At 60.2% G+C, this 54304-nt stretch carries 49 protein-coding genes (1 of these 49 only partly in view); 21 read left to right on the top strand and 28 right to left on the bottom strand.

What is annotated here, in order from left to right; translation table 11 throughout:
• The first annotated feature begins 407 nt into the window (after positions 1 to 407).
• Positions 408 to 1391: a cytochrome-c peroxidase gene (locus tag IE061_RS14600; RefSeq protein ID WP_096922911.1), complete on the top strand. Its 984-nt coding sequence runs from the start codon at positions 408 to 410 to the stop codon at positions 1389 to 1391.
• A gap of 40 nt (positions 1392 to 1431) precedes the next feature.
• On the opposite strand, the gene IE061_RS14595 is transcribed toward IE061_RS14600, so the two are convergent.
• From IE061_RS14595 to IE061_RS14570, 6 genes are all read right to left on the bottom strand, one after another.
• Positions 1432 to 2424, bottom strand: coding sequence for an adenosine deaminase (locus tag IE061_RS14595; RefSeq protein ID WP_039182118.1), 993 nt, complete (start codon positions 2422 to 2424; stop codon positions 1432 to 1434).
• A 31-nt stretch (positions 2425 to 2455) separates the two neighbouring features.
• Positions 2456 to 4162, bottom strand: a complete 1707-nt coding sequence (gene cydC / locus IE061_RS14590; protein WP_039182121.1) for a thiol reductant ABC exporter subunit CydC — start codon at positions 4160 to 4162, stop codon at positions 2456 to 2458.
• Positions 4159 to 5835 carry a thiol reductant ABC exporter subunit CydD gene (cydD, locus tag IE061_RS14585; RefSeq protein WP_193461913.1) on the bottom strand — a complete coding sequence of 559 codons (1677 nt, stop codon included), beginning with the start codon at positions 5833 to 5835 and terminating at the stop codon, positions 4159 to 4161. Before cydD ends, cydC begins: the two co-directional genes overlap by 4 nt.
• 3 nt (positions 5836 to 5838) lie before the next feature.
• Positions 5839 to 6840 carry a cytochrome d ubiquinol oxidase subunit II gene (cydB, locus tag IE061_RS14580; RefSeq protein ID WP_039182126.1) on the bottom strand — a complete coding sequence of 334 codons (1002 nt, stop codon included), beginning with the start codon at positions 6838 to 6840 and terminating at the stop codon, positions 5839 to 5841.
• Positions 6841 to 6843: 3 nt separating this feature from the next.
• The gene (locus tag IE061_RS14575) at positions 6844 to 8259 is read right to left on the bottom strand and encodes a cytochrome ubiquinol oxidase subunit I (protein ID WP_039182128.1); all 1416 of its coding nucleotides are present in this window, start codon (positions 8257 to 8259) and stop codon (positions 6844 to 6846) included.
• A 221-nt stretch (positions 8260 to 8480) separates the two neighbouring features.
• Positions 8481 to 9455, bottom strand: a complete 975-nt coding sequence (locus IE061_RS14570) for a calcium/sodium antiporter (RefSeq protein WP_189464034.1) — start codon at positions 9453 to 9455, stop codon at positions 8481 to 8483.
• 185 nt (positions 9456 to 9640) lie between these two features.
• Here IE061_RS14570 and IE061_RS14565 point away from each other — a divergent pair, with 185 nt between their 5' ends.
• The 8 genes from IE061_RS14565 (at position 9641) to IE061_RS14530 (ending at position 17978) form a co-directional block, all read left to right on the top strand.
• Positions 9641 to 10984: a paraquat-inducible protein A gene (locus tag IE061_RS14565; RefSeq protein WP_189464035.1), complete on the top strand. Its 1344-nt coding sequence runs from the start codon at positions 9641 to 9643 to the stop codon at positions 10982 to 10984.
• Positions 10977 to 12650, top strand: coding sequence for an intermembrane transport protein PqiB (gene pqiB / locus IE061_RS14560; protein WP_039182135.1), 1674 nt, complete (start codon positions 10977 to 10979; stop codon positions 12648 to 12650). The genes IE061_RS14565 and pqiB overlap by 8 nt, the downstream gene beginning before the upstream one ends.
• Before the next feature lie 11 nt (positions 12651 to 12661).
• On the top strand, positions 12662 to 13258 hold the full coding sequence (locus tag IE061_RS14555; RefSeq protein WP_193461912.1) for a PqiC family protein: 597 nt from the start codon (positions 12662 to 12664) through the stop codon (positions 13256 to 13258).
• 247 nt (positions 13259 to 13505) lie between these two features.
• Positions 13506 to 14762, top strand: a complete 1257-nt coding sequence (locus IE061_RS14550) for a DEAD/DEAH box helicase (protein WP_039182139.1) — start codon at positions 13506 to 13508, stop codon at positions 14760 to 14762.
• Between the two features lie 75 nt (positions 14763 to 14837).
• Positions 14838 to 15341 (top strand): hypothetical protein, encoded by a 504-nt coding sequence (locus tag IE061_RS14545; protein ID WP_039182141.1) that lies wholly within the window; start codon positions 14838 to 14840, stop codon positions 15339 to 15341.
• A 9-nt stretch (positions 15342 to 15350) separates the two neighbouring features.
• Positions 15351 to 16553, top strand: coding sequence for an MFS transporter (locus IE061_RS14540; RefSeq protein WP_193461911.1), 1203 nt, complete (start codon positions 15351 to 15353; stop codon positions 16551 to 16553).
• Positions 16554 to 16582: 29 nt separating this feature from the next.
• Complete coding sequence (locus IE061_RS14535) at positions 16583 to 17653, top strand: asparaginase (RefSeq protein ID WP_144983322.1); 1071 nt, start codon at positions 16583 to 16585, stop codon at positions 17651 to 17653.
• Between the two features lie 85 nt (positions 17654 to 17738).
• Positions 17739 to 17978 (top strand): DUF2789 domain-containing protein, encoded by a 240-nt coding sequence (locus IE061_RS14530; RefSeq protein ID WP_039182146.1) that lies wholly within the window; start codon positions 17739 to 17741, stop codon positions 17976 to 17978.
• 9 nt (positions 17979 to 17987) lie between these two features.
• On the opposite strand, the gene IE061_RS14525 is transcribed toward IE061_RS14530, so the two are convergent.
• Both IE061_RS14525 and IE061_RS14520 read right to left on the bottom strand, forming a co-directional pair.
• Positions 17988 to 18656, bottom strand: a complete 669-nt coding sequence (locus tag IE061_RS14525; protein ID WP_096922902.1) for a VTT domain-containing protein — start codon at positions 18654 to 18656, stop codon at positions 17988 to 17990.
• Complete coding sequence (locus IE061_RS14520; RefSeq protein ID WP_193461910.1) at positions 18649 to 19065, bottom strand: SRPBCC family protein; 417 nt, start codon at positions 19063 to 19065, stop codon at positions 18649 to 18651. The genes IE061_RS14525 and IE061_RS14520 overlap by 8 nt, the downstream gene beginning before the upstream one ends.
• Before the next feature lie 193 nt (positions 19066 to 19258).
• Between IE061_RS14520 and queC the strand changes: the two genes are divergently transcribed.
• Genes queC through IE061_RS14500 form a run of 4 tightly spaced genes read left to right on the top strand, consistent with a single transcriptional unit; the run spans position 19259 to position 21754 of the window.
• A complete protein-coding gene (queC, locus tag IE061_RS14515; protein ID WP_039182152.1) occupies positions 19259 to 19966 on the top strand; it encodes a 7-cyano-7-deazaguanine synthase QueC in 708 nt (235 codons plus the stop codon).
• Positions 19966 to 20640 carry a 7-carboxy-7-deazaguanine synthase gene (gene queE / locus IE061_RS14510; RefSeq protein ID WP_193461909.1) on the top strand — a complete coding sequence of 225 codons (675 nt, stop codon included), beginning with the start codon at positions 19966 to 19968 and terminating at the stop codon, positions 20638 to 20640. Before queC ends, queE begins: the two co-directional genes overlap by 1 nt.
• Positions 20640 to 21473: a 6-carboxytetrahydropterin synthase gene (locus IE061_RS14505; RefSeq protein ID WP_039182156.1), complete on the top strand. Its 834-nt coding sequence runs from the start codon at positions 20640 to 20642 to the stop codon at positions 21471 to 21473. The genes queE and IE061_RS14505 overlap by 1 nt, the downstream gene beginning before the upstream one ends.
• Positions 21470 to 21754, top strand: a complete 285-nt coding sequence (locus tag IE061_RS14500) for a YkgJ family cysteine cluster protein (RefSeq protein ID WP_052196469.1) — start codon at positions 21470 to 21472, stop codon at positions 21752 to 21754. The genes IE061_RS14505 and IE061_RS14500 overlap by 4 nt, the downstream gene beginning before the upstream one ends.
• Here IE061_RS14500 and IE061_RS14495 read toward each other — a convergent pair.
• On the bottom strand, positions 21751 to 25656 hold the full coding sequence (locus IE061_RS14495; protein ID WP_193461908.1) for an AAA family ATPase: 3906 nt from the start codon (positions 25654 to 25656) through the stop codon (positions 21751 to 21753). The genes IE061_RS14500 and IE061_RS14495 overlap by 4 nt on opposite strands.
• A 30-nt stretch (positions 25657 to 25686) precedes the next feature.
• Positions 25687 to 26343, bottom strand: coding sequence for a MiaE family protein (locus IE061_RS14490; protein ID WP_193461907.1), 657 nt, complete (start codon positions 26341 to 26343; stop codon positions 25687 to 25689).
• Between the two features lie 531 nt (positions 26344 to 26874).
• On the opposite strand from IE061_RS14490, the gene acnB reads away from it, so the two are divergent.
• The 3 genes from acnB to IE061_RS14475 all read left to right on the top strand — a co-directional run bounded on the left by acnB (position 26875) and on the right by IE061_RS14475 (position 32087).
• Positions 26875 to 29478 (top strand): bifunctional aconitate hydratase 2/2-methylisocitrate dehydratase, encoded by a 2604-nt coding sequence (acnB, locus tag IE061_RS14485; protein ID WP_039182164.1) that lies wholly within the window; start codon positions 26875 to 26877, stop codon positions 29476 to 29478.
• 143 nt (positions 29479 to 29621) lie between these two features.
• Positions 29622 to 30116, top strand: a complete 495-nt coding sequence (rraA, locus tag IE061_RS14480; protein WP_193461906.1) for a ribonuclease E activity regulator RraA — start codon at positions 29622 to 29624, stop codon at positions 30114 to 30116.
• 87 nt (positions 30117 to 30203) lie between these two features.
• The gene (locus IE061_RS14475; RefSeq protein WP_373294992.1) at positions 30204 to 32087 is read left to right on the top strand and encodes a glycerophosphodiester phosphodiesterase family protein; all 1884 of its coding nucleotides are present in this window, start codon (positions 30204 to 30206) and stop codon (positions 32085 to 32087) included.
• A 22-nt stretch (positions 32088 to 32109) separates the two neighbouring features.
• Here the strand turns inward: IE061_RS14475 and ggt are convergent, their stop codons facing one another.
• A complete protein-coding gene (gene ggt, locus IE061_RS14470) occupies positions 32110 to 33897 on the bottom strand; it encodes a gamma-glutamyltransferase (protein WP_193461904.1) in 1788 nt (595 codons plus the stop codon).
• Between the two features lie 197 nt (positions 33898 to 34094).
• A complete protein-coding gene (ppsA, locus tag IE061_RS14465) occupies positions 34095 to 36479 on the bottom strand; it encodes a phosphoenolpyruvate synthase (RefSeq protein WP_039182175.1) in 2385 nt (794 codons plus the stop codon).
• Between the two features lie 342 nt (positions 36480 to 36821).
• Between ppsA and ppsR the strand changes: the two genes are divergently transcribed.
• Entirely contained in the window at positions 36822 to 37655 is an 834-nt protein-coding gene (gene ppsR, locus IE061_RS14460) for a posphoenolpyruvate synthetase regulatory kinase/phosphorylase PpsR (protein WP_016913992.1), read from the top strand.
• A 9-nt stretch (positions 37656 to 37664) separates the two neighbouring features.
• On the opposite strand, the gene IE061_RS14455 is transcribed toward ppsR, so the two are convergent.
• From IE061_RS14455 to IE061_RS14440, 4 genes are all read right to left on the bottom strand, one after another.
• Positions 37665 to 38243, bottom strand: a complete 579-nt coding sequence (locus tag IE061_RS14455; RefSeq protein ID WP_096922894.1) for a hypoxanthine-guanine phosphoribosyltransferase — start codon at positions 38241 to 38243, stop codon at positions 37665 to 37667.
• Between the two features lie 30 nt (positions 38244 to 38273).
• Entirely contained in the window at positions 38274 to 39293 is a 1020-nt protein-coding gene (gene nagZ / locus IE061_RS14450) for a beta-N-acetylhexosaminidase (protein ID WP_039182183.1), read from the bottom strand.
• Positions 39294 to 39376: 83 nt separating this feature from the next.
• Positions 39377 to 39892, bottom strand: coding sequence for a L,D-transpeptidase (locus tag IE061_RS14445; RefSeq protein WP_193461903.1), 516 nt, complete (start codon positions 39890 to 39892; stop codon positions 39377 to 39379).
• Complete coding sequence (locus tag IE061_RS14440; RefSeq protein WP_039182189.1) at positions 39870 to 40556, bottom strand: TetR/AcrR family transcriptional regulator; 687 nt, start codon at positions 40554 to 40556, stop codon at positions 39870 to 39872. Before IE061_RS14440 ends, IE061_RS14445 begins: the two co-directional genes overlap by 23 nt.
• 224 nt (positions 40557 to 40780) lie before the next feature.
• Here IE061_RS14440 and lexA point away from each other — a divergent pair, with 224 nt between their 5' ends.
• Positions 40781 to 41458 (top strand): transcriptional repressor LexA, encoded by a 678-nt coding sequence (lexA, locus tag IE061_RS14435; RefSeq protein WP_193461902.1) that lies wholly within the window; start codon positions 40781 to 40783, stop codon positions 41456 to 41458.
• Between the two features lie 34 nt (positions 41459 to 41492).
• Here the strand turns inward: lexA and IE061_RS14430 are convergent, their stop codons facing one another.
• Both IE061_RS14430 and purU read right to left on the bottom strand, forming a co-directional pair.
• Positions 41493 to 42164, bottom strand: coding sequence for an energy-coupling factor ABC transporter permease (locus IE061_RS14430; protein ID WP_039182194.1), 672 nt, complete (start codon positions 42162 to 42164; stop codon positions 41493 to 41495).
• Positions 42165 to 42187: 23 nt separating this feature from the next.
• Positions 42188 to 43042: a formyltetrahydrofolate deformylase gene (purU, locus tag IE061_RS14425; protein WP_039182197.1), complete on the bottom strand. Its 855-nt coding sequence runs from the start codon at positions 43040 to 43042 to the stop codon at positions 42188 to 42190.
• Positions 43043 to 43316: 274 nt separating this feature from the next.
• On the opposite strand from purU, the gene IE061_RS14420 reads away from it, so the two are divergent.
• Positions 43317 to 44915 (top strand): ribonuclease J, encoded by a 1599-nt coding sequence (locus tag IE061_RS14420; protein WP_039182200.1) that lies wholly within the window; start codon positions 43317 to 43319, stop codon positions 44913 to 44915.
• A gap of 68 nt (positions 44916 to 44983) precedes the next feature.
• Here the strand turns inward: IE061_RS14420 and moaE are convergent, their stop codons facing one another.
• The 10 genes from moaE to IE061_RS14370 form a co-directional block, all read right to left on the bottom strand.
• Complete coding sequence (gene moaE, locus IE061_RS14415; protein WP_193461901.1) at positions 44984 to 45463, bottom strand: molybdopterin synthase catalytic subunit MoaE; 480 nt, start codon at positions 45461 to 45463, stop codon at positions 44984 to 44986.
• 3 nt (positions 45464 to 45466) lie between these two features.
• A complete protein-coding gene (moaC, locus tag IE061_RS14410; RefSeq protein ID WP_039182206.1) occupies positions 45467 to 46261 on the bottom strand; it encodes a cyclic pyranopterin monophosphate synthase MoaC in 795 nt (264 codons plus the stop codon).
• A gap of 4 nt (positions 46262 to 46265) precedes the next feature.
• A complete protein-coding gene (mobB, locus tag IE061_RS14405; protein WP_193461900.1) occupies positions 46266 to 46826 on the bottom strand; it encodes a molybdopterin-guanine dinucleotide biosynthesis protein B in 561 nt (186 codons plus the stop codon).
• 23 nt (positions 46827 to 46849) lie between these two features.
• Positions 46850 to 48079, bottom strand: coding sequence for a uracil-xanthine permease family protein (locus IE061_RS14400; RefSeq protein WP_039182211.1), 1230 nt, complete (start codon positions 48077 to 48079; stop codon positions 46850 to 46852).
• Positions 48080 to 48168: 89 nt separating this feature from the next.
• Positions 48169 to 48798, bottom strand: coding sequence for a uracil phosphoribosyltransferase (upp, locus tag IE061_RS14395; RefSeq protein WP_039182214.1), 630 nt, complete (start codon positions 48796 to 48798; stop codon positions 48169 to 48171).
• A 97-nt stretch (positions 48799 to 48895) separates the two neighbouring features.
• Entirely contained in the window at positions 48896 to 49579 is a 684-nt protein-coding gene (gene ung / locus IE061_RS14390) for a uracil-DNA glycosylase (protein ID WP_189464048.1), read from the bottom strand.
• Between the two features lies 1 nt (position 49580).
• Positions 49581 to 50060 (bottom strand): xanthine phosphoribosyltransferase, encoded by a 480-nt coding sequence (gene gpt, locus IE061_RS14385; protein WP_016914007.1) that lies wholly within the window; start codon positions 50058 to 50060, stop codon positions 49581 to 49583.
• A 6-nt stretch (positions 50061 to 50066) separates the two neighbouring features.
• A complete protein-coding gene (locus IE061_RS14380) occupies positions 50067 to 50612 on the bottom strand; it encodes an adenine phosphoribosyltransferase (protein WP_039182221.1) in 546 nt (181 codons plus the stop codon).
• Positions 50613 to 50646: 34 nt separating this feature from the next.
• Positions 50647 to 51945, bottom strand: a complete 1299-nt coding sequence (locus IE061_RS14375) for an NCS2 family permease (RefSeq protein WP_193461899.1) — start codon at positions 51943 to 51945, stop codon at positions 50647 to 50649.
• A 192-nt stretch (positions 51946 to 52137) separates the two neighbouring features.
• Positions 52138 to 52764 carry a riboflavin synthase gene (locus IE061_RS14370; protein WP_039182228.1) on the bottom strand — a complete coding sequence of 209 codons (627 nt, stop codon included), beginning with the start codon at positions 52762 to 52764 and terminating at the stop codon, positions 52138 to 52140.
• A gap of 462 nt (positions 52765 to 53226) precedes the next feature.
• Here IE061_RS14370 and IE061_RS14365 point away from each other — a divergent pair, with 462 nt between their 5' ends.
• Together IE061_RS14365 and IE061_RS14360 are read left to right on the top strand one after the other, a co-directional pair.
• Positions 53227 to 54270, top strand: coding sequence for a methionine ABC transporter ATP-binding protein (locus IE061_RS14365; protein WP_193461898.1), 1044 nt, complete (start codon positions 53227 to 53229; stop codon positions 54268 to 54270).
• Positions 54251 to 54304: the start of a methionine ABC transporter permease gene (locus tag IE061_RS14360; RefSeq protein ID WP_026001709.1), read on the top strand. The gene runs 600 nt beyond the window's last position; only the first 54 of its 654 coding nucleotides appear in the window; its start codon is at positions 54251 to 54253; its stop codon lies beyond the right edge, outside the window. Before IE061_RS14365 ends, IE061_RS14360 begins: the two co-directional genes overlap by 20 nt.

Genomic DNA, 54304 nt, shown 5'->3' with positions numbered 1-54304 from the left:
TTAAGATCAATGCGATCCTTACTCGCTGCCCGAAGGCAACAAAAGCGGATCAAACTTGGCTCAAGGTTCAAACGAATTCACTGCGATACTCCGAAGAGTATCTTGATGTTCGCTTGCCTTGATATTAGGTGATGATTCACCCTCATCGGCAAGCGCCCACATGAATTACCTGATCAAATTGTTAAAGAGCCATCTATCGGCGTTGCCGTTCGATGTGGGGCGTATTCTACCCAATTCTTTTTGATCGTCAAGCTTTTTTCTCATTCACCGTTCAAGCACCTGCGGGTCACCAATGGCCGGAAAGTTGACCTGAGGCAAGCCCCGCCCTTCCCCGCTTTTTTAGACTTGTTGAAGCACCGCTGAAAAGAACGGTGCACACCAGACCGGTCAAACAGGAGGGGGAAACCATGACAACATCACGTATTGCCATCGGACTTGCGAGTGTCGCGCTATTAGGCACGACTGCACTGTGGGCAGACGACGAACTCGGTAGCTACCGCGACAGGTTCGAACCGCTGCCCCACTTACCACCTTTACCTGCCCACAATTCACAGACCGATGAAAAGGTGATGCTGGGCAACATGCTGTTTTTCGAGCCCAGGATCTCCGCCAGCGGTGTCATCAGCTGTGCCACTTGCCATAACCCGGCGCTCGGCTGGTCGGATCGCATTCCTAGAGCCGTGGGCCATAACGGTCAGGTTGGCGAACGCAACACACCCACCGTACTCAACAGTGGTTTCCTGGGATCGCAATTCTGGGATGGACGGGAGCCGGATTTGGAGGGTCAAGCGCTGGGCCCCATCGAAGCCGATGTCGAGATGGCCATGCAGCTGGAACACGCCCTGGACAGGTTGGCAGAGTTCGAGCTCTACCAGGAGCGCTTCACGGAAGCGTACCCCGACCAGGATGACCCCATCAATGCCGAGAACCTGGCCAAGGCACTGGCCGCCTTCCAGAGAACGCTCAACACGCCCAATGCACCTTTCGATCGTTATTTGCGGGGTGATATGGACGCCATCAGCGATCAGGCAAAAGAGGGCATGGTAGCTTTCGTGGATAATGGCTGTATCGCCTGCCATCGCGGCGCCAACTTTACCGATAGCCAGTTCCACGCCATTCAGGTGCCGGGCTCGAAAGATTTGGGTCGCTACGTGGTGACTGGCGAGGAAAGAGACCAGTACCGCTTCCGCACTCCCACCTTGCGCAATGTCGGCGTCACTTACCCGTACATGAACAATGGTGCCACCGAAACGCTTGAAGAAGCGGTGGCCATCATGGGCCAGGAAATGCTGGGACGTGAGTTTGACGAACCCACCATCGATAACATCACGGCGTTTCTGCACTCCCTGACAGGTGAAATGCCCGATTTCGAGGTGCCCGCTCTACCCTGATGCACTATGCCGCCGCCCATAGGGGCGGCGGCAGGCTATGTCAGGCTGCCTCCAGGCGCTTCAGCAGTTCGGCGCGTCGCGCGTCGCTGACGAAGGCTTCTTCCATGGCATTGCGGTTCAGCCATTTGAAGGTATCTTCTCCCCAGCCAAAGGCATCGGCACAGGCGATATGATTTTCGAGCAGCCCACCACCAAAATAAGCAGGATCGTCAGAGCTTATAGTGACCTTCAGCCCCGCTTCCAACAACGCCGGTAGCGGATGCTGATCCAATTGATCGACCACTTTCAAGCTGACATTGGAGAGCGGGCACACGGTCAGTACCGTTTGAGACTCCTTGAGGCGCTGCACGACGTCTTCGCTTTCGAGACAGCGCACGCCGTGGTCGATGCGCTGAACGTCCAACAGGTCCAGGGCTTGCGTAATGTAAGCGGCAGGCCCCTCCTCGCCCGCATGGGCCACACGCACCAGCCCAAGCTCTTTGGCGCGCGCAAACAGGGCCTGAAACTTCTCGGGCGGGTTGTCACGCTCGGCGCTGTCCAAGCCAATGGCATCCAGCATTTTCCAGTAGGGTGCCGCCTGCTCGAGAACGTGAAGTGCCTCGTCGGCTGGCCGATCTCTCAGGAAGGCCATGATCATGCCTACTGAAAGATCCAGCTGACTCTCGGCCTCCTGCTTGGCCCTGAGCAGTCCCGCCATGACCACCTCCAGAGGCACTCCACGCTGCAGGTGAGCCTGGGGATCGAAGTGCATATCGATATGCAGCACGCCTTCCGAGCGGGCACGCTTGAAATAATCCATGGCCAGGTCATAGAAGTCCTGTTCGCTGCGCAAGACGTTCATGCCCTGGTAATAAAGATTCAGAAACCCTTGCAGGTCTTTGAAATCGTAAGCTGCCTTGGCCTCTTCGACCGTGGCATAGGGGAGTTCGATGCCGTTACGCTCCGCCAGTTGGAACATCAATTCCGGCTCGAGAGAACCTTCGATATGCAAGTGAAGCTCAGCCTTGGGAAGGTGTCGTAAAAAGTCGTTCATGGTCGCCGCCTACTTGCCGATTCGGTGAATATCAAAGTGAAGTATCGTGAATTAACTTACCACCATCAAGCCACCATTGATGAGCCAAACCCGGCACCAGGGCCGCATCATCCACTTGATGAACAAAGAAAATCGCCGTACGGCCTACCAACCAGGCGTCCAGCGAGGCCGCCACGTGCCGGGCGGTTGCCGCATCCACTCCCGCGAAGGGCTCATCCAGCAATACCACCGAGGGCGAGCGTAAGAACAACCTCGCCAACGCCACTCTGCGCGCCTGCCCGCCTGAAAGCTGCTGCCCTCTTTCTCCCACCTGAGTCGCCAACTGACGAGGCTGGCGTTTCGCCCAGTCCGAGAGAGCGACCTGGGCAAGCACCTGCCAAAGCTCTTCGTCTGTCGCGTCAGGCTTGGCGATCCGCAGGTTATCGGCCAGCGAGCCATCGAACAGGTCTATTTGCTGGGGGAGGTACCCCATATGTGCTGCGCTACTTTCGAGGGTAACGGCCGAGGGTGCATGCTCCGCCACCCACACGTCCCCTTCAGTGGGAGAGATGCGGCCCATGATCAAATTGGCCAGCGTCGATTTGCCCGAACCCGAAATACCCATGATGGCACCGCGTTGACCGGCGGGCAGGGTCAGGGAAACCTGGCATATCGCCCAGCCCGCCGCATCCGGATAACGGAACATGACCTCACGCAGTTGCAGGGCATGGCCACCATCGTCATCCGGAAGCGAGCCCACACGCGTTTGCCCTTGTGTCGCCTGCAGAGCATTCAGCCGCTGGGCCGCCCCGTGGCTGGCGCCAAACCGCACAAAAGCGGCAGGCAGGCTGGCCAGCACTTCATTGATACCAAACACGGCAATCACGGCCATGACCATGATGGGGCCCACCACGCGCTGCTCGGCCAGTGCCAGACTACCCAGCCAGAGCACACCGATGATCAACAGCCCCGTTACCGCCATCAGTAGCGCATTTCCTAGCGCAGCCTTCACGGCCAGCTGACGCTGGTTATCCAGCGCTTGCTGTTCGTGGGCTCGTATTTTCCTGCGGTACCAGTCACTGGTTCGGTAGCTCATCAGCTCAGCGGACGCCTGTACCTGATCCAACACCAGCCGCCGAAGCTCCTCCTGATCATCCACTTGCCGATGGCTGTTGGTGAAACCCAGCCTGGCAAAGCCCAGGGTGATGACCAGCCACAGCAGCGTCAATACACTGACCACGAAGGCTCCCACCAGCGGCAACCAGATAGCGATGAAACCTGCAATGATCCAGACACTCAACAAGGCCACTACTGGCGGCACCAGCAGGCGTAGATACAGGCTATCCAGGGCATCGATATCCGCCGTCAGGCGACTCAACCACTCACCGACTCGCCGACGCCGCAACGATGCGTCATCCAGGCGCGTCAAGTCACCGAAGACGCGATAGCGTAAATCCGCCAGCAGCGTCAGCACGGTATTGTGGTTGTAGAGCCGCTCGGTGTATCGAGCGACGGTGCGCAGCAAGGCAAAAAAACGAATGCCGCCGCCGGGCACATAAATATCCAGTGATGACGGCAACCCAGCCGCCAGCGCAATGCCCGCCAGGGCACACGCCGCAATGAACCAGCCGGACAAACCCAGCAGCGCAAGGCCCGCCAGCAACGTTACCCATACCAGCAGCGCACCCACGAGGAAGCGCTGCCTGCGCCTTAACATGAGCGCCAGCCATGGGCTCAGGTCATTGTGCAGAAATTTCATGGCGCCACCTCGTGAAGCTGGCCGTCTCGACACACCCAGTGGCGAGTGGCAACGGCCATCACCGCAGGGTGATGTGTTGCCATGACCAACGTTCGCCCTTCCGCCGACCAGGCCAGCAGTGCGTCGATCACGCTCTTTTCCGTCGCCGAATCAAGGCTGGCCGTGGGCTCATCCAACAACACCAGCGGTGCCTGACTGAGAAATACTCGAGCCAGGGTCAAGCGCTGCGCCTGACCTCCCGACAAGCCGACCCCGCGCTCCCCTACCACCGTCTCCAGGCCATGGGGCAAGGCAGCCAACAGTTCACCCAGGCCTGCGTTTTCCAGGGCCTCCTGCATGGCAGCCGGTGTCGCATCAGGCGCCGCCAGGCGCAGGTTATCGGCCAACGAGCCTTGAATGATGCAGGGTGATTGATCCAGCCACGCCACTTGCTCGCCCTGGCGGACTCTGCAAGCGCCACGCAGAGGCGCCATGAAACCGGCCATCAGCGCCAGCAAGGAAGATTTGCCACTGCCTGACTCTCCGGTAATGACCACCACATCTGCCTGACGTATCGTGGCCGAGACGCCCGTCAAGACCGCCGAGTGCCGTCCATAGCCCACCTCGACATCCACCAATTCAATCGATGCATCTGGTTCGACGGGGGCGTCAAACCGGGTCGGCACCACGTCAGGCTCATTGAGGATGGTCACGATACTCTCTGCCGCCCCCAGCGCCGCAGCACGGTCGTGATAATGCTGCGAGAGGGTACGCAAAGGTTGGAAGAACTCCGGAGCCAGTAGTAACACCGCCAGACCACTGAACAGGGTCAGCGAGGGGGAAGGACCGTAATCGATATAGCCCAACAGACCAAACCCCACGTACATGGCGACGACGGCGATGGCCACCGAGGCAAAAAATTCCAATACCGCTGACGAGAGAAATGCCAGCCTGAGAGTGCGCATGCTCAGGCGGCGATACTGGTCGGTGGCATACCAGACGTCCTGCTGGGCAGCACGCGTATGACCAAATAGCTGCAGCGTCGTCATGCCGCGCACGCGGTCGACGAAATGCGCCGAGAGCCTGGCAACGGAAGCAAACTGCTCCTTGTTGAGACGCTCTGCCCCCATGCCTACCAAGGCCATGAACAGCGGAATCAATGGCGCAGAGAGCAGCAAGAAGATGGCTACCAGATAATCGAGCCAACCCACCACGGCGGCAATCAGCAGTGGCAGCAAAAGCACGATGCGCATTTGCGGTAGAAAGCGCGCAAAGTAGCCATCGAGGGCTTCGATGTGCTCGACCGACTGGGTCGCCAGGGCCCCGCTCTGCTGCCGCGTCATCCAGACCGGGCCTAGCGCGGCGATCTTGTTCAAGACCTGCTCCCGAGCGTACTGACGGATGCGCAAGCTGGCAGTTGCACTGAACGACTCTTGCAGGGCAAGAAACAGTGAGCGCAACGCCACGGCGACCACCAGGCCGAGCAGCACGGGCACCAGCGTGACAGGTGAGCGGCCATGCACGACCAGTTGCTCGATCGACCACGCCAACCCGACCACCAGCAAGATCGTCTGAGCGCCGGACAGCACGCCGAAGCACGCCGCCAGCGCCAGCCGAGCACGCTCACGACGAGCCAGCGTGCTCAGCCAACGGCGCGGCGTCAACGAATTCGACTGGGCCGCAGGAGGGGCCATGAATCAGTGGTACCCTTCGCCGACGCGCACCTTGCCGCGGAAGACCCAGTAGGTCCAGGCGGTGTAGGTCAGGATGATCGGAATGACGAACAGCACACCGATCAGCAGGAACAGCTGAGATTCAGGGGCGGAGGCGGCATCCCACAGCGTGTAGTTGGGGGGCACGATGATCGGCCACTTGCTGACGATCAGCCCCAGGTAGGTGAACACGTAGATGCCGATGGTGGCCACGAAGGGAATGCCCTCGTCACGACGTTTCACGGAGCGATACACCATGAAGGCCGACAGCAGCGCCAATGCCGGGAACACCCAGATCAGCTGCAAATGACCGAACCAGCGCTCCCAGACCACCGGATTCACGAACGGAGTCCAGATGCTGATGATACCGAAGACGCCCAGTACCAGCGCCAACAGCAGCGGCGTGATCTTGTAGGCCCACTCCTGAATATGGCCCTCGGATTTCAAGATCAGCCAGGTGGCTCCCAGCAACGCATAACCTGCCATCAGGCCGAAGCCGGTCAGTACCGAGAATGGCGTCAGCCAATCGAAAGCGCCACCTGCAAAGGCAAAGTTTTCGACATGAAATCCTTGAATGTAAGCACCGACCACCGCCCCTTGAGCGAAAGCGGCCACGCCGGAGCCCCAGCAGAAGGCGCGGTTCCACCAGCGACGATTGCGCCGGGACTTGAAGCGGAACTCGAAGGCCACCCCCCGGAAAATAAGCCCCGCCAGCATCAAGAACACGCCAATATAGAGTGCGGGCAGGAAGACCGAATAGACCAGCGGGAAAGCTCCGAGCAAACCGGCACCCGCCAGCACCAGCCACGTCTCGTTGCCGTCCCAGACCGGCGCCACGGAGTTCATCATCACATCTCGGGCGTCTTCGTCCGGGGCGAAGGGATACAGAATCCCAAGCCCCAGATCGAAACCGTCCATCAGCACGTACATCATCAACCCGAACCCGATGATGCCTGCCCAGATTATCGTCAGATCAAACATTTCCATGTCTCAGTTCCTCACCGGGTCGACATCGTCATCAAAGGGAGTTTCCGTGGCCGACAGTGGACGCATGGGGCGTCTGAAATTGTCGCCTGCCGTTTCACGCTCTTCCTTGGGCAGCATGCCGTTACGCACCACGCGGGTCAGATAGTAGATACCGGCATAGAACACCACCGCGTACACCAGCACGTAGCCCACCAGCGTAAACAGCGCCATGGGGCCGGTCAGCGAAGGCGTAACGCCTTCCGCATGGGTCATCATGCCGTATACCAGCCATGGGGCACGTCCTGACTCGGTCACGATCCAACCTGCCAGCACGGCGACGAACGGCATGGGGATCATGTACACCAGCGTCTTGAGGAACCCGGTGTGCTGATGGAATTTGCCTTTGCGACGCAGCAACAGTCCTGTCAGGGCGGTGGCAATCATCAACAGACCTATCCCCACCATCACGCGGAACGCCCAGAAGACGATCCAGACCGGTGGCTGCTCTTCAGGAGCAAATTCATTCAGCCCCTGAATAACCCCATCCGTAGAGTGGGTCAGGATGAGGCTGGCAAGATTGGGAATGCCGATTTCAAAGCGATTGGTTTGGGCTTCCTGGTCCGGGATGGCGAACAGCAGCAACGGAACGTTGCCAGAGGTTTCCCAATGCCCTTCCATGGCCGCCACTTTGGCCGGCTGGTGCTCCAGAGTATTCAAACCATGGAAGTCCCCCACGACCGCCTGGGCTGGCGCCAGAAACAGCAGCAACCAAAGGCACATGGAAAGCGCTCGACGGTTGGCTTCCGGGTCGCGACCACGCAGCAGGAACCAGGCACTCACACCGGCCACCACGAAGCCACCGGTCAGGAAGGATGCCATGGCCATGTGCGCGAAGCGGTAAGGAAAGGAGGGATTGAATATCGCTTCGGTCCAGGAAACCACGTGGAACCGATAGTCGATGAGCTCTACCCCTGCCGGCGTATGCATCCAGCTGTTGGCAGAAAGAATCCAGAACGACGAAATGAACGTACCGATCGCCACCATGATGGCAGCAAACAGGTGCACCCCTTGTGGCACCTTGCCTCGGCCAAAGAGCAGGACACCGAGGAATGCCGCTTCAAGGAAGAAAGCGGTAACGACCTCGTAGCTGAGCACCGGCCCGAGGAAGTTGGACGCTGCCTGGGAGAAGTTGCTCCAGTTGGTGCCAAACTGGAAAGACATGACGATCCCGGAGACTACGCCCATGCCGAAAACCACGGCAAACACCTTGGTCCAGAACAGTGCCAGGCGGTCCCAAGCGGGGTTGTTGGTCTTGAAGAACAGCCCATGAAGCAGCGCTATGTAAGACGCCAGTCCGATGGTGAAGACCGGAAAGATCGCATGAAACGATACAACGAAGGCGAACTGCATTCGCGATAGTACAAGGGGGTCGAGTTCCATCACACGCTCCTAAGACCTGGATCAATATCCCATCAATGGGTTACACAAGCTTAGTTGAGCCTTAATGGCACCGCATTTTAGTTATAAGCACTAAGCTTATTCTTTAGCTGTGTTGCATTTTAACGCTTCGACACCCGTTATACAGCGCAAGTTTGCCCAAAAAGCTGTGTCGCATTGACGCATGCCATTCAGGCAAACTGCTCTTTTTCAATTAAAAAAAGTCATGTCATCACCACCAGACTGACCATGTAGCCGGTGTAGGCGACAAACAGGGAAAACAGCACGCCACCCTCCAGACGATTGATCCGCCGCGGACGGCCACGCCAGGAGAATGCAAACAGCACCATCATCAGCGTCATGAAGGTCATCACGCTCCAGTCACGCACCAGCACCTCACGACCTGCTTCGATAGGCGTGATGACACCCGCCAACCCTACCACGGCCAAACTATTGAACAGATTGGAGCCCACCACGTTGCCCAGCACCATATCGTGCTCTTTGCGCCTCAAGGCACTGATGGACGAGGCAAGCTCGGGTAGCGACGTACCGACGGCCACCACCGTCAAACCGATGATGAGATCGCTGACACCAAATCCTACGGCAATTTCTACCGCGCCCCACACCAACAGACGCGAGCTGGCTACCAACAGCACTAACCCCACCAGCGTCCACATCACTGCCATACCACGTGACAGCGGCTTGCTGTCCAGGCTCTCCGTCACTTCATCGGTCAGTGCATCCGCCTGATGACGCCGTGACTGGATGATACTGACCGTAATGAAGATCCCCAGCGCGGCCAGCAGCAACACTGCCTCACCGCGGGAAATCCAGCCATCCATCAGCATGTAACCGGTCAGCAGCATGACCGCCACCAATAGCGGCATCTCCTTGCGAATAACGCTGGAGTGCACCGCCAGCGGCGCTATAAGTGCCACAAAACCCAGCACCAGCCCTATGTTGGCAATATTGGATCCGTAAGCATTGCCAACCGCCAGCCCGGGATTACCCTGCATGGCCGCCAGCACGGAGACCATCATTTCAGGGGCCGACGTTCCGAATCCGATCACCAGCATACCGATCAGCAGTGGCGACAACCCCAACCACCGCGAGGTAGCAGCAGCGCCATCGATAAATTTTTCAGCACTCCAGATCAGCAGGAGGAGCCCTACCACCACTGCTACAAAGGCAAGCAACATTTCGGTTCCTTAATGTCATCGTATTAGGCACTATCGCGGCTGCATCCTTGTCGAACCGGGAGGCGGGGTCAAGCACCGAGTTCAAGAGAAGCGAGGTGTCCCTGATTTGACACTCACGTCTCGGCTCTATATTGATTTAAAATGCGCCAACTATCGAGAGTTTGCTATTACCTGATGTCTCTTTCATGAAACGACCCACCCTTTCCATGCATACCCCCGCCGTGGACTGCACGCCCCCCGAGGCACGCGTCCAGCGCAGGCGGCTGCGCGCCTGCCATGAGTGCGACTGGGTCTCGGCCCTGCCCCCTTTGGGCTCAGGTGAGAAGGCCTCCTGCCCACGATGCTCCCATGTGCTGGTCAAGCGCCACCGCTACCCCGCGCAACGTAGCATGGCACTGGCCATTGCCTCACTGGTGGCACTCATCCTGGCCGTTTCGTTTCCTTTCGTCAGCTTCAGCGTAGGCGGTATCGGCAACCGCATCGAGCTGACCCAGACGGCCACGGCGCTGATCAATTTTCATCAGCCTGTCGTGGCCATCGCAGTGATCATGACCATCGTGGTACTGCCTGCGGTCTACCTGACGGGGGTCATCTGGCTGCAGTTCGGGCTACTGCGCGCCCGCCCGCTGCCATTGAGTCGTGATATCGCTCGCTCACTGGCCCACCTGACCCCCTGGATGATGGCCGATGTATTCATCATCGGCGCGCTGGTCAGCCTGATCAAAGTGGCCGGCATGGCACAGATCGAGCTGGGCATCTCCTTTTGGGCCTTCTGTGTGTTCGCGATCCTGCTACTGATGACCACACAGTCCATCGACGCGGACTGGATGTGGTTTTCATTGGAGGGCGAGCCATTGGCACCGGAAGGCACCCTGACGGGTGCCACGGCGGCGAGCCAGAACGTGACGGGCTGCCCCACCTGCGGGCTGGTCAACCGCCTGGACAAGGGCCATGGACGGTGCGTTCGCTGCCACGAAAAATTGCACACACGGCTTCCGTACAGCTTGCAGCGCACCTGGGCGCTGCTCTTTGCTGCGGCGATCATGTATATTCCTGCCAATGTCTACCCCATCATGACCACTACCAGCCTTGGCCATACGGCACCCTCGACCATCATTGGCGGTGTCGTGCAGCTTCTGCAAATGGGGTCATGGCCCGTGGCTGCGGTGATTTTCATTGCCAGTGTCATCGTGCCTGTCGGCAAATTGGTCGCGCTGGTATGGTTATGCCTGATGATCAATCGCAGCGACGAGCTCAACGCCAACAGCCGCACGCGGCTATATCGCATCACCGAGTTCATTGGCCGCTGGTCCATGGTGGATGTATTCGTGGTAGCGATTCTCGTTGCCCTGATCCGTGCCGGTTCGCTGATGTCGATCACCCCCGGCCCCGCAGCACTCGCTTTTGGCGCCGTGGTCGTGCTGACCATGCTGGCCGCCATGACGTTCGACTCACGCTTGATCTGGGACTCCCCGACACCACGCCCTGCCCGCCGCACGACGGCCACCAAGGACGCTATTGATGGCTAATGATGTAACCCCCAACACCGATACTGACAACGAACTACACCGAGCCAAAGCCTCTCGACAGACACGGCTGTCGCCCATCTGGATCGTACCGCTCGTGGCCGTCATCATTGGCCTGTGGCTGGTGTATGACAACTACACCAGCCGTGGCACCTTGATCACGTTGACCATGAGCAACGCCGAAGGCATCGAGGCAGGCAGCACCTTGATACGCAGCCGCAACGTCGAGATTGGTCGCGTACAAAGCGTGCGCCTGTCGGACGACCTCTCACAAGCCGTGATGACCGCCCGAATCCAGCCTGAAGCCGAAGCCATGCTCAGAGAGGACAGCCGATTCTGGGTCGTCAAGCCGCGCATTGGCCGCGAAGGCATCAGCGGCCTGGGAACCGTGCTATCCGGAGCCTACCTTCAATTGGAGCCCGGCCAATCGGACGAACCGAGAAGGGAGTTCTCCGTCAGCGACGTGCCGCCGGTGGCCACGGCAGGTCAGGCCGGACTTCAGATCAGCCTGGTCAGCCAACTGGGCAACTCCCTGCGCGTCGGCGACCCGGTTTCCTATCAGGGCTACACGGTTGGTCGCGTCGAAGACACCCGCTTCGATGCGGATTCGCGCACCATGTATCACCAGGTTTTCATCGAAGAACCCTATTCCCAGTTGGTGACCGACAGCACCCGGTTCTGGACGGCCAGCGGCGTCGATTTTCGCCTGGATGCCAATGGCTTTCGGGTCAATGTCGAATCGCTCGAAGCATTGCTGGGCGGCGGTGTGACCTTTGGCGTGCCCGAAGATCTGCCCATGGGACGACCCGTTGAACATAACGCGCGCTTCAATCTTTACGCCGATGAAGACGACGCCCGCGAAGGTACCTTCAACCGCTACCTGGAATACGTGCTGCTGGTCGACGACACGGTGCGTGGTCTTTCCCGCGGAGCGCCAGTGGAGTTTCGCGGCGTGCGCATCGGTACCGTGGCAGCGGTACCCTGGAATTTTACCGCGCCTCAGCCAGATTCCAGAGCGCGGTTCGCGATACCGGTACTGATTCGCATCGAGCCACAACGGCTGGGCATCGAGAATTCAGATATCGATCTGGAAGATTGGGACAATCGCTTCACCAGGATGTTTGGCCTGGGACTGCGCGCATCGCTGAAAAACGGCAGTCTGCTCACCGGTGCCTTGTTCGTCGATCTGAACTTCCAGCGCGACCTGGCCGATGAATACATAGCGGAAACTTTCTCGGAACGGACGGTATTCCCCACCGTCGCCGGTGGCTTTGCCCAGATTCAGGGGCAGATTACCGATCTGCTGGAAAAGCTCAACGCACTCGAGGTCGAACCACTACTGGCAGGTCTGGACCGCAATTTGCAAGCCTCAGAGCATGTGCTAAACGAAGTGCGTGACGTCAGCCGTTCGATCAACGAACTGTTGAGCGACCCGGATACTCGCGCGATTGGCGGCAATTTGAACAGCACGCTGGAAGAGCTGCGCAGCACACTGCAGGGGGTATCGCCGTCGTCGCCCGCCTATCAGGAGCTGACCACGGCCATCGAGCGGCTGGACCGCCTGATGCGAGACCTGCAGCCGCTTACGCGTACGCTGAATGAAAATCCTCGCGCCCTGCTGTTCGATAACCTCGACACCCAGGACCCGACGCCCCGCGCCCCGCGCTGACAGGAGAGATCATGATTCAACCTTTTACACGACTGCTGATCATTGCCGCTGCCTGCATGGCCCTGACCGCGTGCGCAAGCAGCGTCACTCCCCCAGCTCGCTACATGCTGCCCAGCCCCGCGGCCAGCAGCGCCCCTAGCCAGCCCACGGGCACGCTGGCCATCCGCGCTCCACGCTTGGCGCACTATCTGGACGTGGATGGCATCGTCATGCAGTTGGACGACATCACGTTGAACCAGGCTCGTGAACACCAGTGGGCCGAGGGCATTGGCCGTCAGCTGGAACGTAGCCTGCGAGCGCAGTTGGCACAGCAGCTTCCCCAGCTGCAGGTGGTGCGTTCAGAGGGCGCCCTGCCAGACGCCTTGACGCTTTCAGTGGAGGTTGATCAGTTCCAGGGGCGCCACGATGGCATGGCGGTAGCCAGCGGGCAGTGGCAGCTGCGCCGCGCAGACAATAGCCTGGTCACACTGCAAAGCTTCACTACGCAAACGCCCCTGGAAGAAGATGGCTACCCTGCCCTGGTACGCGCGCTGGGTGAAAGCTGGAACCTGCTGAGCGTGGAAATCGCCGAGCAGATTCGGCGCAATGGCTATTTCACTGGCGGCTAATTCACGTCCGCATCGACAGCGCTGAGTGAGACTTTCGTGTTACACTCGGCGCCAGCGCTTTTCGCAAGCGCACCCCATCACTTCCACGCAGCCCTGCGGGCAATGGCTGCGTGGCTTTAGAACGCCCATCGTGGCTGCCCGATCTGATTCTTAGATGCGCCTTCATGGCGCAATTACATCCTCGTATCTTGAACATGACGCCAACCCCTCACTTAGAGAGTGAGGGGTTGGCGACTGCGGAGAATGCATGAGCTTTTCTGACCTTGGTCTGCACCCTGATCTACTCAGCGCCATTGGCGCGCAGGGCTATCATCAGCCCACCCCGATTCAACGCCAGGCCATTCCCGTCGTACTAGAAGGCCGAGACCTGCTGGCCAGCGCCCAGACGGGCACCGGCAAAACCGCAGGCTTCACGCTGCCCATGCTGCAACGCCTGATGCAAGGCAAACGCCCCGGCAAACGCCAGGTCCGTGCACTGGTTCTGACCCCTACTCGGGAGCTGGCCGCCCAGGTTGGTGAAAGCGTCACCGCTTACGGGCAGCACTTGTCACTGCGCTCGCACATCATTTTCGGCGGCGTCGGCCAACAGCCCCAGGTAGACGCCCTGAAAGCCGGTCTGGACGTACTGGTGGCTACCCCGGGCCGCCTGCTGGACCTTCACCAGCAGGGGCACGTAGATCTGTCTGGCGTGGAAATACTGGTGCTCGATGAAGCCGACCGTATGCTCGACATGGGCTTCATCCACGACATCAAGCGCCTGCTGCGCCTGGTGCCCAAACAGCGCCAGAACCTGCTGTTCTCGGCCACCTTCTCCAACGAGATTCAGGCCCTGGCCCAGCAATTGCTGAACAACCCGGCGATGATCGAAGTGGCCCCGCGCAACACCACTGCCGAAAAAATCGAGCAGGCCATCTACCGCGTGGACCGCGACAAGAAACGCGACCTGCTGGCCCATTTGATTCAGCGTCATGGCTGGTTTCAAGTACTGGTCTTCACGCGTACCAAGCACGGCGCCAATCGCCTGGCAGAGCAGCTGACCAAGCAGGACATTCCGGCCATGGCGATCCATGGCAACAAGAGCCAGGGCGCGCGTACTCGAGCGCTCGGGGCCTTCAAGAGTGGTGACCTGCAGGTACTGGTCGCCACCGACATTGCCGCACGTGGCCTGGATATCAGCGAACTTCCCCACGTGGTCAACTTTGACCTGCCCAACGTCGCCGAAGATTACGTGCACCGCATCGGGCGCACAGGCCGCGCGGGCAGCAACGGTGAAGCGGTATCACTGGTATGCGTCGATGAGCATGGCCTGCTCAAGAACATCGAGCGGCTGATCAATCAAACGCTGCCCAAGCACGTCGAGCCCGGCTTCGAGCCTGACCCCAATGCCAAGCCCGAACCCATCGAAAATGGCCGCCGCAGCCAGCGTCAACCTCGCGCCCGTCGCGCGTCCGAGAGCCCGCAAGCCAACAACGGCGGCGAGCGCCGCCGTCGCGCTCGCCGCTAGCCCCAACGACCGGAATGTGCGAAGGTATCGCCTCGCATATTCCGGCGTTTCGCTGAACCAATTCATGGAGTGACTATGGCGTCTTCACAACTGATGGCAGATTATCGCCAGTGGCTGACTTTTCAGCGTCAGGAGCAGCTGAGCCGCGAGCATCAGGGTATCTCACAGCGTCTGGAAGATGCTCGCGCTTCCTCGGCACAGGTCATTCAGGCCTATCGCAGCATGGCTGAAAAAGCCTCGAACGAAGGCGCCTGCTATCGAACGCTGTTTCTGCGTGAATGCGATGACAACGCCTCCCTGCCTTGTGAAGGCTGGCTGTTCGTGCGTCGCGTGCTGAGTGAAGGCAACAGCACTCGCATCAGAGCAACACTGCTGGAAACCTTCAATTTGGCGGATGGCGCCATTGCATTAGGCGACAAACCGGCACGCAAGCTGACCCTGGAAATCTACGACAAGCTGGACATCAACAAAGGCATGCGCACCCAGGTACGTGTGGATGCCATCGATACGCCCCAGGACTACCACTTCATCACCCTGCTGGATGCCGTACGCGGTGACCTGCGTCCTTACATGAAATAAGCGCTCGTCATGGTGACACGCCGCGCCGTCAGCTTCATCCTCTTGATGTTCGTGGTTGGGCTCAATCTACGCCCGGCCATGTCTTCGGTGGCCCCCCTGCTGCACAGGCTGCAGGAAAGCGCGGGGCTGTCGCCTACCGCTGCCGGTATTTTGACCACGCTGCCCGTGCTGTGCCTGGGTCTTGCCGCACCGCTGGCACCCTGGCTCAGCAAACGCCTGGGCAGTGAGCGGGCGTTGAGTGCCGCACTGCTGCTGTTGGCGACCGGCCTGCTGGTACGGGGCGCTCCCTGGCCAGGGTTGCTGTACCTGGGGTCGGCCATGGCAGGCGGTGCTATCGGGATAGCGGGCACACTGCTTCCCGCCCTGGTCAAACGCGAACTGCCGCACAGCGCCGACCTGCTGACAGGACTGTACACCATGGCGCTCTGCTTTGGTGGCGCCTTGGGAGCAGGACTGAGCGTCCCGCTACTGACTTGGCTGGGCAGTTGGCAACTCAGCCTGATGAGCTGGTCACTACTGGCCTTGGCAGCCTGGCTGCTATGGTCGGGCTTTGCGCCACGCCCCGTCGCAGCGCCATCGCTTCAGCCCACCTTCCGAGTGCCGCTTGCCGCCTTGCTACGCCAACCCTTGACGTGGCATGTGATGCTCTTCATGGGCATTCAGTCTTCCATGGCTTACATCGTGTTTGGTTGGCTGCCCACCCTGCTCATCGACCGTGGCTATAGCGAAGCAGACGCTGGCTGGACCATGGCCGTCTCCATCATGAGCCAACTGGCCTCGGCGCTGGCGGCCCCATGGGTTGCCCGCCGGCACAAGGACCAACGACCTTCCCTCCTCATGGTACTGGCCGCCACGGCCATCGGCTTGGCGCTGCTGTTGATTGCCCCGATGGCTTGGCGCTGGCCGGGCGCCGTCCTGCTGGGCCTTGGTCAGGGTGGCAGTTTCAGCCTGGCCCTGGCACTGCTCGTACTCCGCACCGCCAACGCACCCTTGGCTGGACAGCTTTCCGGACTGGTTCAGGGAGGCGGTTACACACTGGCCGCACTGGGCCCTTTTGGCGTGGGTGTGATGCTGCAGATGGGCGCCTCGACCGCGCACATTGCCTGGCTGCTGATCGGCTTGATTCTGGTCTGTTGCGGCTTTGCCTGTCTGGCAGGTCGCAATCGGCAGCTGGATGATCAAGGCGGTCAGCTGCGCGTCTACCTTCAATAGCTCTTTTTTGCCTTTACCAGGACATGGCCATGAGTAACGCTCCTCGTTTGACAGACACCCCCTACCCACATGAGCGGGTACTGGTCATCTACACCGGCGGTACGATCGGCATGCAGCCCACCTCCGAGGGTCTGGTGCCCGCGGGCAACTTTGCCGAGAGGTTGCAAAACGCCCTTCAACAGCTGCCTATCGCTCGCCAGCAGACATTGCCTGCCTACGACATCATCAGCCATGACCGCTTGATCGACTCCAGTGCCGCCACGCCCACGACGTGGCAAACGCTGGCCGCCGACATCGCCGAGCGCTTTGCAACCTACCGAGGCTTTGTCATCCTGCACGGCACCGACACGCTCAGTTGGAGCGCCTCGAGCCTGGCCTATCAGCTTCAGGGGCTGGACAAGGCGGTCGTATTGACGGGGGCCATGCAACCGCTGGAGGCAGCCAATAGCGATGCTCTGGACAACGTATGCGGCGCCCTGCAATTCGCGGCCATGAGCGCCCTGCAGGAAGTGGCGATCTACTTTGCCGGACGCCTGATGCGGGGTGTCAGAACGGTAAAGCAGCACTGTGAAGCGATGACCGCGTTTGCCTCCCCCAACTACCCCCTGCTGGGTGAACGGGTAGACGATGACTGCGTGCTGTATCCCAGCCGAGGGCTGGCAATGCATCAGCGCGGCGCCCCCCGTTTCGAACTCCCGGACTACAGGTGCCTTGCCCAGGGGCAAGTAGTGCGCATTGCGCTGTGGCCAGGCATGGCCGCCTGGCAGCTCTCCAGCTGGTTGGCTCACGACAGCGTCAAGGGAGCACTGTTGCAACTCTGGGGAGCAGGCAACCTGCCTGACGACCCGGACCTGTTAGCGGTACTGGCGCGTGCCAGCGGGGAAGGAAAACTGATCGCGGCGGTCAGCCAGTGCCCACAGGGAACCCTTCACCTGGGCGCGTACTCGGCGGGCCATGGCCTGACGGATGCTGGCGTGCTTTCCGGGGGCTCCATGACGCCCGAGGCGGCTTACACCAAGCTGGTACATTTGCTGGCGCAGCCGCTTGCTCACGAAGACCGGGCAACGCGCTTTGTCACTCCCTTAGTGGGCGAGCGGTAGCCAGACTGGCATCCCGGCACAGAATGGCTATGGTTAAACAGAACACATGGAGTGCAACATAACCTTCTGAAACAGGTGGAAACGTATGGATCAACCGGTACATCACTTTAGCGAACTGTTTGAGCAACTGGGGCTGCGCTCGGATTCAGCCTCCATCGAACGCTTTATCGAACGCAACTCCCCGCTGCCCAAAGAGATGCCCTTGGCCGACGCCCCCTGCTGGAACGAGGGCCAAGCGGATTTTCTACGCGAAGCAGTGGAAGAAGATGCCGACTGGGCCGAGGTCGTCGATCATCTGGATGCCTCGATGCACAAAGCCGAATAGGCCTTCGCATCACGCCTGCTCCCGCGCTGCCTCCAGGCGGCGCCGGTACCAGGCACCCGCCAGCAACAAGGCCGTCAACGCCAGAAGCGGCAGCAGTACGTCCATCTGCAGCGGGTCTTCTTCTTCGATGGCTTCCAGCGCACCGTAAATGGCACTGCTGTAGACAGCCCATTTCACGGCCAGCCCCAAGGCTGCAGCCAGCAGATAACGCCCCAGGGCAATATGCCCCAAGCCTGCCGCAAAATTGATCACTGAATGTGGAAAGCCCGGCAACACACGCATGGCACATTGCGTCAGCAGATCGCTACGCGCTTTCAGCGTGTCCATGACCTTGAGGGTCAGCCCCTTGGGCTGCCAACGCTCGCCGACCCGTGCAGCAAGCAGATAGGCTCCCCAGGCACCCGCGACACTGCTGATGGTCAACATCACCGTAGCGACCAAGGGGGGATAAAAGGGGGCAATCAACCACAGTCCAATACTGCCAGGCAAGCCAATCGCCAGGGTGACCGCCATGGTCAGCATGACCGTCACCACGACCACGGGATGATGAGACATGGTCGCGGCCCAGCGTTTCACCGCCATCAGGTCCGGAGAGTACCAAAGCCAAATGTAGGCCAGCATGGCAGCCACCGCAAACGCGGCCGCCCAACGCCAGGAATAGAGAGATAATTTACGCATTGAGGCGTGCTTCAACCCGCTCGAGAATTTGTCGACTGACCTTTCCGACCAGCGGTTTGGCCGCCTTGTTCACCGCTTTTTCCATCAGACGATTGCGGATGTCATAGCTCAGCGTCAGCGACACCTCAGTCCCTTCGGGTACGGCACGCAGCTGATAGCGCCCCTGGTTTTTGACACCTTCCAGGGACTCCCAGGCCAGCACCGTTGGAGGATCGATATCGGTTACCTCCACGTCAAACGCCCAATCCATGCCCAATGCCCGCACGTGCCAGCGGTAGCGGTTTTCGCCAAGACGATCGATCGAGCGTATCAGGTCCGAATAATCCGCAAAATCTTCCACTCGGCGTAACAAGTCAAATACGCGCTCCGGGGAGGCTCTAACGATTTCACTATGTTCTATGGTGGCCATGCGTCCATCTCTAGCGGCTGTAGATGAGTAGCTTATCACGCCAATTCCATTGGCACACCGGATGCCACCACCCAGAACACTGGTCAGCAAGAGCGGCATTGCGTAAACTGCCCGCCTTCCGGACCGGACCCCGGAACACCGCCCTGCTGCTTGGGCAGGCACGACATAAATTCTCCGACCATGAGTACCCAGCATGTCATCCACTGCATCATCCGGCGCCCAGGCGCCATCCACCGTCGTCATCTACTCCGGCGGCATGGACTCCTATACCGTCCTTCACCGTGCGCTACGCGAGGGCCTCGCTGTCCATGCGCTATCCTTCGATTACGGTCAGCGCCACCGTCGTGAACTGGACGTTGCACGTCAGGTATGTGAGTCCTTGGCCATCCCTCATCAGGTCGTCGATATTCGCGCCATCCACGGGCTGATCGACAACTCGGCATTGACCAACGCTGCGTTGACCATGCCTCAAGGGGAGTACGATGCCGACTCGCTCCACAGCACCGTGGTGCCCAATCGCAACATGATTCTGCTGTCGTTGGCCATTGCCAAGGCAGTCAATATAGGTGCCAGCCGTGTGGATTATGGCGCGCACGGCGGCGATCATGTGCTTTACCCCGACTGCCGCCCGGCCTTCGTCGAAGCCATGAACGATGTGGCGCAGATTGCCAACTTCGAACCCGTCACCGTCCATGCCCCTTATCTGGCCTCCAGCAAAGCCGACATCCTGCGTGATGGGCTCGCCATGGGCCTGGATTACCGCCATACCTGGACCTGCTACGAAGGCCAGCAGCTCGCCTGCGGGCAGTGTGGCAGCTGCCGTGAACGGCTGGCGGCCTTTGCCGCCAATCAGGCCACCGACCCGCTCGCGTATGCTCCCCTTGCCGAGCGAGACTGCTGATGTACCACGTCAAAGAAGCGTTTTACACGCTGCAGGGCGAAGGTGCCCAGGCGGGGCGCGCCAGCGTTTTCTGTCGCTTTGCGGGCTGCAATCTCTGGTCGGGGCGTGACGCCGACCGAGCCACGGCCAAGTGCACTTTTTGCGATACCGATTTCATCGGCACCGATGGCGCCAATGGCGGTCGCTTCGAAAGCCCGCAGCAGTTGGCACGGCATATCAAACAGCTGTGGCCAGCCAACGCAGGCAGCGCGGTGCCCTATGTGGTGTTTACCGGAGGAGAGCCGTTACTGCAGCTCGATACCCCGCTCATCGCCATGCTGCACAGCGAAGGGTTCGAGGTCGCCGTGGAAACCAACGGCACGCTGCCCGCGCCCGCCGGAATCGACTGGCTATGCGTCAGCCCCAAGGGCAGCAACCCGCTGGCCATTCACCAAGGGGATGAGCTGAAGCTGGTGTACCCACAGCACGACGCCCCGCCCGAGCAGTTTGCCGCGCTGCACTTTCGACACTTTTACCTGCAGCCCATGGATCACGTCGCCCAGCATGCCAACACGATCCATACCACTGTCGCTGAGCGCAATGCCGCCACGGTGGCCGCCACGACGGCCTATTGCATGACCCACCCCCAGTGGCGCTTGTCGCTGCAAACCCACAAGATCGCAGGATTCGATTGATGGCTTTATTCGTTCACCACCTGACCCATATCGATGTCTCCCTTTGGTGCCCTGAGCGCGGCTTGACCGGCTGCAGTTGGCAGGTCGACGCCCATCTGGATGGCGAACTGGGTGAAGACGGCATGCTGTTCGATTTTGGTGAAGTGAAACCCTGGATCAAGCGCACGCTGGACAACGGGCTGGATCATACGCTGCTGGTGCCCACCAAGGCGCCCGGCATAGACATCAGCGAGTGCCCAGAAGGCCTGTGCGTTCGCACAGCCACGCCCTATCCGATGGAAGTTCGCGGACCTGCCCAGGCGTTCACACTGCTCCCCTGGGAACACATCTCGCTGGCCAGGGTGACTCAGCTCCTGAGCGAAGAGCTGACACGCGCTCGGCCTCGCAACGTCACCCGTGTCACCCTGAACCTGCAGGAAGAGCGTATCGAAGGCGCATCCTATGGTTACAGTCACGGCCTGAAACGTCACCTGGGCAACTGCCAGCGTATCGCCCATGGCCACCGCTCCCGGCTGCATGTCTATCAACAGCAACAGCGCCAACCTGCCCTTGAGGCACAATGGAGTGAATGGCTGGATAACCGCTACCTGCTGGAACAGGCCGATGTGGCGGAACAGACAGCCACCACACTGACCTGTCGCTACACAGCCGAACAGGGTGAGTTCTCGATCACCCTGCCCGCTCACCGCTGCAGCGTATTGCCAGCGCCCACGACCGTGGAAAATATCGCCCGTTGGCTGGCCGACAGTATCGCCCAGCAAACTCAGCAGGAAACCTACGTGGAAGCCTTCGAAGGTATCAACAAGGGGGCTACGGCACAGGCAGCGCCATGACGACTCTGATCACCAGTGACCGAAAGGGCAGTTGTCGCATGGGCTGTGGCGCCTGCTGCATAGCGCCGTCCATCAGCTCGCCCATTCCCGGCATGCCAGACGGCAAGCCCTCAGGCGTTCGCTGTGTTCAGTTGAATGAGCAACATCTCTGCATGCTCTTTGGTGATGCCCGTCGCCCTGCCGTATGCAGCCAGTTCGACTTCGACAAGGAGGTGTGTGGCGAGGACCGAGAAGAGGCCCTCGCCACACTCTACTGGTGGGAAACCGCCACAGCCGGTTAGACCTCGCCTCCCAGGCTCACCGGGTGCGGCAAGCGACGGTCCAGCAGGCTGATCCAGCGCACCAGCACCGGCGCATCGCTATGGCTTACCTCGCCCAACAGTCGACGAAACACCTCTTTCGCTTTCTGGTCATTGGGCTCTATACGCGTAAGCCATAGCTCCAGCGCCGCCAACTCCTGATGGCGGTTGCCATGCTCGCGGGATTGCTGAATGGCCATTTCCGCCAACGCCTTGACCTCGTGGGCAGGGTGGCCAAGCAGGTCACGCACGCGGGCCAGCTGGGTGGCCAGTTCGGGCAGGAAAAGAGTCGTGCGCTCACGGGCAATCACCAGGCACTGGTCGAGATACTCTTCGGCTGCGTGCAGCTCACCCAGCTCGATACAGGCATCGGAGTACCACAACACGGGCCGCTGGAAGCGGTCTCGGCCGTTCAATTCGGCCATCTGATCCAGGCTGTCGCGCATTTGCACCAAGCCCCCCTGATCCCCCGCCAACGCACGCTGCCAACCCAACACTCCCTGAGCGGAAATCTGCCACAGCTGAAGGTCTGGCGTTCCTGTCATGGCCGCGGCTCGCTCGGCATGCCGGGCCGCCAAATGCACATGGCCCAACTGACGATACAGCGCTGCTGCAAACATCAGCGCCATGGCCAGGGTGCCGGGATGGCCGATCTGCTCCGCTAGCCGAATGGCCGCCGAGACATGCCGCTCAGCGCGATGGTAATCACCTCGCAAGCAGAGCGCCCAGCCCTGAAAACAGGCCGCCGTTACCTGGGGATGGTCCGAGAACGGCAGCCACTCGATCATCATCGGGGCATTCAGCGGATCGATTTCGTCCAGATGGTCGTGGGCCTGCTGAATGCGCCCCGCCCAGTATTCACAGTGCGCTCGTGCGTAATCTGCCAGTCGACGGTAGCGCGGGTCTTCCAACCGAGCGGCAATATCCGCCAGGGTCGATGCCAACGCAAAGGCGTCGGCGTGGGCATAGCGCTGGCTACGCCCCACCCATAGCCCCCACTTGACCAGGAAAATCTGCTCGAGGTCTTCCGGGTCTTCAGGGGTGTCGCCGCCGCTTTGACGCAGCAGCTCCCGGGCTCTCACAAAGCTTTCATGGGCCGTAGGCGAACCGTGCCCTTCCAAGGCGAACGCTGCCTGGCCACGCACCGTCAGCAGGCTGACTTCACGCTCCACCTCATGGGCTACGTGGCGCAGGCTGGCCAGGCCGAAATCGGCCATGCGCAGCGCCGTGCGGTTGGCGCTCACTTTGAGCGCTTCGCGCGCCGAGAGCTCGAAGTAGCGGGCCCCACGTGCATAGTGGCCGCTGCGCCGCAGATGCGTGGCAAAGTCTCCCGGATGGCGACTGATCCATACCGGAAAACGCTCTTCGATCAAGGTCACGACCTGCTGATGCAGCTTGACCCTGACATCACGAGGACAGGAAAGATAGGCTGCCTCCTGAAGCAGCTGGTGGCTGAACTGGTACTCGTGATCACCGCCCTCCTTGTCGATGGGTTCGATGATCTCCAACGCGCGCATGTGCTCCAGCGCCTGGCACAATCGCGGCGTTTCCCAACCACTGCATTCCGTCAGAAAATCCAATCGGAAACGTTTGCCCAAGACCGCTGCGATATGGGCAATGACACGATCACCTTCCAACTGATCGATTCGGCTGGCCAGGAGCCCCAGTAGCCCCTTGGGCAGCTCGTCCAGGTGCACGCTGCGACCTTCACGACGATCCATGTCGAGGCGTCGACAAATTTCCTGCATGTAAAGCGGTACGCCATCACAGCGCTCAATGATCTGGTTGCGCAGCCGTGGGCTCAGATGAATACGGTAACGACGAGAAAGCTGCGACAGCAGCCGTGAGGACTGCAATGCATCCAGCCTGCCCAGGGTGATCTGCTGGTCCCAGTGCAGCTTGACCGGTAGCGGTTCGCGGCCATGGTGGCTGGCCACCATCATGAAGGCCGTATTGATCGGCAGGCGGGCCTGCAGCCCTGCCAACACCTTGAAAGACGGCTCATCGAGCCACTGAAGGTCATCGATCATCAGCACCAGCGTTTGTGTCGCGGCACGATGGTCGATCAGCCGGTGCAAGAGCTTCACCACCAACTCCACGGCTTCGCCATTTTGAGTCAGCTGGGTGATTTCCTGAACTTCACGAACCCCCAGAGCTTCTTCGAGCAGCTGTTGACGCGCACCGTCAGCAGTATCGAGCCCCAACGTTGCCTGCAGTGCATGCACCGACTCGAGCGTTGGTGGGTGCTCAAGGTGCCAAGCCAGCAGTGAACGCGCCACCCCGTAAGGGTCCAGTACCGAAAGCCGAGTGGTCGGAAGCCAGCAGATTGCCGCATCGCGACTCAACTCCAGCTGCCGGAATCCCACCATCAGCGCCGACTTGCCCATGCCCGAGGCACCACGCACCAGCACGCTTTGCCGCAAACCGATGCCGGCACGTGCCAGCGCATCGCGCAAGGTGCGTAGCGAGGTTTCCCTTCCCACCAGGCTCGGCGGCAAAGCGTCACGCCCGCCTTCGTTCTGACCCAGCACCAGCGCACGCAAACGCACTCGGCCATCGCTGGCCACCAAACGCGATACCAGCCTGGGCTGCAAGTCCAGCGCGGGGGGCATGTGCTGACTGGCTTCCTGAGAGATGACCAGCTCGCTTCCCTCGGCGGCACTCATCAGCTCCAAAGACTCTTGCGTCACCTGGCCCAGCGGGTCGGCCAGCTGGCGCTCGGGCAAGTAGACCACGCGCCCGCTGTGCAATCCGGCTGCCAGTTCGAATACCGGCGGTTCGGCGTCCCCGGCCCAGTGGCGACGGCTCTCCTGGGGTAGCGCCTGACGGCAGTGTTCATAAAGCGCTACCAGCTCCGCCAGTTGATGGGCGGGGCCATGGGTACCGAAGCAGGCCAGACCCAAGCCCCCCGTTGCCCCCGGCAGCCAGAAACCGCCCAGATGGTGGCACTGCTGCTCCAACCATCTCAACAGTTCCAGCTGCAGGGCCAAGCAGTTGCGTGTAGCCGCGCGATCCGGCCAGTCACCCTTCAAGCGCAAGCGGATGGCCATCACCGAAAGCTGACGCAGCTCGATCTCATCTTCGCGCAGCGGCTTGCTATCCGCAGCCAACGCGCGCGAAAAGGCCCCTTGTGGCGACATCGCGCGGGGGTCGTGGTGACCATCCGACCAGAAACTGGCCAATTGCACGAAACTGGGCTCAGGCTGTTGTCCGGAGAGCGCCAGCAGTTGAAGGTAGCTGTTGTACTGCTCGTGGGCCGCAGCCATCTGGTTCTGCTCGGCTAGCTGCCGCACCCAGCGCTCGTGGAACGGGCCGTAGCCTGAAAAGCGGCTGACCAGTCCTTCCAGCATGGCATCCGGCACTTCGGCGTGTGCTTCCAGCACCTGTTCGGCAAAACGGATGACTCGTTGGCGCCACTCATTGCGCACTTGCACCAGCCAGCGCTGGAACTCGCTGCAGTTGCTGAGCTGCAGTTCCTCGATCAGATCCCCCTGGTAGCACTCCATCAGCGCTTCCAGCGTCTCCAGATCCTTGGGCCCTTCCAGCAGTTGCTGCAGCTCATGCAAATCCACCTGCCAGTGGGACGGCAGATGAAAGGCAATGGTCTGCCGCGACACGTTGAGGACGTGATCGGCATGCTCGCCCATGGATTGGCGCAGGCAGTGCAGCGCATGGCGCAGGTTGGTTCTGCCTGAGGAGAGGCCTTGGTCTGGCCACAGCAGCTCCGCAAGGGCGGCACGATTGACGGGCTGGCGATGAAGCAGCAGGTACACCAGCAGCGCCTTGACTTTGTCGTAGCTGAAATGAGTGAGCACGTCCTCCCCTTGAGTCAAGGAGAAGTGACCAAACAGGGTCAACTGATCTGTCTGTTGAGCATCACGCATGTTACACATCCTGCCTTGGCTAGCGGCGCATCACGCAGGCACGCCACTATGAAAACGAAAAGCCGTATCTGGAGACATGATCAGTTCCGCCTCACGAGCAACGAAGAAGGCGATGCGTTCGTCGATAGGCGCATCGGTCTGCTGGCGAGCCAGCAAGAGATAGTCTTCGAAATGACGCCCTTCGGACTTGACCAGGGTGCGATAGAACTTGGCCAGCTCTTCGTCCAGGTAAGGAATGAGTCGCGCGAAGCGCTCACAGCTGCGCGCCTCGATCAGAGCGCCGATGATCAACAGGTCGATCAAGCGCTCAGGATCCTGACTGCGTAAATGCTTTCTAAGGCCTTCGGCGTAGCGTGACGCCGTCAGATGGCGATAAGGAACACCACGGCGTTCCATCAAGCCCACTACCTGCTCGAAATGAAGCAGCTCCTCGCGGGCCAATTGCGACATCTTGCTCAACAGCAGCGGCTGATCCACGTAGCGATACAGCAGGCTCATGGCCGTGGAAGCCGCTTTTTTTTCACACTGTGCGTGATCGATCAGCAGTGTTTCCGGGTTGGCCAATGCCCATTGCAACCAGGCATCGGGGGTCGGGCAAGCTAAAAAGTCATGCAAACTTTCTGGCAACAGATCATCCACTTGCAGCGCATGTTCCGCTGTTTGCAACGCCATTAATTGTATCGACATAACACCAGCACCAAGCGTTTATCACACTATTGTACAATATATAAACGCCAATGGCGTCCGTTCCCTGATTGGTTCGAGGATGAACAAACGTGTCTTCCAGCCTCGCTTAAAAATGCATTGACACTAATGTATAGCAAGCCTGAATCACGCTCCACACGGGAATCATGCTTGCCGAGGCTACCCAGCTCTACAGGCCAGCGCTCACTTGGCAGCCATGGTAACGCGGCATCACGATAATCACACCAGCCGTCACCTAAAAACACGCCTCTCGGTAAAAAACTTTCATGTTTACGGCACATTAATCAAAAAAACCGCCCTCAGGAAAGCGGCTTTCAACATCTCAACACAAAGTACAAGTAGGCATCCCGCCTGACTTCTTAACATTGTCGACAGTTTCCCGTAGAATCCGAGCCATCCACCAGACGCTGATTCTCAAGCGTATGTCATGTGATCGAAGGATGTCCTTGTTACCGTGCAGGCGTCTTTTGCTACCACTGATGATCACTACCAAGAAGATGAGAGGGCCCCAACGTGCTTGAAGCTTACCGCCAACATGTCGAGGAACGCGCTGCAGAGGGCGTCCCAGCCAAGCCCCTGACCGCCGAACAAGTCGCCGACCTGATCGAGCTGCTGAAGAACCCGCCGGCCGGAGAAGAAGAGTTCATTCTGGACTTGATCACCAACCGGGTACCGCCGGGCGTCGACGAAGCCGCCTATGTCAAAGCGGGCTTCCTGACCGCGTTGGCCAAAGGCGAGGCGTCCTCGCCGCTGATCGACAAGGTCCATGCCGTCAAACTGCTGGGCACCATGCAGGGCGGCTATAACATCGTTTCCATGGTCGAGCTGCTCGATAACGAAGAGCTGGCCCGTGAAGCAGGTGAGCAGCTCAAGCACACCCTGCTGATGTTCGATGCGTTCCACGATGTGGAAGAGCGCGCCAAGAATGGCAACGCCGTCGCCAAGGACGTCATGCAGTCCTGGGCCGACGCCGAGTGGTTCCTTTCCAAGCCTGCGCTGGAAGAAAAAATCACGCTGACCGTCTTCAAGGTCCCGGGTGAAACCAACACCGACGACCTGTCGCCCGCGCCGGATGCCTGGTCGCGCCCTGACATCCCGCTGCACGCCAACGCCATGCTCAAGAACGAGCGTGACGGTATCGAGCCCGAAGTGCCCGGCACCACTGGCCCGCTCAAGCAAATCGAAGCAGTCAAAGCCAAAGGCTACCCAGTGGCTTACGTGGGCGACGTAGTCGGCACAGGCTCTTCGCGCAAATCAGCCACCAACTCGGTGCTGTGGTTCTTCGGTGACGATATCCCTTACGTGCCCAACAAGCGCGGCGGCGGTTTCTGCTTTGGCGGCAAGATTGCCCCGATCTTCTTCAACACCATGGAAGATTCAGGCGCCCTGCCGGTAGAGATGGATGTTTCCAAGCTGGAAATGGGCGATGTCATCGACATCTACCCCTATGAAGGCAAAGTGTGCAAGCACGGCACCGATGAAGTGCTCTCCACCTTCGAGCTGAAAACACAGCTGATTCTCGATGAAGTGCGTGCAGGCGGTCGTATTCCGCTGATCATCGGCCGTGGCCTGACCGGCAAGGCGCGTGAGTCCCTGGGACTGGCGCCGTCAGACGTTTTCCGTCTGCCGGACCAGCCTGCCGATACCGGCAAAGGCTTCACGCTGGCACAGAAGATGGTTGGCAAGGCCTGCGGCCTGAACGGCGTACGCCCCGGCATGTACTGCGAGCCGAAGATGTCTACCGTCGGCTCCCAGGACACCACTGGCCCGATGACCCGTGACGAGCTGAAAGACCTGGCCTGTCTGGGCTTCCAGGCCGACCTGGTCATGCAGTCCTTCTGCCACACGGCAGCCTATCCCAAGCCGGTGGACGTGGACACTCACCACACCCTGCCCGACTTCATCATGAACCGCGGCGGTGTTTCACTACGCCCCGGCGACGGTATCATCCACAGCTGGTTGAACCGCATGCTGCTGCCGGACACGGTCGGCACCGGCGGTGACTCCCACACCCGTTTCCCGCTCGGCATCTCCTTCCCGGCAGGTTCTGGTCTGGTTGCCTTTGCTGCTGCCACTGGCGTCATGCCGTTGGATATGCCCGAGTCCGTTCTGGTGCGTTTCAAGGGTGAGCGTCAGCCTGGCGTCACGCTGCGCGACCTGGTTCACGCCATTCCTCTCTACGCCATCAAGCAGGGTCTGCTGACGGTCGAGAAATCCGGCAAGAAAAACGCCTTCTCCGGCCGCGTGCTGGAAATCGAAGGCCTCGAAGACCTCACCGTCGAGCAGGCTTTCGAGCTTTCCGATGCCTCGGCCGAGCGTAGTGCGGCTGGCTGTACCATCACGCTGTCCGAAGAGAGCGTGACCGAGTACCTGAAGTCCAACATCACGCTGCTGAAGTGGATGATTGCCAACGGTTATGGCGATGCCCGTACCATCAGCCGCCGTATCGAGGGGATGGAAGCCTGGCTGGCCAACCCGTCACTGATGCGTGCGGACAAAGATGCCGAGTACGCCGAAATCATCGAGATCGACCTCAGCGAGATCAAGGAGCCTGTTCTCTGCGCTCCCAACGATCCGGACGACGCTCGCCTGCTCTCCGACGTGGCTGGCGAGAAGATCGACGAAGTGTTTATCGGTTCGTGCATGACCAACATCGGTCACTTCCGTGCCGCCGGTAAGCTGCTGGAGAAACAGCCTGCGGGTAGCCTGAAGACCCGCCTGTGGTTGGCGCCGCCGACCAAGATGGATCAGCACCAGCTGACCGAAGAGGGTTACTACGGCATTTACGGCCGTGCAGGCGCCCGCATGGAAATGCCGGGATGTTCACTGTGTATGGGTAACCAGGCGCGTGTGGCTGCCAAGAGCACCGTCGTGTCTACGTCTACACGTAACTTCCCGAACCGCCTGGGAGATGGCGCGAACGTCTACCTCGCCTCGGCGGAGCTGGCAGCGGTCGCAGCGGTGGAAGGCCGTTTGCCGACAGTCGCTGAGTACCAGCGTTACATGGGCGAATTTGACGCCTTGGCTGGCGAAATCTATCGTTACATGAACTTCCACGAAATCGAGGAGTACCAGAAGGTCGCCTCGAACGTGATTCCAGTAGCCCAAGAGGCCTAAGCGCCACGGCTACTGCCCCATCGCCGATGCTCGCAACATCGCAGAGACGCCACGCGACTCTGAGCCGATGACCGAACGCCCCTTCCTTCGCAGGTCGGGGCGTTTTTATTATCAGCGGCGTCACTCACTGACAGGAGACCCTCATGACGACCACACCTTACGTCGTTACCCCCGATCTGTGCGACCAGTACCCTGAGGTCAAGGTGCTCGAGCCGATGTTTGGCAACTTCGGCGGCGTCGATCACTTTTACGGGCCTATTCGTACCGTCAAATGCTTCGAAGACAACTCCATGGTCAAGCAGGCCGTCGCCGAGCCCGGTGAAGGCGCCATCCTGGTGGTGGATGCAGGCGGCTCTCATCGCTGCGCCATGCTGGGCGACATGCTGGCTGAACAAGCCGCCAAAAACGGTTGGGCAGGCGTCATCATGTATGGCTGTGTGAGAGACGTGGACATTCTGGCCACCCTGCCACTGGGCGTGCAAGCGCTGGGCAGCCACCCTCGTCGCAGCGAAAAACATGGCGAAGGCCAGCGCGACGTGGCAGTGACCTTTGCAGGCGTCACGCTGCAGGTGGGTCAATGGCTCTACGCCGACAATAACGGCATCATCGTCGCCGAACAGCCGCTCAAACTCTCTTGAACGCGCCTAACCCCAGCTAACCCGCCAGACTTGTCAGTGGTGGCAGATAGTGCCACCCTGATATTTCATTTTCATGCCACGGACACCATGCAGCCGCTCAAGCCACTGGGCTATGCCCTACTTCGCACCCTTCGTGACCACCTGCGCCCACTGATTGCCTACCACCTGCTGTTCACGCTGTTGGCATCGGCCGTGGTGTTGCCGCTGGTGGCTTGGGCTTCCCAGCGATTCATGGCGCAGCTCAACCGAACCGTGGTCACCAACGATGCCTTACTGGCGCTGCTGTTCAGCCCCCTGGGCTTGTTCACCCTTCTGGCAGGCCTTGCGGTCACTTTCTTGCTGATCTACTGGCAGCAAGCGGGCATGCTTCAAGTGGCCAGCAGGCCCAAGAACAACCATTACCGCCTGGCACTGGAGGCCCTGTGGCTCAGCACTCGGCGCCTACCAGCACTGCTGCTGCTGGTGATCCTGCAGGTGGGTGCCCACCTGCTGCTGCTGGCCCCCTTCATGGTCGCCATCGCCTGGCTATACGACCTCTGGCTCAGCGGTCTTGACCCCTACTATCTACAGCGTGTACGCCCTCCGGCGCTGTGGTACTTCATTGCCTGTGCGTTGCCGGTCGTGCTGCTGTGGATAAGCCTGGCTGCCTGGCTGTATCTGCGCTGGCTACTGGCTCTGCCGCTGGTGGCGCTGGAACAGTGCCACCCGCTGCAGGCCTTGAAGCGCAGCGTGCACCTTACCCGGGGCTGGCACCGCTCCATTGGCGCGGCGGTGCTGCTGTTACTGCTCGTCATCATTGCCTTGCCAATTGCCACCACCTGGCTCTATGACACACTCGTCACGCCGCTGCTCTGGTGGCTGCCCGAGCACAGTGCCGTCCTGGTACCGGCGATGCTGGCCTATCTGACCGGCTATGTCCTGATCACCCTGACCATCACGTTTCTGGGTATTACCACCCATGCGCTGCTGTCGGCCTGCCTTTACTTGCAGCTTGCCTATCGGGAGGCTCGGCCTGCCGCTCCCGAGAGCGAACAGACAGGCCGTTTGGCCTGGGCATTGGAAGTGTGCGTCTTGCTGATTGCCGCACTGCAAGCCTGGTGGATACTAAACAGCTTCGAAATACGCGACAACGTCGCCATCATCGCCCACCGAGGCAGCTCCATGGTGGCGCCTGAAAACACCTTGGCCGCCGTGCGCCAGGCACTGGACGATGGTGCTGATGCCGTCGAGTTGGACGTGCGTCTCAGCGCCGACCAGCAGGTCATGCTCTACCACGACCGCACGCTGGCTCGGCTCACCGGTGACCCCAGGGAGCTTGGCGAACTGGCCCGCGACGAACTGAGCGAGTTCGATGTGGGCAGCTGGTTTGGCGATGCCTTCCAGAACGAACGAATCGCCGGGCTGGACGAGACCCTGGCGCTGGTGAAGGGCCGCGCCGCGCTGATGATCGACATGAAACCGCTCCCGGGCCAGGAGGAAGCGCTGGCTCAAGCGGTACTGGATGAACTGGATGAGGAAAACGATCGTCGCTACCGCTGCTGGGCTACCCAGCACGATGCCTTGAATGGAATGGCCGCCTGCGGATTCCCGCATACGCTGCTGGAAATGCGCATGGCCACCATGTCGCCCGCGCTGGTCAACTTCATCAAGCAGCGGGCGCCCGAGCTGAGGGTGACACTACTGGCGCAGCTGATACTCCCCGGCACGCTCGACCGTCGTCAATTCGATGCGCTGGGCTTGCGACATAACCGCATTACCCGACAGGAAATCCGTCTGGCGGCACTGTATGGTTATGAAATCCATGCCTGGACGGTGAATGACCGAGCCAGGATGTCGACGCTGATCGATCTTGGTGTGGATGCCATCATCACCGACTATCCTGAACGCTTGAGGGAACTGATCGAAGACCGCCATGCCATGAGCGATGGCGGCCTGATGCTGGTTAAACTGCGCAACTGGCTACGTCAGTAGCGCGAGACGGCGGGCAAGGACATCACTCACCCATGACCACGCCCTCACGACGCGGGTCGGCGCCACCGTACAAGGTGCCGTCCTCCAGCTTCATGATGGCTTGCAGGCCACTGGTCAACTCCCGCTCACTCACCTGATGCCCGCGCCCACGCAGTGCCTCGGCGGTCTCCTCCGAGAATCGCCCCTCCTCCAGGTAGACATCGCCTCCCAAGGTGATGGCATGAGGCAGATCCAGCGCTTCCTGAGCATCGAGCCCCCAGTCACGCATGGCCACCAGGCTTCTGGCCGTGTAATGAATGATCGCTGCGCCACCTGGCGAGCCCAGGCTGGCCACCAGCTCACCGCTTTCCAGATCGAAGACCAGCGTCGGGCTCATGCTGGAACGGGGACGTTTGCCGGGCTCAACGCGATTGGCCACGGGGAGGCCTTCACTTTCCGGCTCGAAGGCGAAATCGGTCAGTTCGTTATTGAGCAGATAGCCCCCTGCCAGCCCCGTGCCCCCGTCTGCCAGGATACGTGACCCAAAGGCTTGCTCGATGGTCGTGGTCATGGCCAGCGCATTGCCATCGCCGTCCACGATGCTGATGTGGCTGGTGCCATACTCAGGCTGTTCGGGCTGGCTGGCAAAGCTCACTTCCAGCTCACCGGGGTTGCCAGGCTCGACGCTATCGCCCAGTGACGCTTCGCCCATCAGGCGACTACGCTGGTTGAGGTATTCAGGGGCCAGCATCGTGCGCCAATCGCCTCCCGGCGCCTCGACAAAATCAGGATCGCCGATGTAGCGACCTCGGTCGGCAAAGGCCAGCCGAGACGCTTCGAGGAACTGATGCAGCCAACCGCTACTGGGAGCACCGTTATCCAGCGGTGCTTCGATCAACGGCTGCTGATCGAGAATACCGAGGATTTGCATGACGGTGATATGACCCGACGACGGCGGCGGGAAGCCACACACTTCCCACTCCTGCCAAGGCGTACAGATCGGCTCACGCTCCACCGGCTCATAGCCGCTGAGGTCGTCCAGGCTCATCTCGCCCGGACGCTGCGGATGGGACTGCACTCGGGCCACCAGATCCTCGGCAATCGCACCTTCGTGGAACGCGCTGCTGCCCTCTTCTGCCACTCGGCGCAAAATGGCGGCCAGCGCGGGATTGGTCAATGTGTCACCAACGGCCAGCGGCTCGCCTTGCTCATCGTAGTAGAACGCTCGGGCCAACGGGTCCTCGCGCAGCGCCGTATCGTTGGCCAGGCTGGTATGCAGCCGATGGCTGACGGCAAAGCCCTCTTCCGCCAGCGAAATGGCAGGGGTGAAAAGCTCTCGCCAGGCGAGTTGACCATGTTCGGCGTGGGCCTGCTCCAGCATACGCAGTACCCCCGGCACCCCCACAGAGAGACCGCTGGCCACCGCCTCCATGAACGGCAGCGGCTCGCCATCTTCCATGAACAGCTCACCGGTGGCCGCGGCAGGCGCGGTCTCGCGACCATCGAAGGCCTGCACATTGCTGCCGTCGTAGTGCATCAAGAAGGCGCCGCCGCCGATCCCACTGGACTGCGGCTCTACCAGGGTCAGCACCATTTGCACGGCCACCGCCGCATCGATGGCGTTGCCACCGGCCTTGAGCACTTGATAACCCGCGTCAGTGGCCAGCGGGTTCGCCGCAGCAACGGCAAAGGATTCAACGGCCCAACCGGGCTTCTCCTCATACCCTGAGCCTACTTCCGGCGACATCTCGGGGGCTTGGTAACTAAACCCCCAGCTCACCATAGGAACGAGTAGTAGGCCCGTCAGGGGGATTGCCCGTTTAGGCAGCATAATTTCTCTCCTTTTAACCAGGACACAGGCAGACATCGCACAGCGCCTCGGGGGCGCCGTCATCCAGAGCGGCGTCATCCAGAGCGGCGTCATCCAGAGCGGTGTTATCCAGAACAAAGCGTAGCCTATAAAACCCGTGCGCCCGGCACAATGGCCGGGCGCAAAATCAAACAGCAGGCTAACGAATGTCATGCCACTCAGGCGATACTCTCTCCGGCCAGCATGAACCAGGTTTCGAGGACCGCGTCCGGGTTCAGCGACACCGAGTCGATTCCTTGCTCCATCAGCCATTTGGCCAGGTCCGGGTGATCCGAAGGCCCCTGACCACAAATCCCCACGTACTTGCCTCGTGCCTTGCACGCCTGAATGGCCATGGCCAAAAGTTTTTTCACCGCCGGATTACGTTCATCGAACAGGTGGGCCACGATGCCCGAGTCACGATCCAGCCCAAGGGTCAACTGTGTCAGGTCGTTGGAGCCAATCGAGAAGCCGTCGAAATATTCGAGGAACTCGTCGGCCAACAGCGCATTGGCAGGCAGCTCGCACATCATGATGACCTTGAGGCCGTCAGGGTCGCTGCTGCCACCGCGCTTCAGGCCGTTGGCGGCCAGCAGCTCGACTACTTCACGGGCTTCATCCGTGGTGCGTACGAAAGGCACCATGATCTCGACATTGGTGAAGCCCATCTCTTCACGCACGCGCTTCAGCGCCCGACACTCCAGCTCGAAACAGGGGCGGAAGGCATCGGAAATGTAGCGAGAAGCGCCACGGAAGCCCAGCATGGGGTTCTCTTCACCTGGCTCGTACAGCTTGCCGCCTATCAGGTTCTCGTATTCGTTGGATTTGAAATCCGAGAGGCGAACGATCACCCGCTGCGGATGAAACGCCGCCGCCAAGGTGGAAATCCCCTCCACCAGCTTGTCCACGTAGAAACTGACCGGGTCGGCGTACCCTGCCGTACGCAGGTCGATCACCTGCTGAAGGTCAACCGGCAGCGTTTGATAATCCAGCAGCGCCTTGGGATGCACACCAATCATGCGGTTGATAATGAATTCCAGGCGCGCCAGCCCCACGCCCGCGTGGGGAAGGCTGGCAAAGCCAAAGGCACGGTCCGGATTGCCCACGTTCATCATGATCTTGAAGGGAATCTCCGGCATGGCATCGACGCTGGAGACGTTGCAATCGAAGGCCAGCAGGCCTTCATACACATGGCCGGTATCGCCCTCGGCACAGGAGACCGTCACGTCGCTACCTTCCTGCAGCTGCGTGGTGGCATCTCCACAGCCCACCACCGCAGGAATGCCCAGCTCACGGGCAATGATCGCCGCATGACAGGTACGCCCGCCCCGGTTGGTGACGATGGCCGATGCCCGCTTCATGATCGGCTCCCAGTCGGGGTCGGTCATGTCGGTGACCAGAATGTCACCCTCTTGAATCTTGTCCATCTCGTCAGGACTGAGCACGATCTTGACCGCACCACGACCAATGCGTTGCCCGATGGCCCGGCCAGTGATCAGCGTGCGGCCCTTTTCGCGCAGCTGGAAGCGCTCCAGCTTGCCGCCCTCCTGCTGGGAAACGACGGTTTCAGGACGTGCCTGCACGATGTACAGCTTGCCGTCATCACCATCCAGCGCCCACTCGATATCCATGGGCCGCTGGTAATGCTGCTCGATGGTGACCGCCTGACGGGCGAGGTCCATGATCTGCTCGTCGTCGATACAGAAACGCCCGCGATCCTTGTAAGGCACGTCAACGGTTTCCACCGAACGACCTGCGCTGGCATCCTTGCCGTACACCATCTTGATCAGTTTCGACCCCAGGGTACGACGCAGCACGGCCGGACGCCCGGCGGCCAGCGTTGGCTTGTGCACATAGAACTCGTCAGGGTTGACCGCCCCTTGCACCACGGTCTCGCCCAGCCCCCAGGAGGCGGTGACGAACACCGCGTCCCGGTAGCCGGACTCGGTGTCCAGGGTAAACATGACACCGGACGCACCGGTTTCGGAGCGCACCATTTTCTGCACACCGGCCGACAGGGCAACGTTCTCGTGGGCATAGCCCCGATGGACGCGGTAGGAAATTGCGCGATCATTGAACAATGAGGCAAAGACTTCGTGAACCGCATGCTTGATGTTGGCCAGGCCTTCGATATTGAGGAAGGTTTCCTGCTGACCGGCGAACGATGCATCCGGCAGGTCTTCCGCCGTTGCCGAGCTGCGCACCGCAACCTTCAGGCCGGGGTGTTTTGCCTGCAACTGCTGGTACGCCTGCTCCAGTGCCGCTTCGAAGGTGGGCGGCAACGGCGTCTCGATGATCCACTGGCGAATACGCTTGCCAGCCTCGGCCAGCGCCTTGACGTCGTCGACGTCGAGCCGTGCCAGGGTGTCGTTGATACGGTCGTTGAGGCCTTCGTGGGAGAGGAACTCGCGGTATGCATGGGCCGTAGTGGCGAAACCGCCGGGCACCGTGACACCCACACCGGCCAGGTTGGAGATCATTTCGCCAAGCGAGGCGTTCTTACCACCCACGCGTTCGACGTCCGCCATACCCAGCTGATCGAACCACAGAATGTACTCTTCCACGCAACCCCCTCACTCAGACATTGATGCAACCGTTGGGACGACACCCATTCACGCTGTCACCCTAGCATCGCGGCCCCCTATTCGCCATTGGTCTAACAGCGCAGGGAGTGGAGGATTTTTACAACAACGGCCGGAAACATGGCATTTATGTAGTCAGGACAGAACGCAGACCTGTTTGCGCGAGCACAATTGCGAGGCCAATCGCAAGTACCCTGCACACGCAAACCCTGCTCACGAAAACCCTGCACTCGAAAACCCTGCACTCGAAAACGTTGTACTGCCATGGCACACGGCACACAATGAGCGCTCGTAAATCAGTTGGGTGAGGATGGCGGACAGACTATGAAACGAACAGCCTTTTTTATTTCCGATGGCACGGGGATCACGGCAGAAAGCCTGGGGCGCAGCCTGTTGGCGCAGTTCAGTGACGTGGACATCAACATGATCACCAAGCCCTACATCGACACCTTGGAAAAGGCTCAGGCCGTCGCCGAAATCATCGAGTCCACCGCGATGCGCGACGGTGTTCGCCCCATCATCATCGACACCATCGTTGACCAGCAGATCCGCAACGTCATCCGCCAGGCCTCCGGCTTCAAGGTCGATATCTTCTCGACGTTTCTGGAACCGCTGGAGCAAGAGCTGGGCACGCACTCTTCCTACAGCGTGGGGCGCACCCACTCCATAGGCAGCGACGATGTCTACATGGACCGTATCCACTCGGTGCATTTTGCACTGGATAACGATGACGGTGCCCGCACCCATCAATACGACAAGGCAGACATCATTCTGGTGGGGGTATCTCGCTGCGGTAAAACGCCAACGTCTTTGTACCTAGCGCTTCAATTCGGCATTCGCGCGGCCAACTATCCGCTGACCGAGGACGACCTGGATGAAGATGGCCACTTGAAATTGCCGAAAGCGCTGGCACCGCACCGGCACAAGCTATTCGGCTTGACCATCGATGCTCGGCGACTGGCGGCCATTCGCAACGAGCGTCGCCCCAACAGCCGCTACAGCTCCATGGATCAGTGCCTGCAGGAAGTCGAGCAGGCCGAATCGCTCTACCGCAGCATGAACATTCCTTTCATCGACACCACACGCTTCTCCGTGGAGGAGATCTCCACCCGCATGATTGCCGAAACCGGCCTGGCAAGACGTTTCTCGCCCCGCTAGGCCAGTGCTTTACATGCCCTTGGGCGCAAAAATCCCCGGGGCATTTCGCCAGTAGCCTTTGTAGTCCATGCCGAAACCGAAGACGTAGCGGTCGGCGACTTCCAGACTGCAGTAATCGGCCTTCAGGCCAGGCACCGCTTTGCGGTCGTGCTGCTTGTCCACCAGGACGGCAGTGGTCACGCTGGCGGCCTGGGCTTCCTTGCAGTACGCCAGGATGGCCGCCAGGGTGGCGCCTTCATCGAGAATATCGTCGACGATCACCACATGCCGACCCGCCATGGGGACTTCCGGAGAGACCCGCCAGAACAGCTCGCCGCCGCGCAGTTCATTGCGGTAGCGGGTAGCGTGCAGGTAGTCCACTTCCAGTGGGAAACCCAGACGCGTCAGCAGATGACCGGTGGTGATCAACCCTCCGTTCATGACGCAGTAGAAAACCGGCAGCTTATCGCCCAGGTCACGGGTAATCTCTTCCGCCATACGGTCCAGCGCACGCTCGACCTGCTCCTGTGAAATCAAGCAGTCGGCGTTGTCCATCAACTCGCGCATGGAGTCCAGCGACTCCAGCGCCTCTTTATCCAATTTGGACATCGAGCCTCTCCAAAACAGTCTATGGGTCAATTAGCTGGCGTCAGCGACCAGCGCTTCCAGCCTGGCGTGGGTCTTGCGCCAACGGCCCAGCGCGGCCAGTGCTTCCAGCTGTGGTCGCGCGCGACCATAACGCAGCTTGGCGGGCCGCTTGTTGAATACGTCATGACAGGCCTGCACCACTTCCAGCGCAGCCTCACGGTCGTTGCAGATCAGCAGCATGTCGCAGCCCGCTGCCAGGGCAGCCTTGGCACGCTCGGCGGGGCCACCCGCCTCATGAGCCCCCGCCATGCTCAGGTCATCCGAGAAGATGCACCCTTTGAAGCCCAGCGACTCACGCAGCATGCCTAGCCAACTGGGCGAAAAACCGGCCGGACGCGAATCGAAGGCAGAGTAGACGATATGGGCGGGCATGACGCCGTTGAGCAGCGTGGCAAGCTGGCTGAAGGGCACCAGGTCGTGCTCCTTGATGGCCGAGAGCGGACGCTCATCGACAGGGAGGGCGGTGTGCGAATCGGCCCCCACGCCGCCGTGGCCGGGAAAGTGCTTGCCCACAGCTGCCATTCCCGCCTCATGCAATCCGTGCACGAAGGCTTGCCCCAGCAAGGCGACGTGCTGAGGGTCTCGGCTGAAGCTGCGCTCCCCGATCACGCTGGAAATACCGCTGTCCACGTCCAGCACGGGGGCAAAGCTGATGTCCAGGCCACAGGCGGCCATTTCCATGCCCAGCAGCCAGCCGGTATCTTTGGCCAGCGCCAGCCCTACCGACTGATCATGGGCAAACACGTCGCCAATCCGAGCCATGGGCGGCAGGCGCGTCACGCCTTGCCGGATACGCTGGACCCGGCCGCCCTCTTGGTCGACGGCCAATAGCAGGTCGCCGCGCACACGACGAATGCTGTCACACAGCTCCCGCACTTGGGTGGCGCTTTCCACGTTACGAGCAAACAGAATCACGCCACCTACCGCGGGATTCTTCAGCAGGCGCTTGTCTTCCTTGGTCAGGGTCTGGCCTTCCAGGTCGAGCATGACCGGGCCTAAAGGTTGAGTCATCGTACTGGGTCCAGGAAAAAGGGCGTCATTCTAGACCACCCGTGTGATCTTTCAAAATGTGGAGTATGCCAGCGGGGACAACGTCAATGCAGCCATACTGGCGTACCCGGCACAGCCCGTTTGAAAAGCCAGAGCAGGTCGGCATTACGTAGACGCACACAGCCGTGAGAAGCAGCAAGGCCCATGGGCTGGTCAGGGGGAGTACCGTGCAGGTAGATGTAGCGACGCTGGGAATCGACACAGCCGCCGCGATTGATACCGCGCTCCAGGCCACATAGCCACAGTATGCGGGTCAAGATCCAGTCGCGCTCGGGGAATTCGACCGCCAAATCGGCAGAGTAGACCTCTCCGGTCCAACGACGCCCCCGAAAGACCGCATCCTCTGGTAGCCCATCGCCAATCGCTGCTCGAATGTAGTGCCAACCCAACGGAGTACGTCCACTGCCCTCTTCTTGCCCTACGCCGGCCTTGCCCGTCGAAATGGCGCATTCATGCTCTAACGCGCTCCCCTGCCACCAGCGCAGGCGTTGGGCCTCGGTGTCGATTTCCATCCAGCCACCTTCGACGGGCGGCAGGTCAGCCAATCTGGGCGTGTGCATGGGGCTTCTCATCCACGGTTGCTGCGGGCAACGGCATCGGCGCGCTCATGGCCGCCACCACGACGGGGCGCAGACGTCGGATCAAGTCGCGTACCGTCACCTGCTCTTGATAATCCTTGGCGGCGATATCGCGCAGTGCATCCAGGCCAGACAGAGTGAAAATCACCGTGCCCAACATGAAGTGCAGCCGCCAGAAACGCTCGGCATCTGGCAGCTCGGGGGTCGCCCGCCGCACCAGCTCCGTGAAGCGCGTGAAGACATCGCCATACTGCTGCTGAATGTAGCGACGCAGGTGTCCTTGCGCCTGGCTGTAAGCCAGCCCCAGCAGCCGCATGAACACTTTCAGGCTATGCCGCTCGGCAGGCACGGCCAGCACGGTGGTGGCCATGGTTTCCAGCAGCACCTCCAGAGGAATGGCCTGGCCCTCGTAGCGCGCTTCCAGCTCGTCGAGCGCAGTATGGAAGCGTTCGGAGAACGGGTCCAGGTAGCGGGCAAATACCGCCTGTATCAGCGCTTTCTTCGACCCGAAGTGATAATTGACGGCAGCAAGGTTGACCCGCGCTTTGCTGGTGATATTGCGCAGTGATGTCTCGGCAAACCCCCGCTCTGCAAAGAGCACCTCTGCCGTATCCAAAATACGTGTGACCGTATCCGACTGGGCCATAGCGCCCTCCCAAAACAGGTGTTTAAAACATGGCGATCGCGTTGGCGAATAGTATGCCATTCCCCCTGCTGGCTCAAACGATTATCCCGCTCAAGGTTCAGGCCGCGTGCCCCGGTACGGATTGCAACTCATCATGTACTGGACAGAGCAACATACTGTATACTTAAACACATACTGATTTTACGGACATGTAGCGACTGTCTTTTCACTGTTTGGAGTCTGATATGTTACGCCCACTCACCGCACGCCAGCAGCATGTATATGATTTTATCGTGAAGACCATGGGCGAGCTTGGCTACCCCCCTACCCGCGCCGAAATCGCCAAGGCGCTGGGCTTTCGTTCCCCCAACGCCGCCGAAGAGCATCTGCGCGCCCTGGAGCGCAAAGGTGCCATTCGCATCATTCGCAATACGTCACGCGGCATTCGCCTGCCCAACCAGGAGCCGCTCGACGCCACGCCCCCGGCAGCCGAGCCTGCCAGCGCCGCCAACGATGCCACGCCCAGCGGGCTGCCGGTCATTGGCGAAGTCGCGGCAGGCAGTCCCATTCTGGCAGCGGAGCATATCGACCGTTACTGCCCGCTCCCTGCAGAGTACTTCACCCCCAAGGCCGACTATCTGCTGCGAGTTCGCGGCCTGTCGATGAAGGACGTGGGCATTCTGGAAGGCGATCTGCTGGCGGTGCATCGTACCGACCGCGTGCGTGACGGTCAGATCGTCGTCGCGCGCCTGGAAGACGAGGTCACGGTCAAGCGTTTTAAACGCCAGGGGCATCACGTCACGCTGCTCGCCGAGAACGAAGACTTCGCCCCCATCGAAATCGACCTGAGAACTCAACAGCTGGATATCGAAGGCGTCGGGGTAGGCGTCATCCGAGGCGGGAACGGCCAGGCACTGGGCTAAAATACTGGGCCAGGGCACTGGACCAAGCCACCGCCTACTGCATATCGATGTAACGATGGTCGTTGAACGTGGCGACCCAGTGCGGGTGGTAGACCAGCAAGATACTCAGCAGCATGCCGGTGATGAAGGCTTCCGAGGGCATCAGCAAGGGTAAAAAGCGGGCATACTCCTGAGCCAGATAAATCGCTTCAGGGTCGGTGCCCGCCACCAGAATCAGCCCCACGGCCGCCAGCCCGCCTCCTAGCGTGGCCAGCGCAGCACCGAAAAAACCGCAGGCAAACAGAAACACCATCAGGTTGTCCGGCAAGCGGCGATCCACGATACGCCATACCACCCCCGTGATCACGGCGGGCACCAGTCCCGTCACCAGCACGTTGGGCCCCAACAGCTCCCAGGCATTGCGCCCGATCACCACCATCGCCACGTTGAGCAGCAGGTTGCTGATCAAGGCCAGGGGCACCTTGAACACCAATGTCATCAGCACCGTGAACACCAGATGCAGGGTCAACCAATCGACCGCCTGGGCCCGCAGCTGCCACATCAGCATCACGGCAAGCGTCGCGGCCATCCAGCGATGCTGCAAACCGGTATCTTCCAGCAGCGGATGCCAGGGGCGCTGCCAAAGCACCCACCCCAGCGCACCTGCCGACACCAGCCAGGTAACCAGCAGTGCCCAGGTGGCCAGCACGCTTTGTGCAAAGGACATGGCGCCCCTCCCCGGTGGGCGAGTTAGCTGAACACGACGGTCTTGTTACCGTGAATCAATACGCGGTCTTCCAGATGCCAGCGCAGGCCGCGGGCCAGCACGGCTTTTTCCACATCACGGCCAAAGCGCACCAGGTCGGTGGGCGTATGGCAGTGGCTTACCCGATGGATATCCTGCTCGATGATGGGCCCCGCATCCAGCTCTTCGGTCACGTAATGGCAGGTGGCACCGATCAGCTTGACGCCACGCTCGTAAGCCTGGTGGTAAGGCTTTGCCCCGGCAAAGGAGGGCAAGAAGCTGTGATGAATATTGATGACGCGCCCGGCATAGCGCTCGCACAACGAGGGGGGCAGTATCTGCATGTACCGTGCCAACACGACACAGTCGGCCCGTGCCGCATCGATCTGGGTTTGTACCTGATCGAAAGCCGCCTGCTTGTTGGCCGGGTCAACCGGCACGTGATGATAAGGAATGCCGTACCACTCGGTGAGCGAACGCATGTCGTCATGATTGGAAATGACGCTGACGATATCGCAATCCAGCTCGCCTGCCTGCCAGCGATACAGCAGATCCACCAGGCAGTGGGATTCCCGCGACACCATCAACACCACGCGGCGGCGCTTCTGGGTGTCCACCAGTGACCACTGCATATCGAATTCGGCGGCGACGGGTTCGAACGCCGTGCGCAGCGCCTCGGCCGACATGCCCAATGAATCGGCGAGAATTTCGTAACGCATGAAAAAGCGACCCGTCTCCAGGTCGGAGTGCTGGCTGGCCTCGGTAATCGAGCCGCCCTGCTGGGCAATGAAGCTGGAAACACGCGCCACGATGCCCACCTGATCCGGGCACGACACAACTAAACGGTAATAATGAGACATCAATGAACACTCTTGCGTATGTAACGGCACGTTCGCCAGGGACTTACCTGCCGACAGGCAAGCCTCACCAGGCGCGCTAGTGTAACGCAAGCGCTGCGACCAAGCACTGTGGTGCAGTGCCGCGATGATTGTTACAGGCCCCTCCCTTCCCGTATAGTTAAGAGATTACTTCCCAGGCTTTTCATGACCGATGCATCCACCACGCGTTCAACTTCGTCCCCGTCGCCGCCCGCCCCTGCACCTGCTTCCGCTAGGTGGATGCGGTGAAATTGGAATGAATCTTACGCTGTATGGATACGACGATCAGTGGATCGCCGTCGATTGCGGCATGATGATTCGTCAGGATCTGCCCAACTCGCCGCTGCAGGTACCCAACACCGACACCCTGCAGACCCTCGGTATCACGCCTGCCGCGCTGTTCATCACCCATGGTCATGAAGACCACATCGGCGCCGTGGCCTGGCTATGGCCGCGCTGGGGCTGCCCCATTTTTGCCACCCCGCTGGCAGCGGGCCTGCTGCGCCACAAGTTTGCCGAACACCAGCTCAGCAGCGCTGCCATCGAAATCATCGAACCCGGCGATGCAGTTGAGCGCGGGCCCTTTACCCTGCGTTACTTGAGTGTCACCCACTCCATACCTGAAAGCTGCGCCATCATGATGCAGGCAGGCGACTATCGGGTTCTGCACACAGGTGACTGGAAACTGGACCCGGAGCCGCTCATCGGTGCGCCGGTGAATGCCGCCCATTTCCGCGCGCTGGCCCCTCTGGACCTGGTGGTGGGTGACTCTACCAATGCCCCCATGCCAGGGCAGTCGGCCAGCGAAGGCGATGTCGCCAAGGCACTGGCCAGCACCCTTGCGAAGTGCAAGGGGCGCGTCGTGGTGTCGTGTTTCGCCAGCAACCTGGCGAGGGTTCTGGCCATCGGGCGTGCCGCACAAGCCTGCGGACGCCGCGTCAGCTTGATGGGCCGCTCCATGGAGCGCATGGTGAGCGTGGCCAGAGGGTTGGGCTACCTGGACGATTTTCCGGCACTGGTACCGCCCCACGATCTTGGCTATTTGCCCCCCGAAGAAGTCGTGATCATTGCCACGGGCAGTCAGGGTGAGCCACGCGCTGCGCTTCAACGACTGGCGCAACGCCGTCATCCCTTCGTCGACCTGGAGCCCGGTGACAGCGTCATTTTTTCCGCCAAGGCCATCCCGGGCAATGAGCGCCCCATCGAACAGCTTAAAAAACGTTTGTTACAGCTGGGTGTCGACCTCTTCGATGAAAACAATCATCCCGAGCTGCATGCCACAGGGCATCCAGCCCAAGAAGAGCTCAAGAAGCTTTACCAATGGGTACGCCCAAAAGCCCTGCTACCCGTGCACGGTGAAGCTCGACATCAGCAGGCCCACCAGGCACTGGCCGAACAGCTGGGCATCAGCGCGCCCCTTGCGCCGGTCAATGGCGACATGATCGCGCTGGACAACCAGGGCCTGCGCCTGGAAACACGCCACCCCCAGCCACCTTGCATCGTCGATCAAAACAGCGTGAGGCCCCACCCCGGGCTCGAGCACCAGACTCCCGGCGCACGGCGCGGGAGCCTGTTTCTGGCACTACCAGTGACCGCCACCGAGACCGGCTGGTGGCGCATTGGACGGATGATGCTGGATACCACGGGAGCCAGCCCGCTGGATGAGGAGAGTTTCAGCGATTGGCTGGACGAGCAGTTGGAAGAGATCGAGGCCGAGACCCTGGCAGACTTGCGCCAGGCGCTGCAACCGCGCCTGATGCACTGGCTGGCCAACCACCTTCAGCACATGCCTGAGGTGCACCTGCAGATCATGGCCGCCGATATGCCGACCGTGGAAGAACTCGATCGGCAGTAGTTCATGCGGTAGTTCATGCAAAAATTCATGCTAAAGTTCATGCCGAATTCAGCAGGCCCAAGCGCGGGTCATGACCAGCGCTCGGCATCCTGCTGATCGGTTTTGCGCTCCTTGACCCAATACGTCCCCTGGCGTGCGCGCTCCTTTTTCCAGAACGGCGCCTGGGTCTTGAGATAGTCCATGATGAAGTCACAGGCCAGGAAGGCATCCCGGCGATGCGCACTGGCGACCAGCACGCGAACGATAGGGTCACCTGGCGCCAAATCTCCCACCCGATGAATGATGCGCACCGCCTGGAGCGACCAGCGTTGCCAGGCCTGCTCGGCGATCTCCATCAGGCTGCGCTCGGTCATTCCGGGGTAATGCTCCAGCGTCAAGCCCAGTACATCGGGCGACTCGTTGAAGTCGCGCACCAGCCCGGTAAAGCTGACCACCGCGCCGATATCCGTGCGACCCTGCAGCGCCTGCTCGTAGCCATGCGCCATGGAGAAGCTGTCCTCGGTGACCTCGACCACGAGCGCTTTATGCGGATGCTCAAGCAGCGCCATGGCTTAGCCTCCCGTGACCGGTGGGAAGAACGCCACTTCGTCATCGTCGGTAATGCGCGAACTGTCGCTGGCCATGACCTGGTTGATGGCACATAACGTACGCTGATCGGACAACAGCGCATAGCGCGCATCCTGAGCGCTGAGCGCCGCCTTCAGGCCCGCGACGTTGCGGCTCGGCAAGCGATCCAGATCCACCGACACATCGCTTTCCCCGACCCGCTCGCGCAGCTCGGCCAGAAACTTGACCCGCACGCAGGGAGATGAGCAACGCTCCCCAAGGCTTACTTCCCCCGAAGCCCCTTCGCCGGTCACGATGGGCGCGGGCATCAGGCGCTGGTAATCTCCCCGGCTGCCCCCCTGCTTGCTCTCCAACTGCACGGCTTCGATGCGCATCTCTTTATCGACGGCCTTGCACATGTCATACAGCGTCAGGCAGGCCACGGACACGGCCGTCAGGGCCTCCATCTCTACCCCCGTCCGGCCATTCAGGCGGCACAGCGCCGTAACGTTGACCCAACCGTTGTCGTGGTCGATCTCGAAGTCCACCGACACCTTGGAAAGCGCCAAGGCGTGGCACAGCGGTATCAGCTCATGGGTACGCTTGGCCGCTTGAATACCGGCGATGCGCGCCGTGGCCAGCACATCACCCTTGGGCAAGGCACCGTCCGTCAGCAGCTGAAGCGTCTGAGCGCTCATCACGATTCGTCCAGAGGCGACGGCCTCTCGGCGTGTCTCAGCCTTGTCGCCAACATCGACCATGTTGGCTTCGCCTTGGGCATTGAGGTGGGTTAACTGCATCGTGTCACCTTTTGCTATCAATCAGAGAGTGGCGCTGCTCGGCAGCCCAGTCGAACACCCAGCGGGCAATACCATCAATGTCGTCGAGGTTCAGCCGCATCACATCCTCACGCAGAGGCACAGGCGCCGCGCCACTCAGCGCAACGCCCACTCCATGCGGGTCATCGAGGATGTGCGCATCGCCAATGCCCTCTCGGTAGAGCACCAGCTTGGCGATGGGCCAGGCTTTGAAACCTTCGACGATGACCAGGTCAGGTGCATGCGGTGCCATGAGCGAAAGCAGATACGCCAGATCCGGCTCTTCCTCTGTCGGCATATCCATCATCAGTGCCAGGCGGCGACTCGATGCCACCAGCATCGGGGCCGCTCCGGCCTTGCGCAACTGGTAACTATCCTTGCCGGGCTGATCCACCTCGAACTGGTGATGGGCATGCTTGATCACCGCCACCGACAGGCCAAGTGCTCGCAGCCGAGGCAGCAGCTGTTCGAGCAGAGTGGTCTTTCCCGTCCCGCTCCACGCGGCGACGCCCAGCACCGGAAACGCACAGTTTGGTGGCTCTTTCATGGCATACCTCGTCAACTGAGCGACTATTCGCCCTCTTTCTCTGCAGGCAACAGCCAGTTTAACGCAATGCCCACCAGGGCTGCCAAACTTACGCCCTGCAAGGTGAATTGACCACCCCCGAACTGCATGCCACCAATGCCGAAGACCAGAATCAGCGACACCACCACCAGATTACGCGCCGCCGTCAGCGACTGCCCTGCGCGCACCAGGGTATTCATGCCCACCACGGCAATCGAGCCAAACAGCAGAGTCATGATGCCGCCCATCACTGGACCGGGAATGGTTTGCAGCAAGGCACCCAGCTTGCCGACGAATGCCAGCACGATAGCCAGCACGGCGGCAATCACCATGTATTTCGGGTTGAACGCCTTGGTCAGCGTCACCGCGCCGGTCACTTCGGAATAAGTGGTATTGGGCGGACCACCGAACAGCGCCGCCGTGGTCGTGGCCAGGCCGTCACCCAGCAGCGTGCGATGCAGGCCGGGTTTTTCCAGGTAGTTCTTGCGGGTCACCGAACCAATCGCCACCATGTCGCCGATATGCTCCACAGCGGGGGCGATCGCCACCGGAATCATGAACAGAATTGCGGCCCAGTGAAAACTGGGGGCAGTGAAATTGGGCACCGACAGCCAGGCCGCTTCCCTGACCGGGGCAAAATCGACCACCCCCATCAGCAGGGCCAGTACGTAGCCCACCGCAATACCGCCCATGATGGGCACCAGACGCAGCAAGCCGCGGCCAAAGACGGCCAGCACCAGGGTCACCAACAGGCTGGCCATGGAGAGAAAGATCGCCGCACCGTAGCCAATGTTGTCACTGGTTTCACCGGTGGCCATGCTGACCGCCACTGGCGCCAGAGCAAGACCAATGACCATGATGACCGGCCCCACCACCACCGGTGGCAACAAGCGGTGCAACCAGGCCGTGCCTTTCAGTCGAACGGCCTGTGAAATGGCCACGTATACCAACCCGGCGGCCATTAGCCCGCCCATGGTGGCAGAGACTCCAAAGCTGGCAATCGACCCCTGAATGGGGGCAATGAAAGCGAAGGAAGAAGCCAAAAAGACCGGCACCGTCTGGCGCGTAATGCCGTGGAAAACGAGCGTGCCCACCCCAGCGGTAAACAAGGCTACGCTGGGGTCCAAGCCCGTCAGCAGCGGCACCAGCACCAAGGCACCAAACGCGACGAACAGCATTTGTCCGCCGGTCAGCAGTAGTTTAGGCCACGACTCTTGTGCACTATTCGTTGTCATTGCACCACTCCAGGAAGGTCTATCGTAGATAACGGAGGCAAAAAAATGCCCCCAACGCGGTGCGTAAGGGGCTGTATGTTACGGAGCGCTTAACGCGTTCCGAAAATCTTGTCGCCGGCATCTCCCAGGCCGGGGACGATGTAGCCATTCTCATCGAGTCGGTCGTCTACCGACGCGGTGTAGATTTCTACATCAGGATAAGCATCTTGCACCCGTTTGATCCCTTCAGGGGCAGCCACCAGCACGATCACTTTCATGTGTTCACAACCGCGCTCACGCAGCATGTCCAGTGTCGCCACCATGGAACCACCGGTCGCCAGCATGGGGTCGATGACGATGGCCATGCGCTCTTCGATATCGTTGGCAAACTTGGCGAAGTATGGCACCGGCTGCAGCGTTTCCTCATCACGGTAAAGGCCTACAACGCTCACCCTGGCACTGGGGATGAGGTCGGTCACGCCTTCCAGCATGCCCAGACCCGCTCGCAGAATGGGCACGATGGTGACTTTTTTACCCTTGAGACGCTGTGTCGCGATAGGCTCACCGTTCCATCCCTGAATCTCGTGATTTTCAAGTTCCAGACCCTTGGTCGCTTCGTAGGTCAGCAGCTTGGCCACCTCACCCGCCAATTCACGAAAGCTTTTCGTGCTCAGGTCAGCTTCACGCATGAGTCCCAGTTTATGCTGAACAAGCGGATGGTTAATGGCGTACACACTCATGGGACTTCCTCACTACAGGGGATTCGGGATGGCAATCAGGATCGCATCGACACGCGATCAAAATTGCGCGCCATTCTACCCGCAACTGACCATCAGGTTAAGGCTTTTCCGGCAATTGCCACGTAATAGGCGTACGGCCCTGCTGCTGGAGGAACTGATTTGCCTTGGAAAAATGGTGATTACCGAAGAAACCACGGTGTGCCGACAGTGGCGAAGGATGTGGCGACTCCAGTACCAAATGGCGCTGGGTATCGATCAGCGCTTTCTTCTGGCGGGCATGACTGCCCCAGAGCAGAAACACACAGGGCTCGCCGTGCTGGCTGACGGTTTCGATGGCCCGGTCGGTGAACGACTCCCAGCCCTTGCCGCGATGCGACGCTGCATTGCCCTGCTCCACGGTCAGCGCAGTGTTCAGCAACAATACGCCCTGTTTGGCCCAGGGTTCCAGGAAGCCATGGCGCACCGGTGTAAAACCTACGTCCGCCGCCAACTCTTTATAGATGTTGACCAGCGACGGCGGCACCGGCACCCCTGGCTGTACCGAAAAACACAGGCCATGTGCCTGGTTGGGGCCGTGGTAGGGGTCCTGACCGAGAATGACCACCTTGACCGAGGCCAGCGGGGTCAGCTCGAACGCACGAAACCAGTGGGACGAATGAGGATAAATGACCTTCTTGGCCGCTTTTTCCTGAGCCAGAAAGGCTTTCAAGGCCGACATGTAGTCGGCCTTGAACTCTTGCCCCAGCCACTGTTGCCAGTCATTGGGTAGCGGAGTCGACATGTTACTTCTTCATCTGGTCGGCGAGAGGCTCGACATAGGCAATGCCCATGTCCCAGGGGAACTGAATCCAGCACTGCTGTGCCACTTCGGTCAGGTACTGATCCACCAGCGGCCGACCTTCGGGCTTGGCGTAGATGGTCACGAAATGCGCCTTGGGCAGCATTTCACGCACCGCACGCGCCGTCTTGCCGGTGTCGACCAGATCATCCACCAGCAGCCAGCCTTCGCCGTCGTGGTCGACGCCCTTCATGATGTCCAGGCCACCCTGGTTCATGTGGTCGTAGCTCTTGATGCAGATCGTGTCGATCAGGCGGATGTTGAGTTCACGGGCAATCAGCGCAGCAGGAATCAATCCGCCTCGGGTAATCGCCACGATCCCCTTGAAGTCACGCTCGATCAGCAAATGGCACAGCTGACGAACGTCACGATGAATCTGATCCCAGGAGACGGTGAAGTGTTGGTGGTAGCGTTCGCTGCTCATGGGGCGTTACTCGTCTTCATTAAAGGAACAGACCGCGAATACGCTATAGCCCGCATCGCGAATTTTGGTAGAGCCACCCAGTTCAGGCAGGTCGATGATCGTTGCCGTCTCGACGACCTGGCCGCCGCAGCGCTGAATGAGGTTGGCCGCTGCCAGCATGGTACCGCCGGTGGCAATCAGATCATCCATCAACAAAATACGGTCATTCTGCTGAAAAGCATCGGCGTGCAGCTCGACTTCCGAATGACCATACTCCAGCGTATAGGTCTCGCTGATCGTCTTGAACGGCAGCTTGCCCTTCTTGCGCACCGGCACGAAGCTGCAGCCCAGCTCATAGGCCAACGGGGCGCCAATAATGAAGCCACGAGCGTCAATCGCCGCGATGGCATCCAGGTTCATCTCCTGGTAGCGGTGCACGAAGCTATCGATCAGCTTGCGAAAGGCAGCGCTGTTTTGCAGCAGCGGAGTGATGTCACGGAAGTTCACTCCTTGCTCTGGCCAGTCAGGAACCGTGCGAATAACGGACTTAATGTAATCGCCGTAGATGCTCATCGCGTCTCTCATTGATTAGTCAAAATGCGGGCAGTTAGCCCAGGAACAGGAATTTTGCTGCAAACAGCAGCGCCAGCACGACCACTGCCGGATTCAGGTCGCTGAATCGACCTGACAGGGTCTTGATGGCAACGTAGCTGATGAAGCCCAGGGCAATACCCTCGGCAATCGAGAAGGTCAGCGGCATGGCCAGCGCAGCGATCAGCACCGGCGCGGCGTCTGTGGGGTCTTCCCAGTTGGCATGCGCCAGGCTACCCGCCATCAGCACCGCCACGTACAGCAGAGCGCCCGCCGTGGCATAGGCCGGAATGGAACCCGCCAGCGGCGCAAAGAACAGGCTGATCAAAAACAGTACGCCAACGACCACCGCCGTCAGTCCGGTACGGCCGCCCGAGGCAATGCCCGCTGTCGACTCGATGTAACTGGTCGTGGTGGAAGTACCCAGCGCAGCACCGGCCATGGACGCCGTGCTATCAGCCATCATGGCACGACCAATGCGCGGCAGCTTGCCATCCTTGTCCAGCAGCTTGCCACGGTGTGCCACGCCCACCAGCGTACCCGAGGTGTCGAACAGGTCCACGAACAGGAACGCAAAAATCACGCTCAGCATGGCCACGTCCAGCGCACCCATCAGATCCATGGCCATGAACGTCGGCGCGATGGAAGGCGGCATGGACATGATCCCGCCATACTGGTTGTGGCCCAGCACCATGGCCATGACGGTCACACCAAGAATACCGATCATCACCGCACCGGTCACGCGCAGGTAGGCCAGCGCGGTAATCACGAAAAAGCCCAACAAGGCGTAAATGGCCGGCGGCTGGGACAGGTCGCCCAGCGCCACGTAGGTCGCCGGATTGGACACCACGATGCCCGCATTCTTCAGGGCGATCATCGCCAGGAACAGGCCGATACCCGCCGCAATGCCCAATCGCAGCGACAGCGGAATCGAGTTGATGATCCACTCACGAATTTTGAAGATACTCAGCAGAAAGAAGGTCAGGCCCGAGAAGAATACCGCCCCCAGCGCGGCCTCCCAGGTGTAGCCCATTCCCAGCACGACACCATAGGTAAAGAAGGCGTTCAAACCCATCCCCGGCGCCTGGGCAATGGGGTAGTTGGCCCATAGCCCCATCACGAAACAGCCAATGGCCGCCGCCAGACACGTCGCCACAAACACGGCACCGTAATCCATGCCGGCTTCGGAAAGAATGCTCGGGTTGACGAAGATGATATAGGCCATCGTAAGGAACGTGGTGACCCCTGCAATCACCTCGGTTTTTACGTTGGTCTTCTGCTCGGCGAGCTTGAAGTAGTCGTCCAGAAATTTCATGTCGTTTTTATCCTTCGCGCTTACGCTGGATGCGTCCCTTGGTGCGAGAAAAGCCGCACATACTACCGAAAGGCACTGCGCGATGCGAGTACCCCGTGTGCAGCGAATGAAAGGGCGATGGCGCCCCTATCTTATGATTAGCAAACTTCAGGCCATAAGCTAACCGATTGGTCAACACTGGCCGATAATTTTCTACAGCCGACTCGCCAACACCCGCTCCACGGTCTCCACGATGACCTGGGTTTGCGGGTCGATCTCGATATTGACCCAGTCCCCGACCAGTCGCTCCTTGAGCATGGTGCGCGACAGCGTTTCGGGAATCAGGTTGACGCTGAACTCCACCCCTTCCCCAGCGCCAGCCGGCCGTACGTCCCCCACGGTCAAGCTGATACCATCCACGCCAATGTAGCCTTTCTCGAACACGAACTTGGCCATCGAGGGGGGCAGCAAAAACCACAGCCGACGATTGTTGGGGGCTTCCTCGATGGTCACGACCTTGGCCATACAGATGACGTGCCCGGACATGGAGTGCCCGCCAATTTCATCACCAAAACGGGCTGCACGCTCTATATTGACGCATTGCCCCACCTCGATTGCACCAAGATTAGTCAATCGCAGCGTTTCACGCATCAAATCAAAGCTGACCTTCTCACCTTCGATGCGCGTGACGGTCAAACAGACCCCGTTATGTGCTACCGACGCACCAATTTCCAGCCCCTCACGCAGCTCTTCGGGCAGCGCCACCACGTGGGTACGAAACGCCTCCAGCTCCAGCACTTCGACGACTTCGGCGATACCTTGCACAATACCGGTGAACATGGACTTTCCCTCTGTTGATTCGCCAGCGAACTGGCTCAAGCTGTAAAAATTTCCGCAAGCTTACACCCTATGCCCCAACCTTGTGCAGTGCAGGCCCGGCAAGTGCTTGAACAGCGTGTTTTTTGCTGTCCAACGCAGCCTGAAAAGGCCCAATTCAGAATTAAAAACTAAAAACAAGCCATAAAAAAGCGGAAAACTCTGTATAAGCACGCTTAAACATGAAATAGACCGTATTTAATTGACAATTCACCCACCTCTCTTTAGACTTTCGCCGCAAATGTAATGACGCCGATTTGTACCCAGATTGCGGGCGTCCACGCGGTTCCTGTAACCACGTGAAGTGCAGCTAAAAGGGTGTGTCCAGCGTTGATGGCCACCCGCAAGGGTGGCCTTTTTTTTGTTACCCTCCCTACGCTCGCCTCCCCCGCACCCCGTCTTCGGCCTAACATTAAGGCAGACGCTATGATTGAACTTAGCAACGTAAGCAAAACCTACGGCAGCGGCCCCAGCGCCGTTCACGCCCTTCGGGATGTCAATTTAATGATACCCAAGGGCAGCATTCACGGCGTCATCGGCCTATCCGGCGCAGGTAAATCGACCCTGATCCGCTGCGTCAACCTGCTGGAGCGCCCCACCAGTGGCAAGGTACAGGTCGACGGTCAGGAAATGACTCAGCTGAGCCGCCGCGACCTGAATCAGGCACGCCATCGTATTGGCATGATCTTTCAGCACTTCAACCTGCTCACCACGCGCACCGTCTTCGATAACGTGGCGCTGCCGCTGGAGCTGATGGGCGAGAAGCGCAGCGCCATCAAGAACCGCGTCTTGCCACTGCTCGACATGGTCGGTCTGGCCGACAAGGCCAAGCAGTACCCCGCGCAACTCTCAGGTGGTCAGAAGCAGCGCGTGGCCATTGCCCGGGCGCTGGCCAGCAAGCCCAACGTACTGCTCTGCGACGAGGCCACGTCGGCCCTGGACCCGCAAACCACCAGCTCCATTCTGGAACTGCTGCGCGACATCAATCAGCAGCTGGGCATTACCATTCTGCTGATCACTCATGAGATGGAAGTGGTCAAATCGATCTGCCATCGCGTCAGTCTGATTTCCGGCGGGCGACTGGTAGAAGACGCCGAAGTCGGCGATTTCTTTACCGCACCAGCCACCCAGCTAGGTCGCGAGTTCCTCAACGACTTCCTGCAGCTGAGCCCACCCAAGGAGCTGCTGGAGCGCTTGCAAGCGCAGCCCGGCGAGCAGACCCACCCAGTGGTGCGGCTGACCTTCTCGGGCGATGCGGTCTCCACGCCGCTGATTTCACGTCTGGCGCGCGAATGCAGCGTGGATGTCAGCATTCTGCAGGCCAAGGTCGAGTCGATTCAGGAGCGCACGCTGGGCTTGATGATCGCCGAGCTGCTGGGCACTCCAGCACAGACCGAGCAAGCCATGTCTTATCTGGAATCGCATCAACTACAGGTGGAGGTACTGGGTCATGTCCAGCGCAATGTTTGATCTCGTGTTACAGGCGACGCTGGACACCCTTTAC

The sequence above is a fragment of the Vreelandella hamiltonii genome (genome assembly GCF_014651795.1).
GTDB classification, from domain to species: domain Bacteria; phylum Pseudomonadota; class Gammaproteobacteria; order Pseudomonadales; family Halomonadaceae; genus Vreelandella; species Vreelandella hamiltonii.
Note: the sequence above shows the minus strand (reverse complement) of the source record. Positions and strands in the feature narration are given on the sequence as shown.

Excerpts from the sequence above, each read along its gene's own strand:
- IE061_RS14600 (WP_096922911.1), top strand. The coding sequence starts at position 408 with ATGACAACATCACGTATTGCCATCGGACTTGCGAGTGTCGCGCTATTA.
- IE061_RS14595 (WP_039182118.1), bottom strand. The coding sequence starts at position 2,424 with ATGAACGACTTTTTACGACACCTTCCCAAGGCTGAGCTTCACTTGCAT.
- cydC (WP_039182121.1), bottom strand. The coding sequence starts at position 4,162 with ATGAAATTTCTGCACAATGACCTGAGCCCATGGCTGGCGCTCATGTTA.
- cydD (WP_193461913.1), bottom strand. The coding sequence starts at position 5,835 with ATGGCCCCTCCTGCGGCCCAGTCGAATTCGTTGACGCCGCGCCGTTGG.
- cydB (WP_039182126.1), bottom strand. The coding sequence starts at position 6,840 with ATGGAAATGTTTGATCTGACGATAATCTGGGCAGGCATCATCGGGTTC.
- IE061_RS14575 (WP_039182128.1), bottom strand. The coding sequence starts at position 8,259 with ATGGAACTCGACCCCCTTGTACTATCGCGAATGCAGTTCGCCTTCGTT.
- IE061_RS14570 (WP_189464034.1), bottom strand. The coding sequence starts at position 9,455 with ATGTTGCTTGCCTTTGTAGCAGTGGTGGTAGGGCTCCTCCTGCTGATC.
- IE061_RS14565 (WP_189464035.1), top strand. The coding sequence starts at position 9,641 with ATGAAACGACCCACCCTTTCCATGCATACCCCCGCCGTGGACTGCACG.
- pqiB (WP_039182135.1), top strand. The coding sequence starts at position 10,977 with ATGGCTAATGATGTAACCCCCAACACCGATACTGACAACGAACTACAC.
- IE061_RS14555 (WP_193461912.1), top strand. The coding sequence starts at position 12,662 with ATGATTCAACCTTTTACACGACTGCTGATCATTGCCGCTGCCTGCATG.
- IE061_RS14550 (WP_039182139.1), top strand. The coding sequence starts at position 13,506 with ATGAGCTTTTCTGACCTTGGTCTGCACCCTGATCTACTCAGCGCCATT.
- IE061_RS14545 (WP_039182141.1), top strand. The coding sequence starts at position 14,838 with ATGGCGTCTTCACAACTGATGGCAGATTATCGCCAGTGGCTGACTTTT.
- IE061_RS14540 (WP_193461911.1), top strand. The coding sequence starts at position 15,351 with ATGGTGACACGCCGCGCCGTCAGCTTCATCCTCTTGATGTTCGTGGTT.
- IE061_RS14535 (WP_144983322.1), top strand. The coding sequence starts at position 16,583 with ATGAGTAACGCTCCTCGTTTGACAGACACCCCCTACCCACATGAGCGG.
- IE061_RS14530 (WP_039182146.1), top strand. The coding sequence starts at position 17,739 with ATGGATCAACCGGTACATCACTTTAGCGAACTGTTTGAGCAACTGGGG.
- IE061_RS14525 (WP_096922902.1), bottom strand. The coding sequence starts at position 18,656 with ATGCGTAAATTATCTCTCTATTCCTGGCGTTGGGCGGCCGCGTTTGCG.
- IE061_RS14520 (WP_193461910.1), bottom strand. The coding sequence starts at position 19,065 with ATGGCCACCATAGAACATAGTGAAATCGTTAGAGCCTCCCCGGAGCGC.
- queC (WP_039182152.1), top strand. The coding sequence starts at position 19,259 with ATGTCATCCACTGCATCATCCGGCGCCCAGGCGCCATCCACCGTCGTC.
- queE (WP_193461909.1), top strand. The coding sequence starts at position 19,966 with ATGTACCACGTCAAAGAAGCGTTTTACACGCTGCAGGGCGAAGGTGCC.
- IE061_RS14505 (WP_039182156.1), top strand. The coding sequence starts at position 20,640 with ATGGCTTTATTCGTTCACCACCTGACCCATATCGATGTCTCCCTTTGG.
- IE061_RS14500 (WP_052196469.1), top strand. The coding sequence starts at position 21,470 with ATGACGACTCTGATCACCAGTGACCGAAAGGGCAGTTGTCGCATGGGC.
- IE061_RS14495 (WP_193461908.1), bottom strand. The coding sequence starts at position 25,656 with ATGCGTGATGCTCAACAGACAGATCAGTTGACCCTGTTTGGTCACTTC.
- IE061_RS14490 (WP_193461907.1), bottom strand. The coding sequence starts at position 26,343 with ATGTCGATACAATTAATGGCGTTGCAAACAGCGGAACATGCGCTGCAA.
- rraA (WP_193461906.1), top strand. The coding sequence starts at position 29,622 with ATGACGACCACACCTTACGTCGTTACCCCCGATCTGTGCGACCAGTAC.
- IE061_RS14475 (WP_373294992.1), top strand. The coding sequence starts at position 30,204 with ATGCAGCCGCTCAAGCCACTGGGCTATGCCCTACTTCGCACCCTTCGT.
- ggt (WP_193461904.1), bottom strand. The coding sequence starts at position 33,897 with ATGCTGCCTAAACGGGCAATCCCCCTGACGGGCCTACTACTCGTTCCT.
- ppsR (WP_016913992.1), top strand. The coding sequence starts at position 36,822 with ATGAAACGAACAGCCTTTTTTATTTCCGATGGCACGGGGATCACGGCA.
- IE061_RS14455 (WP_096922894.1), bottom strand. The coding sequence starts at position 38,243 with ATGTCCAAATTGGATAAAGAGGCGCTGGAGTCGCTGGACTCCATGCGC.
- nagZ (WP_039182183.1), bottom strand. The coding sequence starts at position 39,293 with ATGACTCAACCTTTAGGCCCGGTCATGCTCGACCTGGAAGGCCAGACC.
- IE061_RS14445 (WP_193461903.1), bottom strand. The coding sequence starts at position 39,892 with ATGCACACGCCCAGATTGGCTGACCTGCCGCCCGTCGAAGGTGGCTGG.
- IE061_RS14440 (WP_039182189.1), bottom strand. The coding sequence starts at position 40,556 with ATGGCCCAGTCGGATACGGTCACACGTATTTTGGATACGGCAGAGGTG.
- lexA (WP_193461902.1), top strand. The coding sequence starts at position 40,781 with ATGTTACGCCCACTCACCGCACGCCAGCAGCATGTATATGATTTTATC.
- IE061_RS14430 (WP_039182194.1), bottom strand. The coding sequence starts at position 42,164 with ATGTCCTTTGCACAAAGCGTGCTGGCCACCTGGGCACTGCTGGTTACC.
- purU (WP_039182197.1), bottom strand. The coding sequence starts at position 43,042 with ATGTCTCATTATTACCGTTTAGTTGTGTCGTGCCCGGATCAGGTGGGC.
- IE061_RS14420 (WP_039182200.1), top strand. The coding sequence starts at position 43,317 with ATGAATCTTACGCTGTATGGATACGACGATCAGTGGATCGCCGTCGAT.
- moaE (WP_193461901.1), bottom strand. The coding sequence starts at position 45,463 with ATGGCGCTGCTTGAGCATCCGCATAAAGCGCTCGTGGTCGAGGTCACC.
- moaC (WP_039182206.1), bottom strand. The coding sequence starts at position 46,261 with ATGCAGTTAACCCACCTCAATGCCCAAGGCGAAGCCAACATGGTCGAT.
- mobB (WP_193461900.1), bottom strand. The coding sequence starts at position 46,826 with ATGAAAGAGCCACCAAACTGTGCGTTTCCGGTGCTGGGCGTCGCCGCG.
- IE061_RS14400 (WP_039182211.1), bottom strand. The coding sequence starts at position 48,079 with ATGACAACGAATAGTGCACAAGAGTCGTGGCCTAAACTACTGCTGACC.
- upp (WP_039182214.1), bottom strand. The coding sequence starts at position 48,798 with ATGAGTGTGTACGCCATTAACCATCCGCTTGTTCAGCATAAACTGGGA.
- ung (WP_189464048.1), bottom strand. The coding sequence starts at position 49,579 with ATGTCGACTCCGCTACCCAATGACTGGCAACAGTGGCTGGGGCAAGAG.
- gpt (WP_016914007.1), bottom strand. The coding sequence starts at position 50,060 with ATGAGCAGCGAACGCTACCACCAACACTTCACCGTCTCCTGGGATCAG.
- IE061_RS14380 (WP_039182221.1), bottom strand. The coding sequence starts at position 50,612 with ATGAGCATCTACGGCGATTACATTAAGTCCGTTATTCGCACGGTTCCT.
- IE061_RS14375 (WP_193461899.1), bottom strand. The coding sequence starts at position 51,945 with ATGAAATTTCTGGACGACTACTTCAAGCTCGCCGAGCAGAAGACCAAC.
- IE061_RS14370 (WP_039182228.1), bottom strand. The coding sequence starts at position 52,764 with ATGTTCACCGGTATTGTGCAAGGTATCGCCGAAGTCGTCGAAGTGCTG.
- IE061_RS14365 (WP_193461898.1), top strand. The coding sequence starts at position 53,227 with ATGATTGAACTTAGCAACGTAAGCAAAACCTACGGCAGCGGCCCCAGC.